A 57,671-nucleotide genomic window follows, 5' to 3' on the forward strand; every position below is an offset into this window, starting at 1 on the left:
GTCTTCCATGGTGTTGTAGAAGATCGGGGCGATCTTGGTGCCGAAGCAGAAACCACCGGCGCGCTTGTTCGGAACAAACGGGATGTCGTCGCCGAAGAACCACAGCACCGAGTTGGTGGCGGACTTACGCGAGGAGCCGGTACCGACCACGTCACCGACGTAGGCAACCGGGAAGCCCTTGGCCTTGACCGCTTCGATCTGGGCCAGCGGGCCGACCGAACCTGGCTGCGAAGGCTCGATGCCGTCGCGGGCCATCTTCAGCATGGCCAGGGCGTGCAGCGGGATGTCAGGGCGCGACCAGGCATCTGGGGCAGGGGACAGGTCGTCGGTGTTGGTTTCGCCAGGCACCTTGAACACGGTCAGGGTGTACTTGTCGGCGATTGCCGGACGGCTGGTGAACCACTCACCGGCAGCCCAGGACTCCAGCACGGCCTTGGCGTGGGCGTTGCCCGCCTTGGCTTTTTCGGCCACATCGTGGAAGGCATCGAACATCAGCAGGGTGTGCTTGAGCTGTTCGGCCGCGACGGCGCCCAGTTCGGCGTCGTCCAGCAGCGCGACCAGCGTTTCGATGTTGTAGCCGCCCTGCATGGTGCCGAGCAGCTCGGTGGCGTGCTTGCGGTCGATCAGCGGGGACTTGGTTTCACCCTTGGCGACGGCGGAGAGGAAAGCGGCCTTGACGTAGGCGGCTTCGTCGACTCCTGGCGGAACGCGGTTGGTGATCAGGTCTACGAGGAAGGCTTCTTCGCCGGCCGGCGGGTTTTTCAGCAGCTCGACCAGGCCTGCAGTTTGTTCGGCGTTCAGCGGCTGGGGCACGATACCCAGAGCGGCACGCTCTTCGATGTGTTTGCGGTAGGCTTCAAGCACAGTTATTACCCTCATCAGTGGTCCCTAAAGGGAGTCCGGGACGCTCATCCAGCATTCCATGCACCCATGCGCTCAAGACGGCTTTTTGAGCCGGCAAGCCAGGGTCGCAGAGAATCCTTACAGAAGCTGCTTTCAAAGTTTTACGCCTGTAGAACGGAAGGCTGATGAGGGGTTGGCCCTGGCCATGCGCGCTTGCATGGACAGGGCCAACGCCGTTCTACCGGATGAACTGTGCTCGTGACGCTTTGAAAACAGCTTCCAACGGACATTGTTGCCTTGAAAAGGCGGAGTGATTCTACGGCAAAAATAAGCCGAAAGTAAGGCGGCGAAGATGACTTTAACGGGTGACCCTGGTTAGACAAAGGGCTAACATGAACCGGTGTTCCACCGCCAAGCCGTTGTTTCTACATGTCCAACCAATCCATCAAGACCCCTTGCGTCGGCCTGTGCTCCACGGTCTACGGCGACCTGGTGTGCCGCGGCTGCAAGCGCTTTCACCACGAAGTGATCCACTGGAACGGCTACGACGACGAGCAGAAGCGCGCCGTGTGGCTGCGCCTGGAGCAACTGCTGGTGCAGGTGATGATGGCCAAGCTGGAAGTGTTCGACAAAGAGCTGCTGCGCCAGCAGCTGGAGCAGCGCTCGATCCGTTTCGTGGCGCAGCAGTCGGAGTATTGCTGGGCGTATCAGCTGATCGCCCGTGGGGCGCGGATGATTCGTGATCTGGAGGCGTACGGGATGGCGCTGCTGCCGGAGTTCCGCGACTGGGACCTGCCGCAGCTGCGTGATGCCATCGACCGGGAATTCTTCCTGTTGTCGGAGGCGCATTACCAGCGCTATATCGCGCCGAGCTTTCTGCGTGATGCCCTGGATCGCGGGTAGGACTGAAGCCCTGGGGTGATCGTGCTGGCCTCTTCGCGGGTAAATCGCAGCGGCGAACCGCCGCTCCCACAGGTACGCCACAGTTTTTGAAGTCTGTGCCGAACCTGTGGGAGCGGCGGTTCGCCGCTGCGATTTACCCGCGAAAAGGCCGGTGCAGATCAGTCGCCGGTGTACTCGCACCCGCTGGTGCAGGTCTCGTGGATGCGCACCTTCGACAGCTCCGGCAGCAGCGGCTTGACCTGCTCCCAGATCCACTTGGCGATCACTTCACTGGTGGGGTTTTCCAGGCCGGGAATATCGTTCAGGTAGTTGTGGTCCAGTTGCTCGTAGATCGGCTTGAAGATCGCCTTGATCTCCGAGAAATCGCGGATCCAGCCGGTGTGCGGATCGAGCGGGCCGGTCAGGTGCAGGGCGACCTTGAACGAGTGGCCATGCAGGCGACCACACTTGTGGCCGGCAGGGACGTTGGGCAGGCGGTGAGCCGATTCGAAGGTAAATTCCTTAAAGATTTCCACGCTGGCATAACTCTGTGTGAATCAACGATGCGCGCAGTCTACCAGCATGCCCGCTACAAGGCTTGCAACCGATCCTGCAACCGCTCGGTGGCGATCAGTTCCAGCAGCTCGTCGCCCAGGCGTCGGCTTTCGGCCATGGCCTGGTACCAGTAGCGCCTGCGGCCCGGCGCATCACCCATGAAACGCTTGAAGTCGTTGCGGTCCGGCAGCTTGCCGTAGGGCAGGGCGGCCAGGTATTGCGGCGACGGGGTCATCAGCAGCACGTTCTGCAGGCGCGTGGCATCGCCCTTGCGCCAGGGCAGGGCCTTGTCGAACCAGCCGGGCACCACTTTGTCGGTGAAGTGCGGGTAGAGCACCAGGTCGTCGCCCTGGTAGGGCAGGTCCAGGTGATAGTCGAGCAGGCCGCCGTCGCGGTAGGTGCCGGCCCCGGCGCCGGGGATGTCGCGCACGCCTTCCATGACCATGGGGATCGAGCCCGAGGCGAGCAGGGCGTGGCGCAGGTTGGCCAGGTCCAGCGGCAGGCTGCGCGACGGGAAGTCGGTCAGTGGCTCCAGTGGCGGCGCGGCGCGTTGGTCGTGGAGGATGACCCGCTCGAAATGCCGGCCCAGGCGCGCGCGCCCCAGCAGGTTGCTGGCGATCACCGAGGACAGGCCCATGCCCAGGCGGCCGCGGTGGTCGTGGGCGAGCTGGCCATGGCTCTTCACCACCAGGATGTTCAGGCGGTAGTGCGGGTTGGCCAGGACCTGCCCGTCGCGGCCCTGCAGCAGGTCGTCGAGCATGCGCTGGCAGCTCTGGCTGATCGCTTTCGGCGTCACGCCCTTGGCGAAGTCCTGCTCGGTGTACAGCTCGCCCAGGCGGCGGATGCCGGCGACCGGGTCGTCGAGGCAGGCGCTGGCGAAGCGCCAGGCACCGATCGAGGCGCCGATCAGCGCACGCTGGCGCGGCGCGCTGGGCAGCCATTCACCGAACAGCGCCAGGTCCAGGCCCTGGATCCCCAGTGGCTTGGGGCCACCGGCGGCGCCCGGCAGCACACCGACATCTTCGGCCCGCAGGCCGCGCTCGCGGATCTGCCGCAGGGCACGCTGGCCGGCCTTGAAGGTCAGGGCGGGGTACTTGATGTGGATGGCGCTCATGGCGGGGTCTCGGGTGGGGCAGGCGGGCAGTATAGAGTGTATCGCTGGGCTGGACGTACACATCCCCCTGTAGGAGCGGCCTTGTGCCGCGAAAGGGCTGCAAAGCAGCCCCGGCGATCTTTGCATCAACGCTGAAATCCCGGGGCTGCTTTGCAGCCCTTTCGCGGCACAAGGCCGCTCCTACAAAGGGACAGCGTACGGGCTCATATGAGCTGCGCTATCATGCGGCCAGCTGTTTTCAGGTTGAGTTAAGGACCGGTGGTTAATCTTAACCCCGTAGACAAATTACATATCTCGCTGGAGAGAACCTCATGAAAACTTTGACTGCCCTTGTTACTGCCGCTGCCCTGACGTTTGGCGCCAGCGTTGCCCTGGCCGATGTGCCGGCTCACGAGATCAGTGGCCTGGAAAAGGTCGGTACCGTTCAGTCGCTGCAAAAAATCGCAGACATCGCCAAGGCCAAGCACCCGGGCGCCACCATCACCGATTCCGAGCTGGAAAACACCTATGGCCGCTACGTGCTCAAGGTCGAGCTGCGTGATGCGCAGAACGCCGAGTGGGACGTGGACGTCGATGCCAAGACTGGTGAAGTGCTGCGGGACGCCCGGGACAACTGATGGGCGATCTACCGCGAACGACGCGCTATCTTGCCTTCGCATTGATGACCGTCTGCTCGCTGGCCGCCGCGCGCGACCTGGATCAGGATGAAGCCCTGGCCCTTCGGCAAAAGGGCATCATCCTGCCGCTGGAGCAACTGCTCGAGTCCGCCCTGGGGCGTTACCCCGGGGCGCGGCTGCTGGAGGCGGAGCTGGAAGAGAAGCACGAGCGCTACGAGTACGAGGTCGAACTGCTGACCCCGGCCGGCGTGGTGCGCGAGATCAAGCTCGACGCCCGCACCGGCGAGTTGCTCAAAGACGAGGAAGACGACTGAATGCGCCTGTTGCTTGTCGAGGACAATGTCCCCCTGGCCGACGAACTGACCGCCGCCCTGCAACGCCAGGGCTACGCCGTGGACTGGCTGGCCGATGGCCGCGACGCGGTGTACCAGGGCCAGAGCGAACCCTACGACCTGATCATCCTCGACCTCGGCCTGCCCGGCTTGCCGGGGCTCGAGGTACTGGCGCAGTGGCGCGCGGCCAGCCTGGCCACCCCGGTGCTGATCCTTACCGCTCGCGGTTCCTGGGCCGAGCGGATCGAGGGGCTCAAGGCCGGCGCCGACGATTACCTGAGCAAACCCTTCCACCCCGAGGAGCTGCAACTGCGTATCCAGGCCTTGCTGCGCCGGGCCAAGGGGCTGGCCAACCAGCCGAAGCTGGAAGCGGCCGGCCTGCACCTGGACGAATCGCGCCAGTGCGTGAGCCGCGAGGGTATCGATGTCCAGCTCACCGCGGCCGAGTTCCGCCTGCTGCGCTACTTCATGCTGCACCCGGGGCAGGTGTTGTCCAAGAGCCACCTGGCCGAGCACCTGTATGACGGTGAAACCGAGCGCGACTCCAACGTGCTGGAAGTGCACGTCAACCACCTGCGGCGCAAGCTCGGCCGCAGCGTGATCGAGACCCGTCGCGGCCAGGGCTACGTGTACGCCGGGAGCGCCGCGTGAAGTCGATCCAGGCGCGCCTGAGCCTGGGCCTGGTGGCGGTACTGATGGTGGTGGGGCTGGCCCTGGCGCAGTTGACCCTGTGGCTGTTCGAGGCCGGTCTGCAGCGCTACCTGGAAGCGGGCCTGCGCAAGGAGAGCGAGAACCTGCTGGTGGCGCTGGTGCGCGGCCCGTCCGGCTTGCAACTGGACGAGCGACGGCTGTCGGCGGCCTACCAGCAGCCGTTCTCGGGCTACTACTTCCGCATCGATTTCGACCAGGGTACCTGGCGCTCGCGTTCGCTGTGGGACCTGGACATGCCCAAGCCCGGCAAGCCCGGGCTGGATGACGGCCACGAGCTGGGGCCCGAGGGCCAGCAACTGCTGGCCTATCGCGGTGATTACAGGCGCCTGGGGCAGGACATCTCGATCAGCGTGGCCCAGGACTATTCGCCGGTGCGCGAGGGCTTCCGGCACATGCAGCAGATCGGCCTGGGCCTGGGCCTGGTGGCGTTGCTGCTGGTGCTGGTGCTGCAGCGCATCACCGTGACCCGCTCGCTGCGCCCGCTGGAACGGGCGCGTCAGCAGATCGCCCAGCTGCAGCAGGGCCAGCGTTCGCAACTGGACGCCGAGGTCCCCAGTGAGCTGCAACCCTTGGTGGACCAGATCAACCATCTGCTGGCCCATACCGAGGACAGCCTGCGGCGCTCGCGCAATGCCCTGGGCAACCTCGGTCATGCCTTGAAGACACCCTTGGCGGTGCTGCTCAGCCTGGCCGCCAGCGAGCGCCTGCAGGCGCTGCCCGAGGTGCGTGCGCAGATGCGCGAGCAACTGGAGCAGATACAGCAGCGCCTGGCCCGCGAGCTCAATCGCGCACGCCTGGCCGGTGACGCGCTGCCGGGCGCGCAGTTCGACTGTGATGCCGAGTTGCCAGGGCTGCTGGCGACCCTGGGCATGATCCATGGCGAAGGCCTGCTGCTTGAGCGCGATGTACCGTCCGGCCTGTTGCTGCCCTGGGACCGCGAGGACCTGCTGGAGCTGCTCGGCAACCTGCTGGACAACGCCTGCAAATGGGCCGACAGCGAGGTGCGCCTGGGCATCGCGCCGACCGCCGAGGGTTACCGGCTGTGGGTGGACGACGATGGTCCGGGCATCCCTGAGGCGCAGCGCCTGCAGGTGCTCGAGCGCGGCTCGCGGCTGGACGAGCAGGTCGATGGCCATGGCCTGGGGCTGGGTATCGTGCGCGATATCGTCGAGGCCTGGGGCGGGCGCATCGCGCTGCTGGAAAGCCCACAGGGCGGGCTGCGGGTCAGTATCGAACTGCCGCGAAAAGGACGTTGATCGGCGTGCACAACCCCCTGTAGGAGCGGCCTTGTGCCGCGAAAGGGCTGCGCAGCAGCCCCGACGATTTTGCATGATGTAGAGATCGTGGGGCCGCTACGCGCCCCTTTCGCGGCACAAGGCCGCTCCTACAGGGGATTGCAAAACTCGGATCAACCCTGCAAAAAAATTGCAGTTCAGCCGCAGTTTTTTGAATTGGCCCGCCATTGCCCACACCCGGCACAATCCCTCCCCACGAAACCCTGCGGTTTCCATCTCTCCATGGACGGAGCCCCTTGCGCCACTGCATTGCGCAACACAGGGCCCAGGCCGGTCGCGCTGGGCTTTCTTTTTCCGCACAAGAACACGATCCGAATACCTCGATGTCTGCCTCGCGTCCCCAATCCCGCTTTCAGCGCCTGCTTCCGGCGCCCCTGAACATTCCCAAGAAAGAGTGGCTGCGCGCCGGCGTCGGCGCGCTGCTGGGCCTGTTTCTCGCCGGCTATCTGTGCAGCCTGGCCTACGGCCCATCCATCGCCCTGCACCTGCTCGGCCCGCTGGCGGCCTCGGCGGTACTGGTATTCGCCGTGCACTCCGGCCCCCTGGCCCAGCCCTGGCCGGTGCTGGGCAGCTACGCCCTGGCCGGCGTGGTGGGCCTGGCGATGCGTCACGGATTTGGCGACGGTCTGTGGGTCGCGGCGGCGGCGCTGGCTGTGGCGATCCTGGTGATGTGCCTGCTGCGCTGCCTGCACCCGCCCGGTGGCGGCGTGGCGGTGAGCGCGGTACTGGCCGATCCGGGCCTGGTGGCCATGGGCGACCACCTGCTCGAACCGGTGCTGCTCAATGCGCTGGTGCTGGTGGGCGTGGCGGTGCTGTACAACCGCCTGACCGGGGTGCGTTACCCCAAGGGCGCGGTGCCGCGCAAGGACCCGCACCATACTCACGATCCCCTGCCGGGCGAGCGGGTCGGTATCCGGGGCGAAGACCTGGACCAGGCCCTGGCAGAGATCGGCGAGTTCGTCGACGTCACCCGCGACGAGCTGGAGCGCATCATCCTGGCCACCGAGCAGCATGCCTTGCAGCGCAGCCTGGGCGGTATCACCGCGCGCTCGGTGATGTCCCGCGACGTGCAGACCGCGACGCCAGCCACCACCTTGGAACAGGCCTGGAAAATGCTCGCCAGCCACCATCTGAAGACCCTGCCGGTGCTGGAGCACGGCCGCCTGGTTGGAATCGTCAGCCTCAGCGATCTGATCGGCGCGGCAATGGCCCGTGGGCGGTTCAGCTGGCGCGGCCTGTTCCGTCGCCAGCCCGTGCGCCTGGAGCAGGTAATGAGCCGCCGGGTGGTCAGTGTCGACGGCGAGCAGCCCCTAGAACGCTTGCTGCCGTTGCTCGGTGAACAAGGCTTGCACTGTCTGCCGGTGCTCGACGGCGAGCGCCTGGTGGGAGTGATCACCCAGACCGACCTGATCGCCGGCCTCAAGCGACACCTGCTCAGCGCCGCCGCGCCGGGCTCAGATCACCGGGTCCCAGCGCTGTGACCAGTCGCTTTCGCCAGCGGCCACCAGCCGACGCAACACGCTGAAGGCCTGCTGCAAAGCCTCGCTGTCGCGTTCGCGGGCGTGTACCAGGAAGGTCGGGTAGGTAAATTCCGGCGCCTGGGGCACGCGCTCGAACACGCCGCTCTGCAGGTAGGCCTGCACCACCCGCGTGCGGAAATAGCCGCTGCCGCCGCGGTCGAGGATGAACTGCAGGGCCAGCGGCCCGAGGTTGAAGCTCAGGGCCGGGCGTGACAGGTCGGGCAGGGCGGCATCGTGCTGGCGGCGGAAAGCCTCGCCCCAGTCGATGTAGACATACGGTTCGGGCGCATCGACCCGACGCACGCGGATCAGCTTCTCTTCCATCAACTGCTCGACCTGCAGGCCCGGTCCATAGGTTGGCTGGTAGACCAGCGCGGCGTCTAGCAGGCCCATCTCCACCTTGCGCAGCAGCGATTCACCGTCGCTGACCTCGCAGCGGATGGCGTGGCTGGGCAGCTCCCGGTGCAGGGCGCTGACCCAGTCGAGCAGCATCGGGTTGCCCAGGCTCACTTCGGCGCCCACGTGCAGCACCTGCTGGCAGCCCTGGGGCAGCGGCAGGTCGCGGCGCGCCGCTTCCCAGGTTTGCACCAGCTGGTTGGCATAGCTGACGAACGCCTCGCCGTCGCTGGTGAGGCTGGCGCCATTGCGGCTGCGCACGAACAGCTGGCAGCCCAGTTGCTGCTCCAGGCGTTGGACCCGGGCGCTGATCGCGGTCTGCGACACGAACAGGCGCTCGGCGGCGGCAACCAGGCTGCCGCAGCGGACGATTTCCAGGAAGGTGCGGGCCTGATCGATGTCCATGGGGCGCTTCTGTGGCTGAAGGGGTGCCCTATTCTAGAGGCTTTGCACCGTTGTGGGGCGCTTAACCGGGTAATTGCGCCACCAGGCTGGCGAAGGACGGGCGTGCCATCACATCAGCCTGTTGGCAGCGCAGCGCCAGTGCCTGCAACGCGTGCTCCTGCTCGGCGCACTGCTGCAGCAGTTCCTCCAGCAGGATGCCGAAGGCGCGCACCTCCAGGCGTTCGAGCGCCTGGGCCTGGGCCCCGCCATCCTGCGGATGGAACGAGGCGGCGCCGAAATCACCCAGCAGGCACTGGCCATCGTCGTCGAACAGGATGTTGTGGGCATAGAGATCGCCATGGCTCAAGCCACGCTCATGCAGGTGGGCGCAGACCGAGGCGATGCCGCCGGTCAGGCGGCGCAGGGCGGGCAAGGTCAGGCGGCGGTTGTCCGGGTAGCGGTCGCGGGTGCAGCTTTCGAGGCTGGGCGGACCGGCCAGGTTCGACCAGTGCGCGTCGATCAGTTGCATCACCAGGGCCGGCAGTTGTTGCGGGTGGTCGTCGATGCGTCCGGCCAGGCGCACCAGCTGCGGGTGGTCACCGGCGGCAATGCAGGCGCTCATTTCTGCCAGTGGCGAGCCATCGCTGGTGATCGCGCCCTTGTACAGCTTGACCGCCACCGGGGCATCCTGGTCGCGCAGGCGGGCACGGTGAATCACTCCGGAGGCGCCACGACCGAGTTCTTCTTCAAGGTCGATGTCCTGCCAATGCAGCACCGGGCAGTGCCCGTCCGTGGCGGGGGCGACCAGGCCCGGCGGCAGCGGGTTGTCGGCATACGCCAGCCAGGCCAGGCGTGGCATGCGCAGCAACCAGTCGGGCAGGGCTTGCAGGCGGTTGCTGGCGACGCGCAGCAGCTCCAGTCGCTCGCAGCGCGCCAGGCTTTGCGGCAGGGCGCGCAGGCAATTGCCGGCGAGCATCAGTTTCTGCAGCTGAGCACAGTCGCCCAGGGCTTCGGGCAGTTGTTCCAGCGCGTTGTCGGTGAGCACCAGCGAACGCAGCGCGGGTGGCAGCGCCTGGGCGTCGACCCGGGTGATGCGGTTGCTCCTGAAACCTGCGGTCTCGAGTGCCTGGCAACGGCCGATGGCGTGGGGCAGGTGGGTAAACCGGTTATTGGAGCAGAACAGCACCTTGAGCCGGGTCAGGCGGTGCAGGTCCGCGGGCAGGTCACTCAGCCTGTTGCCGGTGAGGTCGAGTACCTCGAGGCTGTCGGCCAGGTCGAAGATCTCCCGGGGGAAATCGGTCAGCTCCTGGCAGAGGTTCAGGCGGGTGATGCCGCGCAGGCGGCCGGCGCGCAGGTCGTCGAGGGTATGCATGGGACTGTTCTGTGTTCGGGGGCGAGCATTGTAAGCGCTCGGGTGCGGCAAATCTGCATATGGGTTGCGACTTAAGTCCGATGGCGGCGCCGTCACCCCGGTCCATACTCAAGGTTCGCCCTTCAATAACAACAAGTACCGGGTTGCGAACCAATGACCTATCAGCACAGCTACGCCCATTCCATTTCCGATCCCGCCGACTTCTGGCAAGCCCAGGCCGAGCAGCTGGCCTGGCAGCGCAAGCCGACCCAGATCCTGCAGCAGAACACCGACGGCACCCACCGCTGGTTCGCCGACGGCCGCCTCAACAGCTGCCACCTGGCCCTCGACCACCAGATCGAGCAGGGCCGCGGCGAACAACTGGCGCTGATCTACGATTCGCCCGTGACCGGCGTACAGCAGGCCTTCACTTATAACCAGCTACGTGACGAAGTCGCGCGCCTGGCCGGCTTGTTGCGCTCATTGGGCGTGGGCAAGGGCGACGGGGTGATCATCTATATGCCGATGGTGCCCCAGGCGGCCATGGCCATGCTCGCCTGCGCCCGCATCGGCGCGGTGCATTCGGTGGTGTTCGGCGGCTTTGCCGCCAACGAACTGGCCCTGCGCATCGACGATGCCCGGCCGGCGCTGCTGCTCACGGCCTCGTGCGGGATGGAGTTCGACCGGGTGATCGAATACAAGCCCCTGGTCGACCGCGCCCTGCAGCTGGCCCGTCATCAGCCGCGGCATGTGCTGGTGCTGCAACGCCCGCAGGTGCGCGCCGAGTTGCAGGCCGGGCGCGACCTGGACTGGCAGCATGCGCTGGTCGGCGCCGAGCCGGTGGCACCGGTGGCGCTGGACGCGGGTGACCCGCTGTACATCATGTACACCTCCGGCACCACCGGCAAACCCAAGGGCATCGTGCGCGAGAACGGCGGCAACGCGGTCGCCCTGTGCTACGCCATGCGCCATGTCTACGGCATGCAGGCGGGCGATGTGTGGTGGGGCATTTCCGATGTGGGCTGGGTGGTCGGCCATTCGCTGATTGTCTACGGGCCGCTGATGAGCGGCTGCACCACGGTGTTCTACGAGGGCAAGCCGATCCGCACCCCGGATGCCTCGGCCTACTGGCGGGTGGTGGAGCAGTACAAGGTCAACGGCTTGTTCTGCGCGCCCACCGCCATGCGCGCGATCCGCAAGGAAGACCCGGACGGTGAGCTGATCCGCCGCCACGACCTGGGCTCGCTGCGCCAGCTGTTCCTGGCCGGGGAGAAGCTCGACTCCAGTACTCATGAATGGCTCGAGCGGGTCAGCGGCAAGGCGGTACATGACCACTGGTGGCAGACCGAGACCGGCTGGCCGGTGACCGCGCCCTGTGTTGGCCTTGAAGGCAGCGCGGCGCGGCCGGGGTCGAGCAACCGCGCGGTGCCGGGCTACCACGTGCAAGTGCTGGACGACGACGGCAAGCCGTTGGGCCCCAACCAGCAGGGCGCCATCGTCATCACCCTGCCGTTGCCGCCGGGCTGCAGCCAGACGCTGTGGGGCGATCACGAGCGCTACCTGCAGGCCTACCTGCACAGCTATCCGGGCTATTACCACACCGGCGACGGCGGCTATCTCGACGAGGACGGCTTCGTCTACATCATGGGGCGCACCGATGACGTGATCAACGTCTCCGGGCATCGGTTGTCGACCGGTGAAATGGAGGACCTGGTGGCGCGTCATCCGGCGGTGGCCGAATGCGCGGTGATCGGCGTGCACGACGAGATCAAGGGCCAGGTGCCGTTGGCGCTGGTGGTGCTCAAGGACGGCCAGGGCATTGGCGAGGCGCAGTTGCAGGGCGAGCTGGTGGCCAGCGTGCGGGAACAGATTGGTGCGCTGGCATGCTTCAACCGGGTGCGCCTGGTCAAGCGCCTGCCCAAGACCCGCTCGGGCAAGATCCTGCGGGCGGTGCTGCGCAAGATCGCCGATGGGCAGGACTATGTGCCGCCCTCGACACTGGATGATCCGGCGGTGCTGGCTGAAATTGAAGGCGTGCTGGCGGACCTGCCCAGGGCAGGTTGAAGTCATCGCGGGGCAAGTCCGCTCCTACAGGGGGAGTGCAATCCTCTGTAGGAGCGGCCTTGTGCCGCGAAAGGCTGCAAAGCAGCCCTGGCAACTCCAAGCCGGGCGCCCTTGAAAAGGCTGGTGCTTAGGCCCCCACCTGATGCAACTGCCCCAACCGGCTGCGGGTACGCATCAGGTCGGCAAGCGACCCGCCCAGGCTCTGTTCCAGCGGCCGCTTGCCGATCACCGTCACCTGGCGATCCTGGTCATACAGCACATCCACCAGGTTGACGAAGCGCTGCTGCGCCGCCAGCGAGCATTCGGCCAGGTCGTCCAGGCCCACGATGATCCAGTGGTCATAGCGTTCGGCCAGGGCCAGGTAGTCGATCACCGCGGTGGGCTGCTCGCACAGGTCGTGAAAACTGAATACGACCTGGCGTCCCTCGCTGGCCAAGGCGCGCAACGGGCGCTGGTTGACCTCCAGTTGCAGTGGCTGCGACGCGGGTAGCCGCAAGCGCACGCGCTGCTGCGCGTCGCCCGGCCAGACATAATGCCCCTGGGTAAACCGCTGATGCTCATGGTTGGCCGGCAGGCTGCGAAAATCCGTGTCACCGTTCACTTCCACCACCTGCATGCGGCTGGTGATCAGGCGGATCACCGGCAGGAAGCGCTGGTGGTACAGCGGGTTGGGCAGCAACCCCTCGGGGGCGTAGTTGGAGGTGACCAGCAGGAACACGCCACGGGCGAACAGGGCATCGAACAACCGGGTGAGCAGCATGGCGTCGCCGATGTCGTGGACGTGGAACTCGTCGAAACACAATACCCGGCAATCCCCCAGCAGTTCGTCGAGGGTCGCCTCCAGGGCATCGTCCAGCGCCCGATGGCGATGCATCCCCTGGTGCAGACGGGCGAAGAAGTCATGGAAGTGCAAGCGACGCTTGGCCGCCGTCGGCACGGCCTGGAAGAAGCCATCGAGCAGCCAGCTCTTGCCACGTCCGACCGCACCGTGCAGGTACAGGCTGCGTGCCTGGCCCGTCGCGAGCGCGGCCAACTGCGTGGCCATCGCTGCGATCACCTGTCGTTGCCCGTCACTCAGGGTGTAGCCGCGTTCGGTCGCGCGGTCCTGGAAGTAGTTCGCAAGGGCGCTGTGCGCAGGTGGCTCGTGACGCAAACGTTGGCCGAGCAGGCGCAAGGGCGCGGGAATCCAGGTGGACAAGTGACAGGCTCCTCGGGGCGGATCTGGGGCAGAGCGCAGCTTGCGCGACGCCGGGCATTTTGACCAATCGAGAATCTGTCGGGCAATGATCGTGAAATGCGATAGGTCAGGCCTTGTGCTCCAGCTGTCGCTCGATCATGTACTTGATCGCCAGGCGGCGCTCCTTGAGATGGCGCAGGTCGTCGTCCTGGAAGTTGCCGGCCGAGATCGACTCGGCAGCCAGCACCTGGTTGTCGATGTCCATGTACTCGTCGAGCAGACGGTCGAGCTGCGGGTCGTGCTGGCGTCGCTGCTGGACGATCTCGCGGGGGTAGTGCAGGTCCTGGTAGAGGTCGTGGGAAACAGGCATGGCGTCCTCCTTGTGATGCGCCGATGGGGTCTATCTGGTTGGAAGGGAGGAATGCGATTGTGTTGAGGCAAGGAGGGGGAATTGCGACGAATGGTTGTCGTGGAGACTATCGCGGGGCAAGCCCGCTCCCACGCCAGAACACTTTGCCTTTGGGAAATCATTGCGCAGAGCATCGTCTGCGTGGGAGCGGGCTTGCCCCGCGAGAGGGCCGGCAGAAACCCCACAAATTCGGGCTGGTACAACTAACCTGCTGTTTTTCTGCGTTTTTTTCAAAAAAAAGCTTTCCACCTCGAAAAAAGGTTGTTAAAGTGCCGGCCATTCCCAAGCAGCAACACACGGCGCTGCAAGGGGGTTGTCAGTGAGGCAGTGAGTCAGTCACTCGCCAGATCCGATACAGGGGCGTCGCCAAGCGGTAAGGCAGCAGGTTTTGATCCTGCCATGCGTTGGTTCGAATCCAGCCGCCCCTGCCATTTTTCAAGCTATACCTTCTCCTTAAATCGCCTTTCGGCGATTTTTTCGTTTCTGCCTACCGGTTTTCCAGCAGCTCGGCCAATGCTTGGGCGAGGGCGTGTTCTTGCACCGGTTTCTGCAGCACCTGGCACCCCGGCAACTCCAGCCCTTGCAACTGCGCGTAGCCAGTGAGGAACACCACGGGCAGCCGTGGGTAGCGCTCGCGGGCCGCCAGGGCCAACTGGGCACCATTGAACTCGGGCATGGCGAAGTCGGTGAGCAGCAGGTCGATGCGCTCGTCGAGCAGCGCCATGGCCTGCTTGCCGTCATGCGCCTGCTGCACCTCATAGCCTTGGCGGCGCAGCAGGTCGCCGATCATCTCGCGCACCAGGTGGTCGTCGTCCACCAGCAGGATGCGCCGGTCCGTGCCCTGGCCGGACGGCGGACGCAGTTCATCCTGACCTGTCGTCAAGGCATCGGCGCGGGCCTTCACCGCTGGCAGGTAGACACTGACCAGGGTCCCGCGGCCCGGCGTCGTGTCGATGCGCACGCCGCCGCCGGACTGCTTGGCGAAGCCGAACACCTGGGCCAGCCCCAGGCCCGAGCCCTTGCCGATGTCCTTGGTGGTGAAGAAGGGCTCGAACGCCTTGGCCAGCACGTCCTCGCTCATGCCGCAGCCGCTGTCGCGGATGCTCAGCACCACATAGTCACCGGGCTCCGGTTCTTCCGGGCGCTGCGCACGAGTGCTGACCCGGGTGTTACGTGTGGCCAACGTCAGTTGGCCTCCCTCGGGCATCGCGTCGCGAGCGTTGATCGCCAGGTTGAGGATGATCATCTCGGTCTGGGTCGGGTCGGTCAGGGCCTGCCACAGGCCGCTGTCCAGCTCCAGGCGTACCGAGATGCTGCCGCCCAGGGTGCGGCGCAGCAGTTCCTCCAGCCCCGAGAGCGTGCGGTTGAGGTTCAGCGGCACCGGCTCCAGCCGCTGCTTGCGGGAGAACGCCAATAGCTGAGCGGTCAGCTTGGCCCCGCGCTCGCCCGCCTCGCGGATGTGCTGCAGGCGTTTGTGGGCCTTGTCCAGCAAGCCCTTGTCCAGGTCGCTCTGCAGGAAGCTGGCGCCGGTGAGAATCACCGTCAGCAGGTTGTTGAAGTCGTGCGCCACCCCGGCGGTGAGCTGGCCGACCGCTTCCAGGCGCTGCATCTGCTGCAGCGCGGCCTCGATGCGTTCACGCTCGGCAATCTGCTCGCGCAGGCGCTCGTTGGCCTCGGCCAGGTCCAGCACCGCCTCGCGCTCGCTGGAGATGTCGCGGGCGACTACGTGCAGCAGGTTGTCGTCCGGCACCACCACCCATGACAGCCAGCGTTGCTGGCCTTCGGCATGCAGGATACGGCCGACGAAGCGGGCGCTGGTGCGCCCCTGGGACAGCGCGGCCAGTTCGGTGAGCAAGCTTTCCTGGTCGGCCTCCGGCAGCAGATGCAGCAGCGAGATCTGCGCCAGGCGCTCGCGAGGGAAGCCCAGCGCCGTCTCCCAGGCCGGGTTCAACGCCACGGGAGTCAGGTCCTTGTTGAGCACTGCCAGCAGATCCTGGGACAGCTCCCAGGCGCGGTCACGCTCGCGGGTGCGGCGCTCGACCCGCTCGCCGAGCATTTCGTTGAGCTGTTCCAGCGCCTGGGTGGCCTGGCGCTGCTGGTGGATGTCCTGCAACACGCCGGAAAAACGCACGCACAGGCCGTCGACGAACTGGGTCTGGCCGGTGGACAGCAGCCAGCGTGGCTCCAGCGCGCCGGTCTGGGCGATGCGGAATTCGGCGCGGTAGTGGCCGTCGCTGTCCGCGCGCATGGCCTGCTCCACCGCGTCGCGCACGCGCGGCAGGTCGTCGGGATGGATGCCGGCGTAGAACACCTCGAGGCTCATCCGGGTGTCGCCGGGCAGCCCGAACAGCATCTTGCAGCGATCGTCCCAGACCATCTGCCCGTCCTGCGGATGGTAGTCCCAGGTGCCCATGCCGGCGGCGTCGATGGCGATGCGCGCGCGGGCCTCGGCCTGGGCCAGGGCCTCTTCGGCGCGGCGCCGGCGCTGGCGTTCCTGCACTTCGGTGAGTGCCCGACGCACCGCCTTGGGCAGCAGCGGCAGGTTCTTCTTCAGTACGTAGTCGGTGGCGCCGAGGCGGATCATCTCCACCGCGTGCTCCTCGCCGTAGATGCCCGAGAGGAAGATGAACGGAACGTGCGGGGCCAGGCGCTGCGCGGTGGCCAGCACGTCGGCGCCGGAGGAGCCCGGTAGCACGCAGTCGCACAGGATCAAATCGTAGGAGGCTTCGCGCAGGGCATGCTCGGCACCGACATGGTCGAACACCAGCCGCGATTGCACCTGCAACCCGCTGCGCTCCAGGCGCACCAGGATCAGCTCGGCATCCATGGCGCTGTCTTCGACCATCAACAGCTTCAGCGGGGTGTGCTGCATCGTGCTCGCCTCAATTGCTGCCGCGTCGGTTCAGGCGCAACGAACCGGGTGGTGGTTCGTTGAGCACCGCCCAGAACATGCCGAGGTCGGAGATCGCGGTGACGAACTCCTTGAACTCCACCGGCTTGACCACGTAGGCGTTGACCCCCAGCTCATAGGCCCGGCGCAGGTCAGGGCCTTCCCGCGAGGAGGTCAGCATGACGATGGGGATGCTGCGCAACTCGGCGGTGTCGCGCACCACCTTGAGTACTTCCAGGCCATCGACCTTGGGCAGCTTGAGGTCGAGCAGCATCACCGCCGGGTTGCCATCATCGCGTTCGGCATAGGCGTTGCGTCGCAACAGGTAGTCCAGCGCGTCGGCGCCATCGCGCACGACGATGACCTCGTTGGCCAGTTGGCTGCGCTCCAGGGCGAGAAGGGTCAGTTCGAGGTCTCTGGGATTGTCTTCGACCAGCAGGATGGGTTTGAGCATGATGTCCGGCCTCAGGCAGACGTGGGGTGGAGGGGTAGGGTGAAGTGGAAACTGGCGCCCTGGTCGATGTGTCCCTCGGCCCAGACCCGGCCATCGTGGCGCTCGATGATCCGCCGTACGCTGGCCAGGCCGATGCCGGTGCCCTCGAATTCTTCCATGCGGTGCAGGCGCTGGAACACCCCGAACAGCTTGTCGGCGTAGGCCATGTCAAAGCCTACGCCATTGTCGCGCACATGGAACTCGATCTCGTGCCGGTGGCGCACGGCACCGATCTCGATGCGCGCCGGGTCGCGGCCACGGGTGTACTTGATGGCGTTGGCGATCAGGTTGTGCAAGACCATGTTGATGAAGGCCGGGTCGGCGATCACCTTGGGCAGCTCGGCGATTTCCCAGACGATGGCGCGGCCGGCGTAGTCCGGGGCCATCTCGGCGCGAATGGCATCGATCAGGGTGTTGAGGTCGACATCGGACAGGCGCAGCGCCGAGCGACCCATCTGCGAGAAGTTCAGCAGGTTGTCCACCAGGGTGCCGGCGAACTGCGCGGCATCCTCGATATGGCCGAGGAAGCGCTTGCCGCGTTCGGACAGCTGCGCGCCCTCGGTCTCGCCGAGCAGCTCGCTGTAGCCGGCGATGTGCCGCAACGGCGCGCGCAGGTCATGGGACACACTGTAGGAGAACGCTTCGAGTTCCTTGTTCGAGCGTCTCAGCTCGCCGGCCAGCTGCGCCATTTCCTCGGCCTTGCGCAGGACGATGCCGAGCACCGCGCCGCGCAGCTCCTGCACGCCTTCGATGATCAGCGGATCCCAGGGCGCGCTGAAGCCGCGCACTTCCTCCTGCCAGCGTTCGAAGCTGTGCCGCGGGTTGAGGTTGCCTTGGGGGGCCACGGTCTTCTCCGGGCGGCCGGCCCAGTTCACCGTATGGGCCTGCTCGGGGCGGAACCACAGCAGATAATGCGAATGGATCTGCGAGATCGCCACCGCCAGCACGCCGGCGGCATGCCGGGCCAGTTCCGGCAGCTCATCGATATCGCGCCGCACGTTGTCGGTATGGAACACCGCGTCGCCGCCGCGCCACGCCAGCCAGTGCGCCAGGGCGTTGACCTGCGCCGCCGGCGGCGTTGCGCCGATCAGGTCGCAGCGTTCGGCGCTGATGATCGCCGCACCGGTGGCCCCGGCGAACTGCAGCATCACCTCGGGCAGGGCCAGCAGGCCGTCACTGACGCTGTCGTGATCGGCCATCGCGGCGAGCATGCGCACGATGCGCTGGCGCAGGTCGAGGAGCTGGCGGGTGCTGTCGTGCGACTCGATGGCCTCGATCTGCAGCGACAGCACGTTGGCCAGCAGCTCGCAGGCGGTGCGGGTCTTGAAGTCCACCGGGCGCGGTTGCTCGTGGTGGCAGGAGACCAGCCCCCAGAGCCGGTCGTTGACCACGATGGACAGCGACATCGAGGCCAGGGTGCCCATGTTGCGCATGTACTGCAGGTGCACTGGCGAGACGCTGCGCAGCGCGGCGAAGCTCATGTCCAGGGCCTTGCCGGTGCGCGGGTTGGCGGCCGGCACCAGCGGCGAGGGCTGGTAGTTGGCGTCCTCGATCACCCGGATACGGTTGATCCGGTACAGCTCGCGGGCCTGGCGCGGTATGTCCGAGGCCGGGAAGCACAGCCCCAGGTAGCTGGGGTAGCCAGGGTCGGCGTCCTCGGCCAGGACCGTGCCGGTGCCCTCGCTGTCGAAGCGGTAGGCCTTGACCCGGCCGAAGCCGGTGATGCGCTTGATCTGCCGCACCGACTGCTGCAACAGCTCGTCGATCCGGGTGGCCTGGTGCAGGGTGCTGACGAAGGCGCGGACCAGGGGGTAGTAGTCGTCCTTGCCGGTGTTGCCCGGCGGGTTGCGCAGAGGCTCGAACTCGAGGATCAGCACCTGGTCGTGACGGTGGGCCAGCACCCGTAGCGCGGTGGGCCAGGGCGCGCCGTGGTGCAGGTGCGCATCGCCGATGTGGAACGGGAAGATTTCATCATCGGGCAGGTTCGCCAGCTGTAGGCGCAGATCGAAGCCTTCGCCGACCAGTTCGGCGAAGGCCTGGCCGGCCAGGGCGCGGGCCGGTACACCCAGCCAGCGCTCGGCATTCTCGCTGGCCTGGAGCACGCGCAGGTCGGTCTCGTCCAGCACCAGCAGGAAACCCTGGGGCTGAATGCTGCCCGGAACCTGGATCGGTTCCTGGGCACAGCGCTCGATTGCCTGGTCGAGTGAGGTCGGGTCGGTCGTCACGGGACTCTCCTGTTAGGGTCCGTCCACGCATGGGCCATGCGTATGCACAGGATATTGTTGGTGAACGGTATCAGAATGGCGGCCGCTTTGCCGGGGTCTGGTTATTTGAAAGGTGATGGGCGCCAGGGTTTCGTGGCTGGGGTGGGAAATTTTCCTGCGGATGTGGTTGCCGGGTGCCTGGCGACAGGTTTGCAGCGCTCTCGAGATCGAGCGCCGCGCGGGCGGCGCTCGGTCTCACAGGCGCCAAAACACTCCCGGCGAACACCATGGCAACCCACGGCCTTTCGACAACCCCTCCACCCAGCCCTTTTCATTAATGCCAAAGAGGGGTAGGCCCACCCCGGCCCGGATCCAATCGCGCTGCTACGCTCAAGCTCAACCCATACGCACAAGGATCGACCGGTGACGGAGCGCTTAGTGGCCATGCTGTTGGGCCTGTGGTTGAGTGGCAACGCCATGGCAGCGGATTTTCTCGTTGAAGTGCAGGTGCGCGTGCAGCGCGGCTGCATGCTGGTCAACCAGCAGCGCGACGCCGGCCCGCAGGCACTGGGGCGCATCGACCTGGGCAGCGTGGCGCGCCTGGACGGCCCGGGCGCGCCGGCCAGTGGCGTGCTGCTCGCCCAGCGCCCGCCGCGCCTGGAATGCAACCCGGACACCCCGTACCAGGTGCGTGTCGATGGCGGCCAGCACGGCGGCGTCGGCGAAGTGCGCTACCTCGCCAGCCCCGATGCCCAGGCCCGGCCGATTCCCTACCGCCTTTACCGTGACGCCGCCTGGCGCCAGCCGCTGGCGGTGGACGTGGCGCAATCGGCGCGGGTGCCGGACAGCGGCTCGGTGGAGCTGCCCCTCTACGCACGGATCGACACGCTGGCCTGGGCGCCCCGCGCCGGGCTGTACGCCGACTTGCTCAAAGTCACGGTCACCTGGTAAGGAGGCTGCATGCTCATGGACGCGTTGCACCGTGGTTCGATCCTGCTGCTGACCCTCGGCCCGCTGCTGCTGCCCAGTGGCGCGGCCCACGGCACCACAACCGGCTTCATCCAGGCACGGCTGGTGATCAGCGCCGCCTGCCAGATCAGCAGCGACCCGCAACCGGCCACCCTGGGCAACCCGGGCCTGATGGACTTCGGTGCCCGCGGGCCGACCTGGGACCAGCCGCTGACCAGCCGGGTCGACGAAGCCGGCGGCGAGGGCAGCCTGCAGATCAGCTGCTCGCCGCAGGTGCGCGCCTTCAGCGTGCGCATCAACGGCGGGCAGAACGGCAACGACGGCGTGCGCCGCCTGAGCAACGGCCGCGAGCTCATTCCCTATCAACTGGCCATCGACCCCGGCGGCAACAGCCGCTACGGCATCGGCCAGGCCCGTACCTTCACCATAAGCGGCACCCAGCAGGTGCCCGTGCCCATCTATGGCGTGGTGGTCGCGCAACCGCGCGCGCTGCCCGCCGGGCTGTATCGCGACACCCTCAGGGTGACCCTGGACTGGTAACACGCAAGGAGATTCCGATGCCCAAGCACCTCACCCGCTGCATCCTCGCCGCCCTTGGCCTGGCCCTGGTCGCCCAGGCCCAGGCCGCCACCGTGACCGGCACCATCAGCTCGACCCTGACGCTGACCGCCGCCTGCCAGGTCAACGGCAGCGGCGGCACCTCGGGGCTGAACTTCGGCAGCCTCAACTTCGGCACCCAGGACTCGCTGTTCACCACCGCCAATGGCCAGGTGCTCGGCGGCGGTGGCGGGGCCATGAGCATTCTCTGCTCGGCAGGCACGGTGCCGACGATCAAGGTGCGTGCCGGTACCCATGACTCGCAGTCCGCCGGCGGGACCCGGGCCCTGGCCGATGGCGCGGGCAATTTCGTGCCCTACGACTTCTACACCGACGCCGGGCACACTCAGCTGCTGGCGATCGACGGCACCATCACCCTGCCGACCAGCACCGGCGTGGCGCAGACTGTCAACCTGTACGGCCAGGCCCGCGGCAAGGCCGGCCTGCCGGCCGGGGTGTACACCGACACGGTGGCGGTCGAGCTGAGTTTCTGAGCCATGCCGGGCACGGCGCGGCTGCTGGCCGTCGGGCTGTGCCTGGCGCTGACCCAGGGTGCCCATGCGGTCACCACCAGCACCTTCCAGGTGACGGCGCAGATCGTCGCCGGCTGCCTGGTGGTCGGCGGTGTGACGGCCTATGGCGTGCTCGACTACGGCACCAGCTCGGCGCTGTCCACCGCCACCCTGAGCACCTCGCTCGGCGGCAGCACGGTGACCTTCCAGTGCACCCCCGGCGTGGCCCTGAGCATGAGCCTGGACGGCGGCCAGAACAGCGCCAGCGGCACGCGCAACCTCAAGCGTTCGGGGGGCACGCAGTTGCTGGCCTACCAGCTGTACCGCGACGCCGCGTTCAGCCAGAGCCTGGGCATCGGCAGCAGCGTGGCGGTGAGCTACAGCGACCCGACGGCGATCAAGCTGCCGGTCTATGGCCGTACCACCCTGACCGGCACCCTGCCGGCCGGGACCTATACCGATGTCGTGCAAGTGACGGTGACCTGGTGACAGGCCGCCGCGAATAACCGAGAAGGAGAGGGGCATGGGGGCAGGCGCGAAACGGGCGCGTGGGATCATCGGGCTGCTGCTGTTGGCCAGCTGCGCATCGGCCTTCGCGGCCACTTCGGTGCTGATCTGGCCGATCGACCCGGTGCTGGAGGCCGACCAGAAGGCCGGCGCGCTGTGGCTGGAAAACCGCGGCTCGGCGCCGACCAGCCTGCAGGTGCGGGTGTTCGCCTGGCGCCAGGGCGAGTACCAGGAGCAGTTCCAGGCCCAGCGCGAGATCATCGGCAGCCCGCCGGTGGCCACTATCGCGCCGGGGCAGAAGCAACTGATCCGCCTGACCCGCACCGGCAGCTCGCCCGCAGGCCAGGAGCAGGCCTACCGCATCATCATCGACGAGATCCCTTCGCCGCTGCCGGCCGATGCCGCCAGCGAAGGGCCGAAGGCGGCGATCCGCCTGCAGATGCGCTACTCAGTGCCGCTGTTCGTCTACGGCGAGGGGCTGTGGGGCAAGCCCGACCCGGAAGGCAGGCGCAGCGCCGAGGGCGTGGGCAAGCCGCAGTTGAGCTGGCGCGCGGTGAGCGTGCAGGGCAAGCCCTATGTCGAGCTGCGCAACACGGGGCCGGTGCATGCGCGGCTGACCGATGTGGTGCTGCAGCAGGCCGGCCAGGACCGGCCGCTGGTCGAGGGGTTGCTTGGCTACGTGCTGCCCGGCGCCAGCATGCGTTGGCCGGCACCGGCCACGCCGGGTGCGGCCAGCGTGCTCAAGGGACGGGTCAACGGCCAGGAGGTGGCCCAGGCCATCAAACAGGGGCAATGAGCCGCGCTTGAACGGATCACAGGGGCCAGGGAGGACCCGGTAATGGTTGGAAATCGTGTGTGAGCTGGGTGCGGGTGGCAACGCACCGGTTGTGGCTGGGCCTGGCGGTGCTGGGGCCCGGCCTGGGCGTGGCCGACGACCTGCCGCCGCCGCCCTCGGAACATGCCGCCATCGCCGACGCCACGCTGTACCTCGACCTGCTGGTGAACCAGGTGGCCAAGGCTGAGCTGGTGCCGGTGCAGCAGCGCGCCGGGCGCCTGTATCTGGCCAGCGAGGTGTTGCGCGAGGCGGGCGTCAGGCTGCCGGGCGAGCCCCAGGGCGAAGTGGCCCTGGACGAGATCCCCGGCCTGCACAGCGACTACGACAGCCAGAACCAGCGCCTGCTGCTGCAGGTGCCGCCGGCCTGGCTGCCCGACCAGCAGGTCGGCGAGCGCAACCTGTACCCGGCCAGCGACGCCCGCAGCAGCTTCGGCGCCTTGCTCAACTACGATGCCTACCTCAACGACACCGACGAGGGCGGCAGCTACCTGGCCGCCTGGAACGAGCTGCGCCTGTTCGACGACTGGGGCACCTTCTCCACCACCGGGCAGTGGCGCCAGTCGTTCAACGGCGCCCAGGCCCAGGGTCGCCAGGGCTTCCTGCGCTACGACACCACCTTCCGCTACACCGACGAGCAGCGCCTGCTCACCTATGAGGCGGGCGACCTGGTGACCGGCGCGCTGCCCTGGACCACCTCGGTGCGCGTGGGCGGCCTGCAACTGTCCCGCGACTTCGGCGCCCGTCCCGACCTGGTCACCTATCCGCTGCCGGCCTTTGCCGGCGAAGCCGCCGTGCCGACCTCGCTGGACCTGTTCATCAACGGCTACAAGAGCAGCAGCACCGAACTGCAGCCGGGCCCCTACACACTGACCAACGTGCCGTTCATCAACGGCGCCGGCGAGGCCGTGGTGGTGACCACCGACGCCCTCGGCCGGCAGGTGTCGACCACCTTGCCGTTCTACGTCACCAGCAGCCTGCTGGCCAAGGGGCTGTCGGACTTCTCGGTGGCCGCCGGCAGCCTGCGCCGCGACTATGCCGTGCGTGATTTCGCCTATGGCCCGGGCGTGGCCTCGGTGACCTTGCGCCACGGGGTGTCCGACTACTTCACCCTGGAAACCCATGCCGAAAGCGCCGAGTCGATGATGCTCGGCGGCCTGGGCGGCAACCTGCGCCTGGGTACCTTCGGCGTGCTCAACGCGGCGCTGACCCAGAGCCGTTTCGAAGGCGATACAGGGCAGCAGGTGGCGCTGGGCTACCAGTACAACAGCCGGCGCATCGGCTTCAACTACCAGCGCGTGCAGCGCCACGGCGACTACGCCGACCTGTCGCTGGTCGACAGCCCCTTCACCCGCCTGAGCCAGCGCAGCGAGCAGGCCACCCTGAGCCTCAACCTGGACCGCTACGGCAGCCTCGGCGCCGGCTACTTCGACGTGCGCGCCGGCGACGGCACGCGCACGCGGCTGATCAACCTGAGCTGGAGCAAGCCGCTGTGGCGCAACAGCAGCCTGTACCTGTCGGCTAACCGCGAGGTCGGTGACAGCCAGTGGGCGGTGCAGGCGCAGCTGGTGATCCCCTTCGACCTGCGTGGCACCCTGGCCTTCAGCGCCGAGCGCAGCAAGGACGGCCAGGACCTGCAGCGGGTCAACTACAGCCAGGCGGTGCCGGTGGGCGGCGGGGTGGGCTACAACCTGGGCTACGCCACCGGCGGCAATCGCGATGACTACCGCCAGGCCGACCTGACCTGGCGCCTGCAGTCGGTGCAGTTGCAGGTGGGCGCCTACGGCAGTAGCGGCGAGATGACCCGTTGGGCCGATGCCAGTGGCTCGCTGGTGCTGATGGACGCAGGTTTGTTCGCCGCCAACCGCATCGACGACGCCTTCGTTGTGGTCAGCACCAGCGGCTACGCCGACGTGCCGGTGCGCTACGAGAACCAGCAGATCGGCCGCACCGACCGCAACGGCCACCTGTTGGTGCCGTACAGCAGCGGCTACTACCGCGGCAAATACGAGATCGACCCGATGGACCTGCCCGCCGATGTGCTGGCGCCGCAGGTGGAGCAGCGCGTGGCGGTGCGTCGTGGCAGTGGCTACTTGCTGGAGTTCCCGCTCCAGCGTGTGCTGGCGGCGAGCCTGGTGCTGGTCGATGCTGACCAGCAGGAGCTCAAGCTGGGCAGCCGGGTGCACCACCAGGAGAGCGGCGGCGAGGCGGTGGTGGGGTGGGATGGGCTGGTCTATCTGGAGAACCTGTCAGCGCACAATCGCCTGCAGGTGGACAAGGCTGATGGCGGGCAGTGCCAGGTGGCGTTTGACCTGCCTGAAGGGCAGGGCCCGATTCCGCTGATCGGCCCGCTGGTGTGCCGATGAACTGGCTGGCCAGGGGGTGCCTGGCGGGGCTGCTGCTGTTGCCAGGGCCGGCCTGGGCGTTGTGCTCGGCGGTGGCCACCGCGCCGGCGGCGTTCGGATCGGTCAACTCGACGCTGGTGCGCACCACGGTGCAGAGCGCTTCGAGCACCAACGCTGGCCTGCAATGCACCGGTTCGCTGTTGTCGTTGCTGGTCAGCAGCGACCATTTCTACGCCACCATCACCTCTTCCAGCAGCGGCCTGGTGGGGCCGACCGGCGATGTGATCCCCTATACGATCTACGCCAACAACACCACCAGTTACCCGATCAGCCGGGGCGTGCAGTTCGACTTTGCCCGCAACGGCATCATCGACGCCCTCGGCCTGCTCAACGGCACCACGCCCAAGACCGTGCCGCTGTACCTGAAGACCGTGGTCGGCGCCAACGTCGCCGCCGGCCTGTACCAGGAAACCCTGAACATCGCCTGGAGCTGGAACTACTGCTCGGGTATCGGTATCGGCAACATTTGCCTGGGGCGTGACATCGGCAGCGGTAACCAGACCCTGCTGGTCAGCCTTACGGTGACCAACGACTGCCAGATCACCACGCCCAACATCAGCTTCGCCAGCGCGCCGGTGGTGGCCGGGTTCGGCACGGTGAACCAGAGCGTGAGCGTGTCGTGCACCAAGGGCAGCAACTACACGGTGGGGCTGGATGACGGGCAGAATGTCTTGAGCGGACGGCGGCGGATGAAGTCCAGCGCCAACAACTACCTGGCCTACGATATCTTCAAGAGCGCCGGCGTGGTGCGCTGGGGCTCGGTGGGTGCGGCGCGGCGCTCGAGCAGCGATGCCGAGGTGAACCCCGGAGCGGGGACCGGGACCGGGAGCCAGGTGTTCAACTACAACGCCAAGGTGTACACCGACCAGGCCACGCCACCGGCGGCGACCTATACCGACAGTGTGATTCTGGATGTGCAGTTCTGAGTGATGCAACTTGCCGTGCGCCCCCCCCCTGTGTAGGAGCGGCCTTGCGCCGCGAAAGGGCTGCGAAGCAGCCCCGGCAATACCTGCCGCGACGCTGAGATCCTGGGGCTGCTCCGCAGCCCTTTCGCGGCACAAGGCCGCTCCTACACAGGGAAGCGTGCTGCTCAGCGCAGATCGCCGACCATCTTCAGCAACGTCTCCAGCACCGCCCCGGCCAGCGCCTTCGAGCGTTCGCCCGACCAGCCGGTGCGTGGATTCGGCGCATCGTCATGGTCCTTGAACGGCATCTCCAGGGTCAGCGACAGGCAGTCATGGGCCTGGCCCACGGCATTGCACGCCAGGGTCATGTTGGCCTGGCCCGGTTCGTCGCGGGTGTAGCCGTATTTCGTCTGGAAGTCCTTTGTCAGGCTGCACAGGGTGCTGCGGAACTGCTCTTCCAGTTTGGCGATGCGTGGCGTGTAGCCGGGGTTGCCCTCGCAGGCCGCGGTGAACACATGGGGGATCTCCTCGTCGCCATGGGCATCGATGAACGCATCCACGCCATGCAGCTTCATCTGGCTCTGGGCGAAGAACACCTCGGGGCTCAGTTCGACGCTGGCGTCCTGCCAGGCGCGGTTGAGGTCCTTGCCCTTGAAGTTGGTGCGCAGGTGGCCGAGGAAGGCGCCGTCCGGGTTCATGTTGGGGATCAGGTACAGGTCGGCCTTGGCCAGCAGTTGCTGGATGACCGGGCCGTTGGCTTCGAGGGCGTCGATCACGCCTTCCATGAACCACTCGGCCATGTGCTCGCCCGGGTGCTGCTGGGCGATGATCCATAGCTTACGCTTGCCGGTCGCACCGTCGCCCGCACGCAGCAGGGGAATGTCGCGCCCTTGCACGCTGCGCCCGCTGGCCAGCAGCTCGACGCCGGGAATCTGCTTGGCGCGCTCGATCAGCTGGTTGTGGCGCGCACGAGGGTAGGGCTCGAAGTAGGCGAACCAGGCCTGCGCCTGTTCAGCCTTGAAGTCGAAGCTCAGGGCCTTACCGTCGAACTGGCTGGGCACGCGGAACCAGGTCTGCTGGTCGTAGGAGGCCACGGCGTGGTAGCCGGTCCAGGCGTTCTTGTAGGAGGACTCGGCAGCGTTGTCCAGGCTGAAGCGATGGACCTGGCCCGGGGTCAGGCCGCTGGCCTTGAAGTGGAACCACTGGAAGTGGTCGCTGTGGCTGTCCTTGCGGATGTTCAGGTGGACGTGCGCAGGGTTGCTGGCGTCCAGGACCAGGATGTTGCCGGAGTCGAAATCGCAGTCGATGTGCAGCGGGGAGAGCGTCACGGTCATTGCCAGCCTCCTGTTGGCGTTGTTGTGACTGTACTCTACACCGCTTGGCGGCGGGGGTGCGCAGGTTAATTGGACTGGGGGCGCTCTGCGCCCCCTTCGCGGCACAAGGCCGCTCCTACAGAAGTGCGCGGTTTCCTGTAGGAGCGGCCTTTTGCCGCGAAGGGCTGCAGCGCAGCCCCAGACTCTTCAGGCCAGTAGCCCCAGCGCTACAAGCGCAGCAACACCAAGCCCGACGGCAATCGAGCAGCCACCCAGCGATAACGCCGCACGCCCTTGCCGGTACCAGCCGTCATGGCCCAATTGTCGGGCAGGGGCAAGCAGGCTGCGCCAGCGCAGTTCGGTTTCGTGGAAGGCGCGCAGGTGGTCGGGGTCGGCATCCAGCCAGCGGCGGAAGTCGATGCGTTCGCTGGCGGTCACCTGCGGGCTCTGCAGGCGCACGTACCATTGGCCGGCGATGCTGGCCAGCGCGTCGCCGGGGGCGCGGGCGGTCTGCAGGGCCTGGTTCATGTGGCGCTCGATGCTGATCAGCGGCAGGTCCAGGCGTTCAGCGATGGCGGCGAAGCCCTGCTGGTCGAGGCGGTTGAGCAGGAAGACTTGCTGGACCCGGCGCGGCAGGCGCTTGAGCGCATGCAGCAGCGCGTCCTCGCCATGCTGTTCGGCGGTGCGCGGGTCGTGCTCGAGGGGCAGCAGCAGGCGGGTCATGGACAGCTCCTTGCTCATTAAGGAAAGGGGTGGGGGCATCTTCCTTGATGCAGAATCAGCTTAAGCTAAACGAGATTGATTCTCAAGTGCTGATTCCGCAAAGATTTGTAATGAGCGTTCACGTCCTGACACAGTTTTGCTATCATCGCCGCCATCAACGATCTTCATTAGCCTGAAGAGCCAAAAAAAATGACCCGGCAAAAAGCCGGGTCAAAAACCGTGATTAGCCTGATGAGGAGATAATCTGAGCGTCCGACCTGAGGACGTTGCAGGTTATCCAGCGGGTCTCGCGACCTGCTGAGTGCAATGATAATCGTTATCATTTGCCAGTCAAATGATTTTTCCGCGATTGGCAAAAAAATATCTAACTGACGCACACCTCGTCCCCGGCAATCGGGGCTTTTGCCGTTCGTCGGCTATCACGTTCTCCCTTCACAGCCATCCCTTTCAAGCTTTGCGATTTTTGGGATATGGCTGTTCCTATTCAAGATTGCCGGGGTCGCTTTGCGACCCTTTCGCGGCACAAGGCCGCTCCTACAGGAGACCGCGCGCCCCTTTAGGAGCGGCCTTGCCGAGGCGTCGGACCGGCCGGAAAAGGCTGCAAAGCAGCCCCGGCAAATCCAAGCCGGACGCCAATTATCAGCACCTTGAAAGGGCTGTCCTTCAGATCGATGCCTTTTCCGTGGCGTGGCACTGCTCGAGCAGGGCGCGGGCCATGTTGACCATGTGCATCAGCGCAAACACTACTTCCCGCGTCGTGCCCTGCAGATGGTTGCCGGTTTCCTGTGCTGTGGCCGACGCGCAGCGCAGCAGGGCCATGGCATGGTCGCAAGCCTGGGCGTTGCTGACGCCATCGCGCAGGGTCCATAGCGAACGCTCCAGGTCGCGGGGCGTGGGGGTGGGGTTGAGGTAGAAATCGAGGGCGCGGCGGGCTGCTTCTTCGTCGAGATCTGTTTCCGTTTCTTTCGAGATGCTCATCCTGATTACCTGCGAATACCAATAGGTGAAAGGTGAAGTCCGATTCTAATACCTAAAGTATTGAAATGTGTTTAGGCAAATACTACTTGATGTGTATTGAACGCAGGGAGGCAGTCCGTATCGTGCCTGCGATGAATATGGACAAATGGATAGCTCTGGTCCGGGAACGGATCGAGGAGCTCGATATCTCCCAGGAGCAGCTTGCCGAACGCGTTGGGGTTTCCCAGGGCAGCATCGGCCATTGGCTGAAGAAACGCCGTCAGCCTCGGGTCGACTCGATGAACCGCACGTTCATCGAGTTGGGCATGCCGCATTACCAGGTCAGCATGCAACTGCGTGTGCTGGGGCAGGTGGGTGAGGAGCGGGCGCGTTATGGCCTCGAGGACGACGATGACGACGGGCTGGCGAAATACTTCGTGTGTTTCCGCTATCCGGTACGTGACTGGAGCACCTTGGGTCAGCAGGAGCAGGAAGCGCCGGAGGTCTTCGAGCAGACTGACTACCTGGCCCAGGGCAAGGCGTTCTGGCTGACGGTCGAGAACGACACCATGAGTGCCGCCAGTGGCAGGAGCGTGCCCGAGGGGGTTCGAATCCTGGTCGATGATGGTGTGCCCGCCGAGCCGGGGCGTCTGGTGATTGCCCGGCTGCCAGGCAAGTCCGCGATCTTTCGGCAGTTGACCGAGGAGGGTGGGCAGCGGTATCTGAAGGCGCTCAACAATGTCTATCCGACTTTGGTGTGCGAGGAGGGCTGCGAGTTCCTTGGTGTTGTGGTGCGGATGCACGGGGTGCTCTAGATCACCGGGGCTGCTGTGCAGCCCTTTCGCGGCACAAGGCCGCTCCTACAGGAAACCGAGCTTCCCTGTAGGAGCGGCCTTGTGCCGCGAAAGGGGCGCAAAGCGCCCCTAGCTCAACCTTCAAAGCTCGTTAAGCCTCCAACTCGACCAACACTGTCCCTTCGCTGACCATATCCCCCTCCTGGCAGAACAGTGCCTTCACTGTCCCGGAGTGCGGCGCCCGAATGCTGTGCTCCATCTTCATCGCCTCCAGCACCACCAGCGCGGTACCGGCCTCGACCACCTGCCCCGGCTCCACCAGTACCCGCACGATACTCCCGTTCATTGGCGCACCCAGCCCGCCCTGATGGCTGTGGCTGGCTTCCGCCGCCGCAATCGGGTCATGGACGCTGACCGCATGCAACTCACCCTGCCACTGCAGGTACAGCGTGCCGCCCCGACGCACCGCCAGGTGACGACGGCGCAGGCCGTCCACGTCATGACACAGCTGCTCCCCCTCCAGGCGATAAGTCGAAGGCGCGCTGCGCTCCAGTGCCACCGCCTGTTCATGCCCGTCGCACTGCAAATGCAGGCTGCTGCGCGCCGGCAAGCCCAGGCGCAGGCCATCACGGGCCGCCCACGGTGAAGCGCGGTCGTCCTGGCGCTGCAGCGCTGGCTCGCCTTGCAGCCACGCCTCGGCGGCGGCTTCCCAGAATTGCGCCGGCAGCGCCTGGGGCGCAGGCAGCAACACGTCCTGATGACGCGGAATGAACCCGGTGTCCAGTTCCGCCTGGGCAAACGCCGGGTGCGCAAGGATGCGACGCAGGAAGGCGATATTGGTCTTCAGCCCGCCAATGGCGAACTCATCGAGCATCGCCAGCAACCGCAGGCGCGCCTGCTCGCGGTCCTGGCCCCAGGCGATCAGCTTGCCCAGCATCGGGTCATAGAACGGCGACACCACGTCGCCTTCGCTGACGCCGCTGTCCACCCGGCGGCCTTCGCCCGGTGCCGACTCGCGGTACAGCGCCAGGGTGCCGGTGGCCGGCAGGAACTCGTTGGCCGGATCCTCCGCATACAGCCGCACCTCGATGGCATGGCCGATCAGCGGTACTTGCTCCTGGGTGATCGGCAGCGGCTCGCCGCAGGCCACGCGGATCTGCCAGGCCACCAGGTCGAGCCCGGTGATGGCCTCGGTGACCGGATGCTCCACCTGCAGGCGGGTGTTCATCTCCATGAAGAAGAACTCGCCGCGGGCATCGAGCAGGAACTCGACAGTGCCGGCGCCCACGTAGCCGATGGCCTGGGCGGCGCGCACCGCGGCCTCGCCCATGGCCTTGCGCAGCTCGGGAGAGAGGCCCGGTGCCGGCGCTTCCTCGACCACTTTCTGGTGGCGGCGCTGGATCGAGCAGTCGCGCTCGTTGAGGTACAGGCAGTTGCCGTGCTGGTCGGCGAACACCTGGATCTCCACATGACGCGGCTTGAGCACGTACTTCTCGACCAACATGCGCGCATCGCCGAACGACGACTGCGCCTCGCGTTGCGCCGAGGCCAGGGCGTCGGCCAGCTGGCTCTCGTCCTCGACCACCTTCATGCCCTTGCCGCCGCCCCCGGCGCTGGCCTTGAGCAGCACCGGGTAGCCAATGCGCTCGGCGGCGGCGCGGAAGGTCTCCAGGTCCTGGGCCTCGCCGTGGTAGCCCGGCACCAGCGGCACGCCGGCGGACTCCATCAGCGCCTTGGCCGCCGACTTGCTGCCCATGGCGTCGATGGCGCTGGCCGGTGGGCCGAGGAAGATCAGACCGGCCTGTTCGATGGCGCGGGCAAAACCGGCGTTCTCCGACAGGAAGCCATAGCCCGGGTGGATCGCCTGGGCGCCGCTGGCCTTGGCGGCGTCGAGCAGCTTGTCGATCACCAGGTAGCTTTCGGCGGCCTTGGTGCCACCGAGGTCTACACGGATATCGGCTTCGCGGCTATGGCGCGCATCGCGGTCGGTGGCGCTGTGCACGGCCACGGTGGTCAGGCCCATGGCCTTGGCGGTGCGCATCACCCGGCAGGCGATCTCGCCGCGGTTGGCGACCAGCAGGGTGGTCAGCGTGGGTCGGCTCATGAGCGCGGCTCCTTGTTGTCTTGCCAGGCGGGGCGGCGTTTTTCCAGGAAGGCGCGCAGGCCCTCCTGGCCTTCGGCGCTGACGCGGATGCGGGCGATGGTGTTCTCGCAGTAGCGACGCAGGGCCGGACTCAGCTCGCCGGCGTCCACTTCGCGCAGCAGGTCCTTGGTGGCGCGCAGCGCCTGCGGGCTGTTCTGCAGCAGGTTATCGACCCAGGCTTCGACCTGGGCGTCCAGCTCGGCGGCCGGGTATACCTCGGCCAGCAGGCCCAGGTCGCGGGCGCGCACGCCGCTGAAACGCTCGGCGGTAAGGGCATAGCGGCGGGCGGCGCGCTCGCCGATGGCCTTGACCACGAACGGGCTGATCACCGCCGGGGCCAGGCCGATGCGCACTTCCGACAGGCACAGCTGCGCGTCCTCGGCGCCGATGGCCATGTCGCAGCAACTGATCAGCCCCAGCGCGCCACCGAAAGCGGCGCCTTGCACCACGGCCAGGGTCGGCGTCTTGAGCCGGTGCAGGGCATACATCAGCTCGCCCAGTTCGTGAGCGTCGTCCAGGTTGGTGTTGAAGTCCAGCTGCGCCGACTGCTGCATCCAGGCCAGGTCCGCGCCGGCGCTGAAGTGCCGGCCACGGCCGCGCAGCACCACGAAGCGCAGGCTGGCGTCTTCGGCCAGCTGGTCGAGGGCGACGATCAGTTCGCGGATCATCTGCGCATTGAAGGCGTTGTTCTTGTCTTCCCGGCTCAGCCACAGGGTGGCGAAGCCGCGAGGGTCCTTGACCAGTTCAAGGGTGGCGAATTCGCTCATGGGTCACATCCGGAAAATGCCGAAGCGGCTCTGTTCGATCGGGGCGTTCAGCGCGGCGGACAACGCCAGGCCGAGCACGTCGCGGGTCTGCGCCGGGTCGATGACGCCGTCGTCCCACAGCCGGGCGCTGGAGTAGTAGGGGTGACCCTGGCGCTCGTACTGGTCGAGGATCGGCTGCTTGAGCTTCTTCTCGTCTTCGCTGCTGAACACCTCACCGCTGCGCTCGCTTTGCTCGCGCTTGACCTGGGCCAGCACGCCAGCCGCCTGTTCGGCGCCCATCACGCCGATGCGGGCGTTGGGCCACATCCACAGGAAGCGCGGGTCGTAGGCGCGGCCGCACATGCCGTAGTTACCGGCGCCGAAGCTGCCGCCGATGATCACCGTGAACTTCGGCACCTGGGCGCAGGCCACCGCGGTCACCAGCTTGGCGCCGTGCTTGGCGATGCCGCCTTCCTCGTACTTCTTGCCGACCATGAAGCCGGTGATGTTCTGCAAGAACAGCAGCGGTATGCCGCGCTGGCAGGCCAGCTCGATGAAGTGCGCGCCTTTTTGTGCAGCTTCGGCGAAGAGGATGCCATTGTTGGCCAGGATCGCCACCGGGTAGCCGTGCAGGTGGGCGAAGCCGCACACCAGGGTGGTGCCGAACAGCGCCTTGAACTCATCGAACACCGAGCCATCGACCAGCCGCGCGATCACCTCGCGCACATCGAACGGCTGCTTGGCGTCGGCCGGGACCACGCCGTACAGCTCCTCGGCGTTGTACAGCGGTGCGATCGGCGCCTGGCATTGCAGCTTGCCCTGCTTGTGCCAGTTGAGGTTGGCGACGCTGCGCCGGGCGATGGCCAGGGCGTGCTCGTCGTTGTCGGCGTAGTGGTCGGCCACGCCGCTGGTGCGGCAGTGCACGTCGGCGCCGCCGAGGTCCTCGGCGCTGACCACTTCACCGGTCGCGGCTTTCACCAAGGGTGGGCCTGCGAGGAAGATGGTCGCCTGCTGGCGCACCATGATCGCTTCGTCGGCCATGGCCGGCACATAGGCGCCGCCGGCGGTGCACGAGCCCATCACCACGGCGATCTGCGGTATCCCCAGGGCGCTCATGTTGGCCTGGTTGAAGAAGATCCGACCGAAGTGCTCGCGGTCGGGGAACACTTCGTCCTGGCGCGGCAGGTTGGCGCCGCCGGAGTCCACCAGGTAGATGCACGGCAGGCGGTTCTGCAAGGCGATGGTCTGGGCGCGCAGGTGCTTTTTCACCGTCAGCGGGTAATAGGAGCCGCCTTTGACCGTGGCGTCGTTGGCCACGATCATGCACTCCACGCCTTCGACGCGGCCGATGCCGGCGATCACGCCGGCGGCCGGCACGTCTTCGCCGTACACCTCATGGGCGGCCAGCTGGCCGATCTCGAGAAACGCCGAGCCCGGGTCGAGCAGGCGGTCGATTCGCTCGCGGGGCAGCAGCTTGCCCCGCGAGGTATGCCGCTCCTGGGCCTTCGGTCCGCCGCCCTGACTGACCTGGGCGAGCAGGCCGCGCAGGGCCTGGACCTGTTCGAGCATGGCCGCGCTATTGCTGGCGAATTCCGCCGAGCGCGGGTTGATCTGGGTATGCAAGGTAGCCATGGACGCCGGTTCCTTGTGCTCAGCGGGTTTCGTTGAACAGTTCGCGGCCGATCAGCATCCGGCGGATCTCGCTGGTGCCGGCGCCGATCTCGTACAGCTTGGCGTCGCGCAGCAGGCGGCCGGCCGGGAACTCGTTGATGTAGCCGTTGCCGCCAAGGATCTGGATCGCTTCCAGGGCCATCTGCGTGGCGCGCTCGGCGGTGTAGAGGATCACCCCGGCGGCGTCCTTGCGGGTGGTTTCGCTGCGGTCGCAGGCCTGGGCCACGGCGTACAGGTAGGCGCGGCTGGCGTTGAGCTGGGTGTACATGTCGGCGATCTTGCCCTGGATCAGCTGGAACTCGCCGATGCTCTGGCCGAACTGCTTGCGGTCATGGATGTACGGGACTACCAGGTCCATGCAGCTCTGCATGATGCCGGTGGGGCCGCCGGCGAGCACCACGCGCTCGTAGTCCAGGCCGCTCATCAGCACGCGCACGCCGCCGTTGAGCTGGCCGAGGATGTTTTCTTCCGGTACTTCGACGTCATCGAAGAACAGCTCGCAGGTGTTGGAACCGCGCATGCCGAGCTTGTCGAACTTGTTGCTGCGAGTGAAGCCTTTCCAGTCGCGCTCGACGATGAACGCGGTGATGCCGTGGGGGCCCTTGTCCAGGTCGGTCTTGGCGTAGATCACGTAGGTGTTGGCGTCGGGGCCGTTGGTGATCCAGGTCTTGCTGCCGTTGAGCACGTAGCGGTCGCCGCGTTTTTCGGCGCGCAGCTTCATCGACACCACATCGGAGCCGGCGTTGGGCTCGCTCATGGCCAGGGCGCCGATGTGCTCGCCGCTGATCAGCTTGGGCAGGTACTTGAGCTTCTGCTCGTGGGTGCCGTTGCGGTTGATCTGGTTGACGCACAGGTTGGAGTGGGCGCCGTACGACAAGGCCACCGAGGCCGAGGCGCGGCTGATTTCTTCCATCGACACCACGTGGGCCAAGTAGCCCAGGCCGGCGCCGCCGTATTCTTCCGGCACGGTGATGCCCAGCAGGCCCATGTCGCCGAACTTGCGCCACATGTCGGCGGGGAACAGGTTGTCGTGGTCGATCTGCGCGGCGCGCGGGGCCAGTTCGGCGGCGACGAAGGTGCGCACCTGGTCGCGGAGCATGTCGATGGTTTCGCCCAGGGCGAAGTTCAGGCTGGGGTAATGCATGTGGGGGCACCTTCTTGTTCTTGAAATTGGGTTACACCGTAGCCCAAGGATCTTCCGCAAACCCTGTGGGAGCGGGTTCACCCGCGAATGCGTCAGCAGGGTCACCGTCATTGCCTGAATGATCGCATTCGCGGGTAAACCCGCTCCCACAGGGTCGGCGGCGCATTGCCGGGCTCGGCGCCGTTTTCACCTTTACGTTAACGTAAGCCTGCCTTGTATTGCTGTCAATCCAGTCATCACCTTTACGTAAACGTAAATCTACGCCAGAGTAATTGCCGCCTGCTTCAGTCATGCCCAGAACAACCACAAGAAGGGACAACCATGCCTCAACCAAGCTACACGCGCGGCCGTCAAGACAAACCATTGCTCACCCTGACCATCGGCCAGGCCTTCGATGCCACCGTCGCCCTTCATGGCGAGCGCGAGGCGCTGGTGGTGCGCCACCAGGGATTGCGCTACAGCTGGCGCGAGCTGGCCGCCGAGGTCGATGTGCATGCCCGGGCCTTGATGGCGCTGGGCGTGGAGGTGGGCGAGCGGGTCGGTATCTGGGCGCCCAACTGCGCCCAGTGGTGCATCCTGCAACTGGCCACGGCCAAGGTCGGCGCGATCCTGGTCAACATCAACCCGGCCTATCGGGTGGGCGAGCTGGAATACGTGCTGCGCCAGTCCGGCTGCCGCTGGCTGGCGTGCGCCGATGCCTTCAAGACCTCCGACTACCACGCGATGGTGCAGGAGCTGGTACCTGAGCTGGCGGTCCATGCCGTGGGCGAGCTGGCCAGCGAACGCCTGCCCGACCTGCGCGGGGTGATCAGCCTGGCCGCCGAGCCGCCTGCGGGCTTCCTGCCCTGGACCGCGCTGGCCGGGCGGGCAGGGCAGGTGGAACTCACCGCCTACGAGGCCCGGCAACAGGGCCTGCAGTTCGACCAGCCGGTGAACATCCAGTACACCTCCGGCACCACCGGCGCGCCCAAGGGCGCGACCCTGAGCCACTACAACCTGCTCAACAACGGCTACATGGTCGGCGAGAGTCTGGGCCTGACCGAGCAGGACCGCATGGTGATCCCGGTGCCGCTGTACCACTGTTTCGGCATGGTCATGGGCAATCTCGGTTGCATCACCCACGGCAGCACCCTGATCTACCCCAACGACGCCTTCGACGCCGAACTCACCCTGCGCGCCGTGGCCGAGGAGCGCGCCAGCATCCTCTATGGCGTGCCGACCATGTTCATCGCCATGCTCGATCACCCCAGCCGCCCCGTGCTGGACCTGTCCAGCCTGCGCAGCGGCATCATGGCCGGTGCCACCTGCCCGATCGAGGTGATGCGCAAGGTCATCGAGCAGATGCACATGGCCGAGGTACAGATCGCCTATGGCATGACCGAAACCAGCCCGGTCTCGCTGCAGACAGGTCCCGACGATGGCCTGGAGCTGCGCGTGACCACCGTGGGCCGCACCCAGCCGCAGCTGGAGACCAAGCTGGTGGACGCCGACGGGCGCATCGTTGCCCGGGGCGAGATCGGCGAGCTGTGCACCCGGGGCTACAGCGTGATGCTCGGTTACTGGGACAACCTGCAGGCCACCCATGACGCCATCGATCCGGCCGGATGGATGCACACCGGCGACCTGGCGGTGATGGACGATGACGGCTATGTGCGCATCGTCGGGCGCAACAAGGACATGATCATTCGCGGTGGCGAGAACATCTATCCGCGCGAGCTCGAGGAGTTCTTCCACACCCACCCGGCGGTGGCCGAGGCGCAGGTGGTGGGGATTCCGTGCAGCAGGTATGGCGAGGAGGTGGTGGCGTGGATTCGCCTGCATCCCGGACACAGCGCCAGTGCCGAGGAACTGCAACAGTGGTGCAAGGCGCGGCTGGCGCATTTCAAGACGCCACGGCATTTCCGCTTCGTCGATGAGTTTCCGATGACGGTGACGGGGAAGGTGCAGAAGTTCCGGATGCGCGAAATCAGCGTGGAGGAGCTGGGGGGCTAGGCATCGCCTTGTAGACCAGGTCGACCAGCTCGGCAAAGGTGGTGTAGGTCTGGACTTGATCGGGGATGAAGATGCCGAATGTCTCCTCCACGATGGCTTGCAGTTCCACCACGTCGAAACTGTCGGCGCCCAGTTCGTCCATGGCGATGTTCGGGCGGATTCGGTGCAGGCTCTGTTCGAGGAAGCCGGCGAGGATCCATTGCAGGTGGAAGGCGATGTAGAGGCGCGAGCGCATGCCGGAGGTGACCGTCAGAGGGCGGTGCTTCTCTTTACGTGGCTTCGTGAGCGGGCGCCACTGGCAGAAATGCCAGGTGTATCGGACGCAACTTTGTGCTGTCAGGACCGGCCTCATCGCGGGGCAAGCCCGCTCCCACAAGTGCCGTGTCGCCTGCGTGGGAGCGGGCTAGCCCCGCGATGGGGCCGACTCAGGCGGTCAACATTCCACAACCTTGTCTATCCTCTACCTTTCATCGGCGGCTCCTCGCTCGGCGGGTCGCCCACGGTCGGCGGCAGGGTCGGCTTGATCGGCAGCTCGTCCGGATCCTCTTCAGGCACCGGCGGCGGCAAGGTCGGGTCGTCGATGTTCGGGTCGGGTGTCTCCGGTGGAATGGGAATGTTCATGGGCCTGGCCTCGCGGGATGAATGAAGAGGTGTCGCAGGCTTTGACCCAGGCCTGCGCCCGACGCTCATTTTTTTTGAACCCCCGCGCCCGACCACGGCTCTGAACCCTTACCGCCACCAGCCCAGGGGAGCAGGTCGATGTCTGGTAAAGAGCCGTTCGAAAGCGTGCCCATGGCCAACGATCACCCGGACCAGGCCATCAGCCTGTCCCAGGCGCTGCTGGCGCCGCGCATCGTGATCGAGGACGCAAGCCCGGTGCTCGACGGCGGCACCTTCGCCGCCAAGGCGGTGCGCGGGCACAAGGTCGAGGTGACGGCCAAGGTCTACAGCGACGGCCACGACCGCCTGGCGGTAAGCCTGAACTGGCGCCAGGCCCACAGCCGGCGTTGGCACTGCGTGGCGATGCACTCGCCGGGCAACGACCTGTGGCTGGCGGACTTCACCCCCACCGATCTGGGCTTGCACCTGTTCAGCATCGAGGCCTGGATCGACCCTTTCGCCACCTACTGCCATGACCTGGAGAAGAAGTACGCCGCCGGTGTGGACGTGAAACTCGAACTGGAGGAGGGCCGGCTGCTGCTGGGCCAGGGCATCGAGCGCAGCGACGGGCTTTTGCGCGAGCAACTCGAGAGCTTGCAACAGCGCCTGCCGGATTTGCCGATGGATGAACAGGTGATGTTGCTGCTGCACCCCGACGCGGCCCAGCTGATGGCCGAGGCCGAGCACCGCAGCTACCTCACCCGCAGCCGCGAGTTCCCCCTGGATGTGGACCGCGAGGCGGCGCTGTTCGCCAGCTGGTACGAACTGTTCCCGCGCTCGATCACTGACGATGCCGAACGCCACGGCACCTTCGACGACGTGCACCAGCGCCTGCCGATGATCCGCGACATGGGCTTCGACGTGCTGTACTTCCCGCCGATCCACCCCATCGGCATGAAGCACCGCAAGGGCCGCAACAACGCCTTGCAGGCCGAGCCCGGCGACCCCGGCAGCCCTTACGCCATCGGCAGCCCCGAGGGCGGGCACGACGCCATACACCCACAGCTGGGCAGCCGCGAGGACTTCCGCCGGCTGGTCGCCGCCGCCGCCGAGCATGGGCTGGAGATCGCCCTGGACTTCGCCATCCAGTGCTCCCAGGACCACCCCTGGCTCACGGAGCACCCCGGCTGGTTCAGTTGGCGCCCCGACGGCAGCATCCGTTACGCCGAGAACCCGCCGAAGAAGTACCAGGACATCGTCAACGTCGACTTCTACGCCCCCGAATCGGTGCCGAGCCTGTGGCTGGCCTTGCGCGACGTGGTGGTCGGCTGGGTGGAGGAGGGCGTGAAGACCTTCCGCGTCGACAACCCGCACACCAAGCCGCTGCCGTTCTGGCAATGGCTGATCGCCAATGTGCGCAGCCGGCATCCCGAGGTGATCTTCCTCGCCGAGGCCTTCACCCGCCCGGCGATGATGGCGCGCCTGGGCAAGGTCGGTTATGCCCAGAGCTACACCTATTTCACCTGGCGCAACAGCAAGCAGGAACTGCGCGAGTACTTCGAGCAGCTCAACCAGCCGCCGTGGAGCCAGTGCTACCGGCCCAACTTCTTCGTCAACACGCCGGACATCAACCCGTACTTCCTGCAGACCTCGGGCCGCCCCGGCTTTCTCATCCGCGCCGCGCTGGCAACCATGGGCTCGGGCCTGTGGGGCATGTATTCGGGCTTCGAGCTGTGCGAGGGCACGCCGCTGCCGGGCAAGGAGGAGTACCTGGATTCGGAGAAATACGAGATTCGCCCGCGCGATTTCACCCAGCCCGGCAACATCGTCGCCGAAATCGCCCAGCTCAACCGCATCCGCCGGCAGAACCGCGCCCTGCAGACTCACCTGGGGGTGGTGTTCCTCAACTGCTGGAACGATCAGATCCTGTATTTCGCCAAGCGCACGCCCGAGCGTGACAACGTCATCCTGGTGGCCATCAGCCTCGATCCGTACAACGCCCAGGAGGGCAGTTTCGAGCTGCCGTTGTGGGAGTTGGGGCTGGACGACAACGCCGACACCCAGGGCGAGGACCTGATGAATGGCCACCGCTGGACCTGGCATGGCAAGACCCAGTGGATGCGCATCGAACCGTGGCACCAGCCGTTTGGTATCTGGCGCATCGAGAAGCTCCGCTAATCCCCTGTAGGAGCGGCCTTGTGCCGCGAAAGGGGCGCGAAGCGGCCCCAGGTTCTTAGCGACATGACAGATTGCTGGGGCTGCTACGCAGCCCTTTCGCGGCACAAGGCCGCTCCTACAGGGAGTGTGCCGAACCGGAAAATGAAAGGAGTCGCACATGGCCAAGCGTTCCCGCCCGGCAGCCTTCATCGACGATCCGCTGTGGTACAAGGACGCGGTGATCTACCAGTTGCACGTGAAATCGTTCTTCGATTCCAACAACGACGGCATCGGCGATTTCGCAGGGCTTATCGGCAAGCTCGACTACATCGCCGAACTTGGCGTCAACACCCTCTGGCTGCTGCCGTTCTACCCCTCGCCCCGGCGCGACGACGGCTACGACATCGCCGAGTACAAGGCCGTGCACCCGGACTACGGCAGCCTCGCCGATGCCAGGCGCTTCATCGCCGAGGCCCACAAGCGCGGCCTGCGGGTGATCACGGAGCTTGTCATCAACCACACCTCCGACCAGCACCCCTGGTTCCAGCGCGCCCGCCACGCCAGGCGCGGCAGCAAGGCCCGGGACTTCTACGTGTGGTCCGACGACGAGCAAAAGTACGACGGCACACGGATCATCTTCCTCGACACCGAGAAGTCCAACTGGACCTGGGACCCGGTCGCCGGCCAGTATTTCTGGCACCGCTTCTACTCGCACCAGCCGGACCTGAACTTCGACAACCCGCAAGTGCTCAAGGCCGTGATCGGCGTGATGCGCTACTGGCTCGACATCGGCGTCGACGGCCTGCGCCTGGATGCCATCCCGTACCTGATCGAGCGCGACGGCACCAACAACGAGAACCTCCCCGAAACCCACACCGTGCTCAAGGCCATCCGCGCCGAGATCGACGCCAACTACCCCGACCGCATGCTGCTGGCCGAGGCCAACCAGTGGCCGGAGGACACCCGCCCGTACTTCGGTGAAGGCGACGGCGACGAATGCCACATGGCCTTCCACTTCCCGTTGATGCCGCGCATGTACATGGCCCTGGCCATGGAGGACCGCTTCCCGATCACCGATATCCTGCGCCAGACCCCGGAGATCCCGGCCAACTGCCAATGGGCGATCTTCCTGCGCAACCACGATGAACTGACCCTGGAGATGGTCACCGACCGCGAGCGCGACTACCTGTGGAACTACTACGCCGAGGACCGCCGCGCGCGCATCAACCTCGGCATCCGCCGGCGCCTGGCGCCGTTGCTGCAGCGCGACCGGCGGCGCATCGAACTGCTGACCAGCCTGCTGCTGTCGATGCCCGGCACCCCGACCCTGTACTACGGCGACGAGCTGGGCATGGGCGACAACATCTACCTGGGCGACCGCGACGGCGTGCGCACGCCCATGCAATGGTCGCCGGACCGCAACGGCGGTTTCTCCCGGGCCGATCCGCAGCGCCTGGTGCTGCCGCCGATCATGGACCCGCTGTACGGCTACCAGACCATCAACGTCGAGGCCCAGGCCCACGACCCGCATTCATTGCTCAACTGGAACCGCCGCCTGCTGGCGGTGCGCAGCCAGCAGAAAGCCTTTGGCCGGGGCAGCATGAAGATGCTGACGCCGAGCAATCGACGGATTCTCGCCTATATCCGCGAATACACCGATGCCGACGGCAACAGCGAGATTGTGCTGTGCGTGGCCAATGTCTCGCGGGCGGCCCAGGCGGCGGAACTGGAGTTGTCGCAGTACGCCGGCAAGGTGCCAGTGGAAATGCTCGGCGGCAGCGCCTTCCCGCCCATCGGCCAGCTGCCGTTCCTGCTGACCCTGCCGCCCTATGGTTTCTACTGGTTCCTGCTGGCCAGCCACGACCGCATGCCGAGCTGGCATGTCCAGCCTGCCGAGGGTCTGCCCGAGCTGACCACCCTGGTGCTGCGCAAGCGCATGGAGGAGCTGCTCGAGTCGCCATCGCGCGAGACCTTGCAGGCATCCATCCTGCCGCAATACCTGCCCAAGCGCCGCTGGTTTGCCGGCAAGGAAGGGCCCATTGACCAGGTACGCCTGAGCTATGGCGTGCGCTTCGCCACCACGGCGCTGCCGGTGCTGCTCGCCGAGCTGGAGGTGTACAGCGAGGGCGTCGTCACTCACTACCAGTTGCCCTTCGGCCTGCTGCCGGAGGAGCAGATCAACGCGGCGCTGCCTCAGCAACTGGCGCTGTCGCGGGTGCGCCGTGGCCGCCAGGTGGGGCTGATCACCGATGCCTTCGTGCTCGAACCGTTCATTCGCGCCGTGCTCAAGGGCTGCCAGGAGGGCCTGCGCCTGCCCTGTGGCGATGGCCTGGGCGAGCTGCATTTCCATCGCACCGAGGCATTGGCCGCGCTGCAGCTCGATGAGCAGAGCGAGGTGCGCTACCTGGGCGCCGAGCAGTCCAACAGCTCGGTGGTGGTCGGCGGCAGCCTGGTGCTCAAGCTGATCCGCCGGGTGAACCCGGGGGTGCATCCGGAGCTTGAGATGAGCGCCTACCTGACCGCTGCGGGCTTTGCCAATATCTCGCCCCTGCTGGCCTGGATCAGCCGTGTCGATGACAGTGGCCAGCCCCATCTGCTGATGATCGCCCAGGGCTACCTGAGCAACCAGGGCGACGCCTGGGATTGGACGCAGAACACCCTGGAACGGGCGATTCGCGACCAGATGGAACCGGGTAGCGTCGAACAGGAGGCGCATACCGATGCCCTGGCCGAGCTGACCGGCTTCGCCGCCTTGCTCGGCCAACGCCTGGGCGAGATGCATCTGCTGCTGGCCGCGCCGAGCGACGACAAGGCGTTCCAGTCTCGTCCGAGCGATGCCCAGGACAGCGAGCGCTGGAGCCGGCAGATCAGCGCCGACCTGACCCGTGCCCTCGACCTGCTGGCCCAGCACCGCGATACCCTGGACCGCGACAGCCAGGCCCTGGTCGACGACCTGCAGCAACAGCGTGAAGGCCTGCAGCAGCACGTCGACAACCTCGCCCGGCAGGCCCGGGGCGGCCTGCTGATGCGCGTGCACGGCGACCTGCACCTGGGCCAGGTGCTGGTGGTGCAGGGCGACGCCTACCTGATCGATTTCGAGGGCGAGCCGGCGCGCCCGCTGGACGAGCGCCGGGCGAAACACAGCCCGTACAAGGATGTCAGCGGCGTGCTGCGCTCCTTCGACTATGCTGCTGCGATGATCCTGCGCAGCGCCTCGGCGGTCGACCTGTCCGACGCGGCGCGCCAGGCCCGGCAGCGGGTCGCCCGGCAGTACCTGCATCAGTCGCGTCACGCCTTCGTCGAAGCCTACGGGCTGGCTACCGCTGCCATGCCCCACGCCTGGCAGCAGGCCGAGGGCGAACGCGCGGCGCTGGAGCTGTTCTGCCTGGAGAAGGCCGCCTACGAAATCACCTATGAAGCCGAAAACCGGCCAAGTTGGCTGGCCGTGCCTTTGCATGGTCTGCATGGACTGATCAGTACCTGGGGGGAGGGGTGAGCCATTCCAGGTTGAACACGAATCTCTGTGGGAGCGGGCTTGCCCGCGAACACCGGCAAAGCCGGTGCCATGTACCAAGTCGCCTGCTTCGCGGGCAAGCCCGCTCCCACAGAGGCCCGGATGGGCAGCATTGAATAATTTGATAAGGGGCAGTGAGATGAATGCAACCACGCGTGACAACGGCGGCCTTCGGCAACGGGACCTCGACGCCCTGGTCCGCGCCGAGCACGCCGACCCATTTGCCGTGCTGGGTCCCCATGGCGACGGTGCGGGCGGCCTGTTCGTCCGCGCTTTCCTGCCTAATGCCCTGAATGCACGACTGCTGACGCGCCAGGATGGGCAAGTGCTTGCCGAAATGGTGCAGGGCAGCGTGCCGGGGCTGTTCACCGCGCACCTCGATGAGGCACAGGCCTACCTGCTGCAGATCGGCTGGGCCGGCGGCGAGCAGGTGACCGAGGACCCCTACAGCTTTGGCCCGCAACTGGGCGACATGGACATGCATCTGTTCGCCGAAGGCAACCACCGCGACCTGGCCGGGCGCTTCGGCGCCCAGCCGACGCAAGTGGAAGGCATCGCGGGGGTGTGTTTCTCGGTCTGGGCGCCCAACGCCAGGCGGGTGTCGGTGGTCGGCGACTTCAACAACTGGGACGGCCGCCGTCACCCCATGCGCCTGCGCCACGGTGCCGGGGTGTGGGAGCTGTTCGTGCCCAGGCTCGGCGTGGGCGAGACTTACAAGTTCGAAGTATTGGGCGCGGACGGCGTGCTGCCACTCAAGGCCGACCCCCTGGCCCGTGCCACCGAACTGCCGCCGAGCACCGCCTCGAAGGTGGCCGGTGCCCTGGCCCACGACTGGCGCGATGGCCAGTGGATGGAGCAGCGCGCCCAACGGCATGCCTACAGCGCGCCGCTGTCGATCTACGAACTGCACGTCGGCTCCTGGCGCTGCGAGCTGGACGATGCCGGCGAAGTCGCGCGCTTCTACAACTGGCGCGAGCTGGCCGAGCGCCTGGTGCCCTACGTGCAGGAGCTGGGCTTCACCCATATCGAACTGATGCCGATCATGGAACACCCCTTCGGCGGCTCCTGGGGCTACCAGCCGCTGTCGCTGTTCGCGCCGACCTCGCGCTATGGCAGCGCCGAGGACTTCGCCTTCTTCGTCGATGCCTGCCACCAGGGCGGCATCGGCGTGCTCCTCGACTGGGTGCCGGCGCATTTCCCCACCGACGAGCATGGCCTGGCGCGCTTCGACGGCACCGCGCTGTACGAGTACGACAACCCGCTGGAAGGCTTCCACCAGGACTGGAACACGCTGATCTACAACCTCGGTCGCAACGAGGTGCGCGGCTTCATGCTGGCCTCGGCGCTGCACTGGCTCAAGCACTTCCACATCGACGGCCTGCGCGTGGACGCGGTGGCCTCGATGCTTTACCGCGATTATTCGCGCAAGGCCGGCGAATGGGTGCCCAACCGCCACGGCGGGCGCGAGAACCTCGAGGCCATCGACTTCATCCGCCACCTCAACGGCGTCGCCGCCCATGAGGCGCCGGGCGCGTTGATCATCGCCGAGGAGTCCACCGCCTGGCCCGGCGTCAGCCAGCCGGTGCAGCAGGGCGGCCTGGGCTTCGCCTACAAGTGGAACATGGGCTGGATGCACGACACCCTGCACTACATCCAGAACGATCCGGTGCACCGAACCTACCACCACAACGAGATGAGTTTCGGGCTGATCTACGCCTATTCCGAGCATTTCATCCTGCCGATCTCCCACGACGAAGTGGTCCACGGCAAGCATTCGCTGATCGACAAGATGCCCGGCGATCGCTGGCAGAAGTTCGCCAACCTGCGGGCGTACCTGGCGTTCATGTGGACCCACCCGGGCAAGAAGCTGCTGTTCATGGGCTGCGAGTTCGGCCAGTGGCGCGAGTGGAACCATGACCAGCAACTGGACTGGTACCTGCTGCAGTACTCCGAGCACCAGGGCGTGCAGAAGCTGGTGGCCGACCTCAACCGCCTGTACCGCGAACTGCCGGCGTTGCACGAGCTGGACTGCCAGCCCCAGGGCTTCCAGTGGCTGATCGGCGACGACGCGCATAACAGCGTGTACGCCTGGTTGCGCTGGAGCAGCCAGGGCGAGCCACTGCTGGTGGTGGCCAACTTCACGCCGGTGCCGCGGGAGGGTTACCGCATTGGCGTGCCGTTTGGCGAGCACTGGCAAGAATTGCTCAATAGCGATGCCGAGCTGTATGCCGGGTCGAACGTGGGGAACCTGGGGGCGGTGGCCAGCGAGGCGATCGCCAGCCATGGCCAGCCATTGTCGCTGGCGCTGAACCTGCCGCCGTTGGGGGTGTTGGTGATGAAGCCGGCCTGATGGGTTTCTCTCTCCCTGTAGGAGCGGCCTTGTGCCGCGAAAGGGCTGCAAAGCAGCCCCGGCTATTGATGCATCAACGCTGAAATCGTGGGGCCGCTTTGCGGCCCTTTCGCGGCACAAGGCCGCTCCTACAGGAGTGCGGTGGTTGTCTACCAACGCATCCTGACCCCCAGGCTGCCAATCAACCCGTTCAGGTCATTGTCATCCACATCGGAGCTGTAGTCGGCACTGACGAACAGCGCCACGTTCGGCGTCACCCGCGCCACCAGGCCCAAGCCCAGTTCCACCGTGGCGGCGCTGCGCGAGCTGGAGATCTTGTCGACCTGGTCCAGCTTCACCGGGTCGGCGTTGCTGAAGTCGTACCAGACGTTGGTGCGCACATAGGGTTCGATGGGCATGCCGCGCACTTCGTAGCGCGCCGACAGCTTGGCACCGACCCGGCCGCTCCAGCTGGGCTGGCTGTCGAAGGCCTGCAGGGTTTCCTCCTGCACCTGGCTACCGGGGAAGAACTGCTGGTTGATCAACTGCGCCTGGGGCTCGATCACCCAGCCGGCGCCCAGGCCGATGGGGTAGCCGCCCTCCACCGAGAAGGTCATCGCGTGGCCGCTGTCATCGAGCCGCTGGCCGGCCTGGGAGCGGCCGTTGACGTCGATGCGCGTGCCCATGGCCACGGCGTCCACGTGCCAGCCCTGCTCGTGGGTCATGCTCCAGTACACGCCCAGGCTCTCGCCGCTGAGGTTGACCGCGTCGCGCTGCTTGTCGCCCAGCAGCGGGCGCATGCCGTTGAAGGTGCTCTGCAGGTTGTTGTGGCCGACGAAGATCCCCGCGCGGTGCACGTTGCCGCCGCTGGTTTCACGCACGAACAAGTCCGGTCCGATCATCATCTGCTGGCTGGGCGCCTCCACCTGCGCCGGCGGCTGGGCGCCCGGGCGCGGCGCGCCGGGGAAGAACTGCGCCCACTGGCTGGCGATATGGTCGCTGTCGGGCTGGCCATGACGTTCACCCATGCGCTCGGAGAAGGCGCTGAGCAGGCCCTGGTTGAGGCCGCTGACGCTGACCGGATCGAGCGACAATCGCGGCACCTCGGGCTGCGCCAGGACGGGGGCGAAGGGTTCGCCCTCCTGCGATTCGAAGGCGAAGGTTTCCACCGGGGTTGCCAAGAGCAGCGACGTGGAAACCGCACAGAAAAAAGCGTCGAAGCGCGAGGGATTCGAGGTGCTTTTCATGGCGGATCTCCTGTTGATGTATGAGTGAACAGCCCAAGACCTGGCCTGATGTCACGAGCTGTACGACAAGAACAGGGGGCGACAGGTACCAGCGCACCAGCCTTCTGCAGAGCGCACGAGGGCGCGCGCTAGAGGCCCGGCACGAGTTTTTACGTCTGGTGATTACTGTTCAGCTAAGGAGAGGACGGCGCTTGCGTCAAGAAAGCGTGAACGGATCGCAAAATGCCTGTTTGACTGTTCAACCTGTTGAATTTTCGAAAATTTGAAAGACGCATATCGATAATGGTGATTTGCCGCCCTGCGGCTATGCCGAATCGTTGCTACAACCGCACTTCTACCGCCAGCGGCAGATGGTCGGAGAGGTGGGTCCAGGGCTTGTTGCCAAGGATTCTCGGTGCGTGGCTATCGGCGTTGCGCAGGTAGATGCGGTCCAGGCGCAGCAGCGGCAGGCGCGCGGGGTAGGTGCGGGCCAGCAGGCCGTGGTGGCGCTCGAAGGCCTCGTGCAGGCCGTGCTGCAGCCCGAGGGTGTGGTTGCCGCGCAGCTGCCAGTCGTTGAAGTCGCCGGCGATGATCACCGGGGCGTCGGCGGGCAGGGCGTCGAGCAGTCGGCGCAGCAGGTGCAGCTGTTGCTGGCGGTGACGCTCGAGCAACGACAGGTGCACGCAGATGGCATGCACCTGGCGCTGCCCGGGCAGGTCCAGTACGCAGTGCAGCAGGCCGCGGCGCTCGGGGCCGGTGATCGACACGTCGAGGTTGCGGTGTTCGATGATCGGGTACTTGGACAGCAGCGCGTTGCCGTGGTGGCCGTCTGGGTAGACTGCGTTGCGGCCGTAGGCGAAGTCGCTCCACATGCTGTCGGCGAGGAACTCGTACTGCGAGGTCCGTGGCCAGCCGGGGTAGCGCGCGGCATGGCGGTCGTGGCTGCCGAGCACTTCCTGGAGGAACACGATGTCGGCCTCGGTGCTGCGCACCGCCTCGCGCAGCTCCGGCAGGATGAAGCGCCGGTTGAAGGCGGTGAAGCCCTTGTGGGTGTTGACCGTCAGCACCTTGACCCGATGCACGGCCGGGGCCTGGTTGACGTTGGCGAAACCTGGACTGCTCACGACGGCTCCTGTTGGTAAATCCCGTTGCGGGGGCGGGTTTCGTGGGAGCGGGCTTGCCCCGCGATGGGGGCCAACTGAACAGCTCGATGGCCTTCTCGGCCCTCATCGCGGGGCAAGCCCGCTCCCACGAAGCCCTATCCCACGCAGTGTAGGACCGAAAACGCCCATTGCCGGTTCAGTCCTCCTCCCGCTGCAGCACCAGCAACAGCAACGACCGCCCCTTGACCTCGAACACCGTGTCGAACGCCAGGTGCTGCGGCTTGCGCAGCTCGGGTCGGTCGGTGTCCACCAGGCAGCTCCAGTAGTCGCCCTCCGGCACCGCCGGCAGGGTGAACGGCACCACGTCGTGATAGGCGTTGACAATCAACAGCATGGTTGCCTCGGCGCCCGGCCGGGCGATGCCGCTGACCTGGGCGCGGCCGTCCATCAGCATGCCCAGGCAGCGCCCGTGCGGGTCCTCCCACTGCTCGACGGTCATCTCGCTGGCATCCGGGGCCAGCCAGGTGACGTCCTTGACCCCGATCGCCTCGTTGTAGTCGCCGACCAGAAAGCGCGAGCGGCGCAGGATCGGGTAGGCCAGGCGCAGGCGGGTCAGGCGCCTGACGAAGGCCATCAGCGCCTTGCCATCCTCATCCAGGTCCCAGTTCACCCAGCCGATCTCGCTGTCCTGGCAGTAGGCGTTGTTGTTGCCGTGCTGGGTGCGGCTGAACTCGTCGCCGGCGACGATCATCGGCGTGCCCTGGGCCAGCAGCAAGGTGGCGAAGTAGTTGCGCATCTGGCGCATGCGCAGGGCGTTGATCGCCGGGTCGTCGGTGGGGCCTTCGACGCCGCAGTTCCACGACAGGTTGTTGTTGGTGCCGTCCTGGTTGTTCTCGTCGTTGTCCTCGTTGTGCTTGTCGTTGTACGACACCAGGTCGCGCAGGGTGAAACCGTCATGGGCGGTGACGAAGTTGACCGAGGCATAGGGACGCCGGCCACGGTTGTTGAACAGGTCGCCCGAGGCGGTGATGCGCGAGGCGAAGTCGGCGAGCATGCCTTCGTCGCCCTTCCAGAAGCTGCGCACGGTGTCGCGGAAGCGATCGTTCCACTCGGCCCAGCCGGGGGCGAAGTTGCCCACCTGGTAGCCGCCCGGGCCGCAGTCCCAAGGTTCGGCGATCAGCTTGGTCTGGCTGAGCATCGGGTCCTGGCGGCAGGCGACGAGAAAACCGTGACGCTCGCTGTAGCCGTCGTGATAGCGGCCGAGAATGGTCGCCAGGTCGAAGCGAAAGCCGTCCACGTGCATCTCGCCGGCCCAGTAGCGCAGCGAATCGGTGACCAGTTGCAGCACCCGGGGGTGGCTCAGGTCGAGGGTGTTGCCGGTGCCCGAATCATTGATGTAGAAACGCCGGTCGTCGGGCATCAGGCGGTAGTACGAGGCGTTGTCGATGCCGCGCATCGACAGGGTCGGGCCGCGTTCGTTGCCCTCGGCGGTGTGGTTGTAGACCACGTCGAGGATCACCTCGAGCCCGGCGTCGTGCAGGTGCGCGACCATTTCCTTGAACTCGGCGATCTTGCCGCTGGCCAGGTAGCGCGGATGGGGCGCGAAGAAGGCGATGCTGTTGTAGCCCCAGTAGTTGTTCAGGCCCTTGTCCAGCAGGTGCTGGTCGTTGACGAAGGCGTGGATCGGCAGCAGCTCGATGCTCGACACGCCGAGTTCCTTGATATGCGCCAGCAGCTCGTCGTTGGCAAGCCCGGCGAAGGTGCCGCGCAGGTGCTCGGGCACCGCCGGGTGGCGCATGCTGATGCCGCGGGTGTGGGCCTCGTAGATGATCGTGCGCTCCCAGGGGATCGACACGCGCTGGTCGCGGCCCCAGGTGAAGGCCGGGTCGATGACCTTGCACTTGGGCACGAACGGCGCGCTGTCGCGCTCGTCGAACGACAGGTCGGCGTCGGGGTGGCCGATGGTATAGCCGAACAGCGCCTCAGACCACTTCAGCGTGCCGACCAGCTGCTTGGCATAGGGGTCGATCAGCAGTTTGTTGGGGTTGAAGCGGTGGCCGTTCTCGGGCTCGTAGGGGCCGTGCACACGGTAGCCGTAGACCAGGCCCGGGTGGGCGTCGGGCAGGTAGCCGTGGTAGATCTCGTCGGTGTACTCGGGCAGCTCGATGCGCTCGATTTCCTCCTCGCCGCTGGGATCGAACAAGCACAGCTCGACCTTGGTGGCGTTGGCCGAGAACAGCGCGAAGTTGACCCCCAGGCCGTCCCAGGTGGCGCCGAGCGGAAAGGGCAGGCCTTCGCGGATGCGCGACGGGGCGACGGAGCGGGTCTTCTTCGGGGTGCGGGGGCTCATGGCGGTCCTCATGGTCCGGGGCGTTGCCTGGGTGTCAATGCGGGCCTCTTCGCGGGTAAACCCGCTCCCACAGGTGCATGCAACTCCCCTGTGGGAGCGGGTTTACCCGCGAAGAGGCCAGTGGAGTAATCAGCCGGCAGCGGGCTTTTTCACCGCCCGCGGTTTCTTGGCTGCCACCGGTTTCTCCACCGGCGCCGCTACCTTCGGCTTGGCCGCCGCCTTCTTGCGAGGCGCGGCCTTTGGCGCCAATGCCTCGGCCTCGGCCAGCTTGCGTGCCATCTGCCAATGACGGTCCTCCTGGCCCGCCGGCTTACCCTCCGACTCCCAGATCTGATACGCAAACTCGCGAATACGCTTTTCTTCGACACTCATCTCGACGCTCCTGAATGCAGTTAGGCATGTTCAATCAACAGGTTGACTGGAAACTCCATCAGCACGGCGCTCAACATCAGCTCCCTTGAAGGGGTGACAGCACCGCCGCCGAAAAGTCCCGAGCAGTTGGCAGGCGACAAGGCAAACGGCAGGACAAGCCGGGTATCGTCCCAGTTCTGTGCCGGGATCAACGGGGTGGCGGCCGGGCCCAGCAGGGTGCTGGCCAGCCGCGGTACGACGATGATGGCGCGGGCGTCCTCGCCCAGGCGGGCGAAGGCCAGCACCTTGTCGGCATGGCGCCCGCGCACGGCAAGCGGCAGGTAGGCGCCACGCTGGAACAGTTCGGGGTGGGCCTGGCGGGCGTCCAGCACCCGGGCTACCAGGGCTTGCTTCACACGGCCGTCGCGCCAGTGGACGAGCAGCTCGGCCAGCGGCGTGGCGTCGTCCAGGCTGGCCCGTCTTGCAGGGTAGTCCACCGGGCGGCGGTTGTCCGGGTCGACCAGGGACAAGTCCCAGTACTCGTTGCCCTGGTACAGGTCCGGCACCCCAGGCGTGGTCATGCGCAGCAGGCATTGCGCCAGGCCGTTCAGGGCGCCGGGGCAGGCCAGGCGGCGCGCCGCTTCGTGCAGGGACTGGCGCAGTTGCTGGTTCTCGTCGTCCAGCAGCAGGCCGTCGACATAGGCTGCGCAGGCCTGCTCGTAGCGTTCGTTCGGCGCGGCCCAGCTGCTGCGCAGCTTGGCTTCGCGCAGGGCCTTGCGCTGCCATTGGCGGATGCGTTCGGCATAGGCGCGCAGGGCCGCCGGATCCTGCAGGTCGAGGGTCAGCGGCCAGCTGCCGAGCAGGGTCTGCAACAGCAGCAGTTCGTCGCCGGGGCTGGGGGCCTCGCCATCGTCCAGTGCCTCGCGCAGCGGCGCGGCCAGTTCGCGCCAGTGCTCGACACGGCTGGCCAGCCAGGGGCCGTGTTCGCTGAGCACGGCCAACCGCGCCCGGCAGTCCTCGCCGCGCTTGTGATCGTGGGTGGCGGTGGCCAGCAGGTTGTCGGGAAAATCGCGCAGGCGGCGCTGGGCTTCGTTGTGGAACCAGGTCGGCGCGGCGCTGAAACGCTCGGCGTCGAAGCCCACGTCGTTGCGCGACAGCAGGCGGGCCGAGCGATAGAACGCGGTGTCCTCGACGGCCTTGGCGGCGCTGGGCGCGGTCAGTTGCTGGAAGCGCACGCAGGCATGGCGCAGGTGCTTGCGCGGTCGGCCCGGCGGCAGGCGGCGCCACGGTTGACCACCGAGCCAGCGCTCGAGCTGCTCGAGCAGCGGCCAGTCGGCTTCGCCCAGCGACTGGCGCGCCCCGGCCAGCGCCTGCTGGAAGAACGCCTCGTCCTCGGCGGGGCGGCCACAGGCGTTGATATAGGTGCGATACACCGGGTAGTGCTCGACCAGCGCCTGCAGCGCCCGGCGAATGGCGCCGAGGGTGAGGTCGCGGGTCATCAGGTCGTCGCGGGCCACCTGCAGCAGGGCCTGGGCCACCGACTCGCAGTCGCCGGCCAGGCTGGCGTTGAGCACCAGGTGGCGGGCGCTGCGCACCTCCTCGGTGAATTCAGGGCGCTCGCTGACGGCGCTCCACAGCTCGCCCAGCGGCCCCTCGCCAGCGGGATCGTGCTGCAGCAGCGACACCTGGTTCATGAACTCGTAGCCGGTGGTGCCGTCGGTGAGCCAGTCACGGTGCAGGTGTTCGTCGGCGCCGAGGATCTTCTCCACATAGATCGGGAAGTGTGCCAGCGCGGCATCCAGTGGCCGTCGCGCCAGCAAGCGGTCGACCCGGCGGCGCAGGTTGCGGCAGTAGCGGCGCGGGTCGGCCAGGCCGTCGATATGGTCGATGCGCAGGCCGTCCACCAGGCCGCGTTCGATCAGCTCGAACAGCTTGGCATGGGTGGCCTCGAACACCACCGCGCGCTCCACGCGCAGGCCGCCGAGTTCGTTGATGTCGAAGAAGCGCCGCCAGTTGATGTCGTCGGCGGCGGTGCGCCAGCTGGCCAGGCGGTAGGTCTGGCGTTCCAGCAGCAGGTGCAGGCGCTTGAAACCGGCCTCGGTGCGGCTGTCGAAGGCGCCGAGGGCCGATTGCAGGTCCGCGCCGGCAGCGCTCAGGCGGGTCAGTTCGCGGTGCAGGGGCAGGGCCTCGGCCAGCGGGTCGTCGGTCTCGCCGAGGGCACTGAAGTGCGCGGCCAGTGCCTGCAGGCGCGGATCCTCGGCCTGACCAAGGATCCGCCCATAGTCCAGCGGGCAGATCGGGAAGCGATGTTCATGGTGGGTCACCTCGAAACGCCCCTGTGGCGCGTCGAAGGTCAGTGGGATTTCGCCGCTCTTCAGAGCCGCGCCGTAGTCGCTGCCAAGGAACGGCAGCAACAGCTGCCCGGCCAGCAACGGATCACTGGAATGCCACTGGATGTCGAAGAATTCCGCATATGGGCTGCGCCGCCCCCAGGCCAGCAGGCTCTGCCACCAGGGATTGTCGGCGCCGCCCACGGCCATGTGGTTGGACACGGTGTCGAGGATCAGCCCCATGCCGTGCTGGCGCAGGGCGGCCACCAGGCGTTCGAGCGCCGCCTCGCCGCCAAGCTCGGGGTTGACCCGGGTCGGGTCGACCACGTCGTAGCCATGCCGGGAGCCGGCACGGGCGGTGAGGATCGGCGAAGCGTACAGATGGCTGACGCCTAGCCGGGCGAAGTAGGGCACCAGCGGCACCGCGTCATCCAGGGTGAAGTCGCTGTGCAGCTGCAGGCGCAGGGTGGCGGTCAACGGTTTCATCGATCACGCTCCCAGGCCTGTTCGCGGGCCTGGGCCAGCAGCTCCAGGCGGCGGGCGGCGTCCTCGTCGTCGAGCAGGTCGCGTACCGGCGCCTGGAAGCGCCGGCGCCAGTTGGGGTGGCCTTCGGTGGTGCCGGGCAGGTTGGCCTGCTCGTCGCAGCCCAGCAGGTCCTCCAGCGGCACCAGCACCAGCGGCGCGCGGGTATGGCCAATGTAGCGGATCGCCGCGTCGATCAGCGCGTCGTCGCCGCGCAGTGGCCCGTAGTTCTGCTCCAGGGTGCGGCGCAGGCCGTCGCGCTCCACGGCCCGGGTGTGGCGCCAGTGCAGTTCGGTGGCGGCGTCGATCAGTTGCAGGCGATGGTTCCAGTCGATGTCGCGACCCACCAGCCAGCCGGCCAGGGGCGCCAGATCATGGGTGCCGGTGGTGGCCAGGGCGTTGTCCGGCCAGTCGAGGATCGGCTTGAACTGCCCGGGCGCGGCCTGCTCGAACGGCAGCACGCGCATGCCCAGCACGGCCTTGTCGGCCAGGCGTTCGCGCAGGCCCTCGGGCACGGTGCCCAGGTCCTCGCCGAGGATGATCGCCTGGTGCCGCGCCGATTCCAGCGCCAGCAGGCGCAGCAGGTCGTCCAGCGGATAGTCCAGGTAGGCGCCTTCGCTGGGTGTGGCTCCACGGGGGATCAGCCACAGCCGGCGCAGGCCCATCACATGGTCGATGCGCAGGCCGCCGGCATGGGCCAGGTTGGCCCGCAGCATCTCGATGAAGGCGCGGTAGCCGTTGCGCTTGAGGCCCTCGGGGGAGAAGGCGCAGATGCCCCAGTCCTGGCCGGAGCGGTTGAGGATGTCCGGCGGTGCGCCGACCTTGAGCTCGGCCAGCAGTTCGTCCTGGCGGCTCCAGGCCTGGCTGCCGGCGCCGTCGGCCCCCACCGCCAGGTCGGCGATCAGGCCCACCGCCATGCCGTTGCCGCGCGCCGCGTCCTGGGCCCGTTGCAGGCTGCGCTCGGTCAGCCACTGGCAGAAGGCATGGAACTCGACCCGCGCCGGGTAGGCGTTGGCGAAGGCCTCGACCTCGGGGTGGTAGGGATCGTGCCAGGCCTTGGGCCAGCGGCGCCAGTCGGCGCCCAGGCCGGTACTGACCGCCTCGGCCTGCAGCACTTCGAAGCGGCAATGGTGCTCCAGTTGCTCGCCGGCGCTGGCGCGGAAACTGTCGAAATCCTGGCGAAGCGGATGCTCGCCCTGGCTGAACTGCCGGTAGAGCGTCTCGAGCAGGCGCAGGCGGGCGTCGGCGGCCCGTGGCCAGTCCACCAGGGCCTGCTGTTCCAGCGTGTCGAGTGTCGCCTGCAGGTCGCAGGCCTCGATGGCCATGCGCACCTCGCGCTCGCCAAAGACGACACCGGGGCTGGCGTAGAGCACGTTGCGCAGCAGCCGGCTGGAGGGCGAGTAGGGGCTGAAGTGGCGCTGGTCGAATGCCGACAGGGTGTGGATCGGGCTGATCGCCAGGGCATCGGCGCCGCGCTCGGCGGCGTTGCGCGCCAGTTGCTCCAGGGCCAGGCAGTCGCCGTAGCCGCCATCGCCTGGGCGGCGCAGGCTGTACAGCTGCGCCGCGATGCCCCAGCAGCGCGGCGGTTGCTGCTCGACGCGGTCCTCCAGGGCATGGCAGCGCGGCGGTGCCACGGCCACGCTGAAGCTGCGCCCATCGATGTCCACGCGGTGGTAGCCCAGCGGCAGCTCGCCCGGCAGGCGCGCCTGGGCGTCCAGGGCCAGGTTGCGCTGGCTGCCGTCCTCCAGGGTGCAGTGCGCCTGGCGGTCGGCGCTGAAATAGCGTTGCAGGTCCAGGGGCTGGCCGACATCGACGGTCAGCAGCGGCGGCAGGTGTTCGCTGTCCTCGGCCTGCTCGACGGCGCGCAGGCTGGCGGCGATGGCGGCGGCATCGTCGGCCGGGTGGCCGAGGCCTGCGAGCACCCGGCGCAATACCTCGTCGCTGACCTGCTGCGGGCGGTTGTTGGCGTCGATCCAGTCGCGGGCCAGGCCGACCCGCGCGGCCAGGCGGTGGAGGGGCTGTTCGCTCATGGCGTCTCCTGGTCGGGGGGCAGCAGGCTGACCACGCAGCTGTGCGCGGCAAGGGTCGAGTCGGGGTGGGCGTTGTCGCTGCTGTCGTACAGGCGCCGTTGCAGGGCGGGCAGCGCGACCGGCTGGGGCTGGGCGGCGAGGTTGAGGTCGATGCGCAGCTCGCAGCCGTTGCCCAGGCGCCAACGGGCGGTCAGCGCCTGGTCGCCGAGCACCTCGGCGCCGAGGGCCCGGGTACCGGGCAGGTGCGCGATGACATGGCGGCGGCGCAGGTCGAGCAGTTGCTGGTACAGGCCGTGCCAGCCGGCCAGCACATCCTGGTGCCGGGGCCGGGACGAGGCAAAGGTCGCCTCGGCATTCGGGTCGGGGATCTGTTCGCGTTTGCGCGGGTCGGCAAAGGCGTCGAAATGGGCGAACTCGCCGCGCCGCCCCTCACGCACCGCGTCGGCCAGCTCATCGTGAAAGTCGGTGAAGAACAGGAACGGCTCGCGGCTGCCGTCGTCGTCACCCATGAACAGCAGCGGGATCATCGGCGCCAGTAGCAACAGCGCGGTGGCAGCGCGCAGGGCCGGCGGCGGGCAGAGGCGGGTGAGGCGTTCGCCCAGGGCGCGGTTGCCGACCTGGTCGTGGTTCTGCAAAAACAGCACGAAGGCGCTCGGTGGCAGGTGGCCGCTGGGTTCGCCCCGTGGCGTGCCGTGGCGGTCGGGCTGGCCCTGGAACACGAAGCCTTCGGCCAGGCAGCGGGCCAGCTGGTCGATCGGCCGCTCCTTGTAGTCGGCGTAGTAGCCTTCGGTCTCGCCGGTCAGCAGCACATGCAGGGCGTTGTGGCCGTCGTCGTTCCACTGCGCGTCGAAACCCTGTTGCAGCAGCGCGGCCTGGTTGTGCTCGTTTTCCAGCACCAGCCACACCTGCCGCCCGGGCTCGACGGCGGCGCGCACCCGCTGTGCCAGCTCGACGAGAAAGTCCGGTTGGTCGATGGCGTGCACCGCGTCCAGGCGCAGGCCGTCACAGCGGTAGTCGCACAGCCACATCAGCGCGTTCTGGATGAAGTACTCGCGCACCTCGGCGCGGCGAAAATCGATGGCCGCGCCCCAGGGCGTCTGCCGGTCCTCGCGGAAAAACGGGCTGGCGTAGCGGTGCAGGTAGTTGCCGTCTGGGCCGAAGTGGTTGTAGACCACGTCCACCAGCACCATCAGGCCGTGGCCGTGGGCCTGGTCGACCAGGCCACACAGCGCCTGCGGCGTGCCGTAGCTGTGCTGCGGGGCGAACGGCAGCACGCCGTCGTAGCCCCAGTTGCGCGCGCCGGGGAACTGCCCCAGGGGCATCAGCTCGATGGCGCTGATGCCCAGCTCGGCCAGGCGCGGCAGCACCTTGGCCACGCCGTCGTAGCCGCCGAGCAGGCCCACGTGCAGCTCCTGGATCACCGCCTCGTGCCAGGGCCGGCCCTGCCACGGGTGCCGCCACGGATAAGCGCCGACATCCACCAGCGCGCTGGGGCCGTGCACGCCCTCGGGCTGATAGCGCGACGCCGGGTCGGGCACCTGCAGCTCATCGTCGATGCAATAGTGGTAATGCTCGCCCGCCTGACAGGGCTCGACACCGGTGTACCAGCCATCGCCGTCGCGCAGCAGCGCCACGGGCGGCCGCTGCCCGATCGCCACGCTCACGCTGCGCGCATCCGGCGCCCAGAGGGCGAAGCGCGCCGACGTGGCGTC

45 protein-coding genes and 1 tRNA gene (2 of these 46 only partly in view) are annotated in these 57,671 nt (G+C 66.9%); 20 read left to right on the top strand and 26 right to left on the bottom strand.

Going from position 1 to position 57,671, the window contains the following annotated elements; translation table 11 throughout:
* Positions 1-864, bottom strand: partial view of a bifunctional aconitate hydratase 2/2-methylisocitrate dehydratase gene (gene acnB, locus LU671_RS13285; protein WP_203652677.1) — the 5' end (the start) only. The gene continues 1,746 nt to the left of window position 1, outside the view; 864 of the gene's 2,610 nt are visible here — the first part of the coding sequence; it begins with the start codon at positions 862-864; the stop codon falls past the left edge of the window.
* A 408-nt stretch (positions 865-1,272) separates the two neighbouring features.
* Here acnB and LU671_RS13290 point away from each other — a divergent pair, with 408 nt between their 5' ends.
* A complete protein-coding gene (locus tag LU671_RS13290; RefSeq protein ID WP_232855883.1) occupies positions 1,273-1,746 on the top strand; it encodes a DUF1289 domain-containing protein in 474 nt (157 codons plus the stop codon).
* Between the two features lie 158 nt (positions 1,747-1,904).
* Here the strand turns inward: LU671_RS13290 and queD are convergent, their stop codons facing one another.
* Both queD and LU671_RS13300 read right to left on the bottom strand, forming a co-directional pair.
* On the bottom strand, positions 1,905-2,261 hold the full coding sequence (gene queD / locus LU671_RS13295) for a 6-carboxytetrahydropterin synthase QueD (RefSeq protein ID WP_011533154.1): 357 nt from the start codon (positions 2,259-2,261) through the stop codon (positions 1,905-1,907).
* 53 nt (positions 2,262-2,314) lie between these two features.
* Positions 2,315-3,394: a patatin-like phospholipase family protein gene (locus LU671_RS13300; protein ID WP_232855884.1), complete on the bottom strand. Its 1,080-nt coding sequence runs from the start codon at positions 3,392-3,394 to the stop codon at positions 2,315-2,317.
* Positions 3,395-3,705: 311 nt separating this feature from the next.
* Here LU671_RS13300 and LU671_RS13305 point away from each other — a divergent pair, with 311 nt between their 5' ends.
* From LU671_RS13305 to LU671_RS13325, 5 genes are all read left to right on the top strand, one after another.
* Positions 3,706-4,011 carry a PepSY domain-containing protein gene (locus tag LU671_RS13305; RefSeq protein ID WP_232855885.1) on the top strand — a complete coding sequence of 102 codons (306 nt, stop codon included), beginning with the start codon at positions 3,706-3,708 and terminating at the stop codon, positions 4,009-4,011.
* A complete protein-coding gene (locus tag LU671_RS13310) occupies positions 4,011-4,325 on the top strand; it encodes a PepSY domain-containing protein (RefSeq protein WP_203647354.1) in 315 nt (104 codons plus the stop codon). The genes LU671_RS13305 and LU671_RS13310 overlap by 1 nt, the downstream gene beginning before the upstream one ends.
* Positions 4,326-4,994, top strand: a complete 669-nt coding sequence (locus LU671_RS13315; protein ID WP_232855886.1) for a response regulator transcription factor — start codon at positions 4,326-4,328, stop codon at positions 4,992-4,994.
* The gene (locus tag LU671_RS13320) at positions 4,991-6,310 is read left to right on the top strand and encodes a sensor histidine kinase (RefSeq protein ID WP_232855887.1); all 1,320 of its coding nucleotides are present in this window, start codon (positions 4,991-4,993) and stop codon (positions 6,308-6,310) included. Before LU671_RS13315 ends, LU671_RS13320 begins: the two co-directional genes overlap by 4 nt.
* 362 nt (positions 6,311-6,672) lie before the next feature.
* Positions 6,673-7,830, top strand: a complete 1,158-nt coding sequence (locus tag LU671_RS13325; protein ID WP_232855888.1) for an HPP family protein — start codon at positions 6,673-6,675, stop codon at positions 7,828-7,830.
* Here the strand turns inward: LU671_RS13325 and LU671_RS13330 are convergent.
* Entirely contained in the window at positions 7,804-8,670 is an 867-nt protein-coding gene (locus tag LU671_RS13330; RefSeq protein WP_232855889.1) for a LysR family transcriptional regulator, read from the bottom strand. The genes LU671_RS13325 and LU671_RS13330 overlap by 27 nt on opposite strands.
* A gap of 61 nt (positions 8,671-8,731) precedes the next feature.
* Positions 8,732-10,021 carry a leucine-rich repeat-containing protein kinase family protein gene (locus LU671_RS13335; RefSeq protein ID WP_232855890.1) on the bottom strand — a complete coding sequence of 430 codons (1,290 nt, stop codon included), beginning with the start codon at positions 10,019-10,021 and terminating at the stop codon, positions 8,732-8,734.
* 153 nt (positions 10,022-10,174) lie between these two features.
* Here LU671_RS13335 and LU671_RS13340 point away from each other — a divergent pair, with 153 nt between their 5' ends.
* Entirely contained in the window at positions 10,175-12,064 is a 1,890-nt protein-coding gene (locus LU671_RS13340; RefSeq protein WP_232855891.1) for a propionyl-CoA synthetase, read from the top strand.
* Positions 12,065-12,191: 127 nt separating this feature from the next.
* Here LU671_RS13340 and zapE read toward each other — a convergent pair whose 3' ends face one another.
* Together zapE and LU671_RS13350 are read right to left on the bottom strand one after the other, a co-directional pair.
* The gene (gene zapE, locus LU671_RS13345) at positions 12,192-13,262 is read right to left on the bottom strand and encodes a cell division protein ZapE (RefSeq protein WP_232855892.1); all 1,071 of its coding nucleotides are present in this window, start codon (positions 13,260-13,262) and stop codon (positions 12,192-12,194) included.
* Positions 13,263-13,368: 106 nt separating this feature from the next.
* Complete coding sequence (locus tag LU671_RS13350) at positions 13,369-13,611, bottom strand: hypothetical protein (RefSeq protein WP_050705088.1); 243 nt, start codon at positions 13,609-13,611, stop codon at positions 13,369-13,371.
* Between the two features lie 395 nt (positions 13,612-14,006).
* Here LU671_RS13350 and LU671_RS13355 point away from each other — a divergent pair.
* Positions 14,007-14,081: transfer RNA gene (locus LU671_RS13355), tRNA-Gln, on the top strand.
* 56 nt (positions 14,082-14,137) lie between these two features.
* Here the strand turns inward: LU671_RS13355 and LU671_RS13360 are convergent.
* The 3 genes from LU671_RS13360 to LU671_RS13370 are packed head-to-tail and all read right to left on the bottom strand — an operon-like array spanning position 14,138 to position 19,258.
* Positions 14,138-16,522 (bottom strand): hybrid sensor histidine kinase/response regulator, encoded by a 2,385-nt coding sequence (locus LU671_RS13360; RefSeq protein ID WP_232855893.1) that lies wholly within the window; start codon positions 16,520-16,522, stop codon positions 14,138-14,140.
* A gap of 10 nt (positions 16,523-16,532) precedes the next feature.
* The gene (locus LU671_RS13365; protein WP_050705090.1) at positions 16,533-16,994 is read right to left on the bottom strand and encodes a response regulator; all 462 of its coding nucleotides are present in this window, start codon (positions 16,992-16,994) and stop codon (positions 16,533-16,535) included.
* Positions 16,995-17,005: 11 nt separating this feature from the next.
* Positions 17,006-19,258, bottom strand: coding sequence for an ATP-binding protein (locus tag LU671_RS13370; protein ID WP_232855894.1), 2,253 nt, complete (start codon positions 19,256-19,258; stop codon positions 17,006-17,008).
* Positions 19,259-19,660: 402 nt separating this feature from the next.
* Here LU671_RS13370 and LU671_RS13375 point away from each other — a divergent pair, with 402 nt between their 5' ends.
* From LU671_RS13375 to LU671_RS13405, 7 genes are all read left to right on the top strand, one after another.
* Positions 19,661-20,188 (top strand): Csu type fimbrial protein, encoded by a 528-nt coding sequence (locus LU671_RS13375; protein ID WP_203647346.1) that lies wholly within the window; start codon positions 19,661-19,663, stop codon positions 20,186-20,188.
* Between the two features lie 24 nt (positions 20,189-20,212).
* Complete coding sequence (locus tag LU671_RS13380) at positions 20,213-20,746, top strand: Csu type fimbrial protein (RefSeq protein WP_050705101.1); 534 nt, start codon at positions 20,213-20,215, stop codon at positions 20,744-20,746.
* Positions 20,747-20,763: 17 nt separating this feature from the next.
* On the top strand, positions 20,764-21,297 hold the full coding sequence (locus tag LU671_RS13385) for a Csu type fimbrial protein (RefSeq protein WP_232855895.1): 534 nt from the start codon (positions 20,764-20,766) through the stop codon (positions 21,295-21,297).
* Between the two features lie 3 nt (positions 21,298-21,300).
* Positions 21,301-21,804, top strand: coding sequence for a Csu type fimbrial protein (locus LU671_RS13390; protein WP_186713543.1), 504 nt, complete (start codon positions 21,301-21,303; stop codon positions 21,802-21,804).
* A 34-nt stretch (positions 21,805-21,838) separates the two neighbouring features.
* Complete coding sequence (locus LU671_RS13395; protein WP_203647344.1) at positions 21,839-22,618, top strand: fimbrial biogenesis chaperone; 780 nt, start codon at positions 21,839-21,841, stop codon at positions 22,616-22,618.
* A 68-nt stretch (positions 22,619-22,686) separates the two neighbouring features.
* Positions 22,687-25,020, top strand: coding sequence for a fimbria/pilus outer membrane usher protein (locus LU671_RS13400; RefSeq protein WP_232855920.1), 2,334 nt, complete (start codon positions 22,687-22,689; stop codon positions 25,018-25,020).
* Positions 25,017-25,985, top strand: a complete 969-nt coding sequence (locus tag LU671_RS13405) for a Csu type fimbrial protein (RefSeq protein ID WP_232855896.1) — start codon at positions 25,017-25,019, stop codon at positions 25,983-25,985. The genes LU671_RS13400 and LU671_RS13405 overlap by 4 nt, the downstream gene beginning before the upstream one ends.
* Positions 25,986-26,149: 164 nt before the next feature.
* Here the strand turns inward: LU671_RS13405 and LU671_RS13410 are convergent, their stop codons facing one another.
* From LU671_RS13410 to LU671_RS13420, 3 genes are all read right to left on the bottom strand, one after another.
* A complete protein-coding gene (locus tag LU671_RS13410; RefSeq protein ID WP_232855897.1) occupies positions 26,150-27,298 on the bottom strand; it encodes a M14 family metallopeptidase in 1,149 nt (382 codons plus the stop codon).
* 186 nt (positions 27,299-27,484) lie between these two features.
* Entirely contained in the window at positions 27,485-28,000 is a 516-nt protein-coding gene (locus LU671_RS13415) for a DUF4880 domain-containing protein (RefSeq protein ID WP_232855898.1), read from the bottom strand.
* A 663-nt stretch (positions 28,001-28,663) separates the two neighbouring features.
* Positions 28,664-28,978: a DUF6124 family protein gene (locus tag LU671_RS13420; protein ID WP_203647340.1), complete on the bottom strand. Its 315-nt coding sequence runs from the start codon at positions 28,976-28,978 to the stop codon at positions 28,664-28,666.
* An 89-nt stretch (positions 28,979-29,067) separates the two neighbouring features.
* Between LU671_RS13420 and LU671_RS13425 the strand changes: the two genes are divergently transcribed.
* Complete coding sequence (locus LU671_RS13425; RefSeq protein ID WP_232855899.1) at positions 29,068-29,772, top strand: XRE family transcriptional regulator; 705 nt, start codon at positions 29,068-29,070, stop codon at positions 29,770-29,772.
* A 130-nt stretch (positions 29,773-29,902) separates the two neighbouring features.
* Here LU671_RS13425 and LU671_RS13430 read toward each other — a convergent pair whose 3' ends face one another.
* The 4 genes from LU671_RS13430 to LU671_RS13445 are packed head-to-tail and all read right to left on the bottom strand — an operon-like array spanning position 29,903 to position 35,455.
* Entirely contained in the window at positions 29,903-31,855 is a 1,953-nt protein-coding gene (locus LU671_RS13430) for an acetyl-CoA carboxylase biotin carboxylase subunit (protein ID WP_232855900.1), read from the bottom strand.
* Positions 31,852-32,661 carry a gamma-carboxygeranoyl-CoA hydratase gene (locus LU671_RS13435; RefSeq protein WP_232855901.1) on the bottom strand — a complete coding sequence of 270 codons (810 nt, stop codon included), beginning with the start codon at positions 32,659-32,661 and terminating at the stop codon, positions 31,852-31,854. The genes LU671_RS13430 and LU671_RS13435 overlap by 4 nt, the downstream gene beginning before the upstream one ends.
* A gap of 3 nt (positions 32,662-32,664) precedes the next feature.
* Complete coding sequence (locus tag LU671_RS13440; protein WP_110733340.1) at positions 32,665-34,272, bottom strand: carboxyl transferase domain-containing protein; 1,608 nt, start codon at positions 34,270-34,272, stop codon at positions 32,665-32,667.
* A gap of 19 nt (positions 34,273-34,291) precedes the next feature.
* Positions 34,292-35,455, bottom strand: coding sequence for an isovaleryl-CoA dehydrogenase (locus LU671_RS13445; protein ID WP_050706477.1), 1,164 nt, complete (start codon positions 35,453-35,455; stop codon positions 34,292-34,294).
* 321 nt (positions 35,456-35,776) lie between these two features.
* Here LU671_RS13445 and LU671_RS13450 point away from each other — a divergent pair, with 321 nt between their 5' ends.
* Positions 35,777-37,447: an AMP-binding protein gene (locus LU671_RS13450; RefSeq protein ID WP_232855902.1), complete on the top strand. Its 1,671-nt coding sequence runs from the start codon at positions 35,777-35,779 to the stop codon at positions 37,445-37,447.
* On the opposite strand, the gene LU671_RS13455 is transcribed toward LU671_RS13450, so the two are convergent.
* Together LU671_RS13455 and LU671_RS13460 are read right to left on the bottom strand one after the other, a co-directional pair.
* Positions 37,422-37,682: an acyl carrier protein gene (locus tag LU671_RS13455; protein WP_232855903.1), complete on the bottom strand. Its 261-nt coding sequence runs from the start codon at positions 37,680-37,682 to the stop codon at positions 37,422-37,424. The two genes, LU671_RS13450 and LU671_RS13455, sit on opposite strands and share 26 nt — an antisense overlap.
* A 218-nt stretch (positions 37,683-37,900) precedes the next feature.
* Positions 37,901-38,068 (bottom strand): hypothetical protein, encoded by a 168-nt coding sequence (locus tag LU671_RS13460; RefSeq protein ID WP_232855904.1) that lies wholly within the window; start codon positions 38,066-38,068, stop codon positions 37,901-37,903.
* Positions 38,069-38,206: 138 nt separating this feature from the next.
* Here LU671_RS13460 and LU671_RS13465 point away from each other — a divergent pair, with 138 nt between their 5' ends.
* The 3 genes from LU671_RS13465 (at position 38,207) to glgB (ending at position 46,068) form a co-directional block, all read left to right on the top strand.
* Positions 38,207-40,225 carry an alpha-1,4-glucan--maltose-1-phosphate maltosyltransferase gene (locus LU671_RS13465; protein ID WP_232855905.1) on the top strand — a complete coding sequence of 673 codons (2,019 nt, stop codon included), beginning with the start codon at positions 38,207-38,209 and terminating at the stop codon, positions 40,223-40,225.
* 157 nt (positions 40,226-40,382) lie between these two features.
* A complete protein-coding gene (gene treS / locus LU671_RS13470; RefSeq protein WP_232855906.1) occupies positions 40,383-43,700 on the top strand; it encodes a maltose alpha-D-glucosyltransferase in 3,318 nt (1,105 codons plus the stop codon).
* Between the two features lie 157 nt (positions 43,701-43,857).
* The gene (gene glgB, locus LU671_RS13475; protein WP_232855907.1) at positions 43,858-46,068 is read left to right on the top strand and encodes a 1,4-alpha-glucan branching protein GlgB; all 2,211 of its coding nucleotides are present in this window, start codon (positions 43,858-43,860) and stop codon (positions 46,066-46,068) included.
* A gap of 149 nt (positions 46,069-46,217) precedes the next feature.
* Here the strand turns inward: glgB and LU671_RS13480 are convergent, their stop codons facing one another.
* From LU671_RS13480 to treZ, 7 genes are all read right to left on the bottom strand, one after another.
* Entirely contained in the window at positions 46,218-47,294 is a 1,077-nt protein-coding gene (locus tag LU671_RS13480; protein WP_232855908.1) for an autotransporter domain-containing protein, read from the bottom strand.
* Positions 47,295-47,614: 320 nt separating this feature from the next.
* Positions 47,615-48,397, bottom strand: coding sequence for an endonuclease/exonuclease/phosphatase family protein (locus LU671_RS13485; RefSeq protein ID WP_203647332.1), 783 nt, complete (start codon positions 48,395-48,397; stop codon positions 47,615-47,617).
* 175 nt (positions 48,398-48,572) lie between these two features.
* Positions 48,573-50,726: a glycogen debranching protein GlgX gene (glgX, locus tag LU671_RS13490; RefSeq protein WP_232855909.1), complete on the bottom strand. Its 2,154-nt coding sequence runs from the start codon at positions 50,724-50,726 to the stop codon at positions 48,573-48,575.
* 129 nt (positions 50,727-50,855) lie between these two features.
* Positions 50,856-51,098: a DUF2934 domain-containing protein gene (locus LU671_RS13495; RefSeq protein WP_203647330.1), complete on the bottom strand. Its 243-nt coding sequence runs from the start codon at positions 51,096-51,098 to the stop codon at positions 50,856-50,858.
* A gap of 20 nt (positions 51,099-51,118) precedes the next feature.
* The gene (locus LU671_RS13500) at positions 51,119-53,893 is read right to left on the bottom strand and encodes a malto-oligosyltrehalose synthase (protein WP_232855910.1); all 2,775 of its coding nucleotides are present in this window, start codon (positions 53,891-53,893) and stop codon (positions 51,119-51,121) included.
* Positions 53,890-55,959, bottom strand: a complete 2,070-nt coding sequence (gene malQ / locus LU671_RS13505; protein WP_203647328.1) for a 4-alpha-glucanotransferase — start codon at positions 55,957-55,959, stop codon at positions 53,890-53,892. The genes LU671_RS13500 and malQ overlap by 4 nt, the downstream gene beginning before the upstream one ends.
* Positions 55,956-57,671, bottom strand: partial view of a malto-oligosyltrehalose trehalohydrolase gene (gene treZ / locus LU671_RS13510; RefSeq protein ID WP_232855911.1) — the 3' portion only. The gene runs 27 nt beyond the window's last position; the window shows 1,716 of its 1,743 coding nt (coding positions 28-1,743); its start codon lies beyond the right edge, outside the window; its stop codon occupies positions 55,956-55,958. The genes malQ and treZ overlap by 4 nt, the downstream gene beginning before the upstream one ends.

The organism is Pseudomonas sp. NMI760_13 (assembly GCF_021283245.1).
Classification (GTDB): Bacteria; Pseudomonadota; Gammaproteobacteria; order Pseudomonadales; family Pseudomonadaceae; genus Aquipseudomonas; species Aquipseudomonas peradeniyensis.

Excerpts from the sequence above, each read along its gene's own strand:
- LU671_RS13290 (WP_232855883.1), top strand. The coding sequence starts at position 1,273 with ATGTCCAACCAATCCATCAAGACCCCTTGCGTCGGCCTGTGCTCCACG.
- LU671_RS13300 (WP_232855884.1), bottom strand. The coding sequence starts at position 3,394 with ATGAGCGCCATCCACATCAAGTACCCCGCCCTGACCTTCAAGGCCGGC.
- LU671_RS13305 (WP_232855885.1), top strand. The coding sequence starts at position 3,706 with ATGAAAACTTTGACTGCCCTTGTTACTGCCGCTGCCCTGACGTTTGGC.
- LU671_RS13310 (WP_203647354.1), top strand. The coding sequence starts at position 4,011 with ATGGGCGATCTACCGCGAACGACGCGCTATCTTGCCTTCGCATTGATG.
- LU671_RS13315 (WP_232855886.1), top strand. The coding sequence starts at position 4,326 with ATGCGCCTGTTGCTTGTCGAGGACAATGTCCCCCTGGCCGACGAACTG.
- LU671_RS13325 (WP_232855888.1), top strand. The coding sequence starts at position 6,673 with ATGTCTGCCTCGCGTCCCCAATCCCGCTTTCAGCGCCTGCTTCCGGCG.
- LU671_RS13330 (WP_232855889.1), bottom strand. The coding sequence starts at position 8,670 with ATGGACATCGATCAGGCCCGCACCTTCCTGGAAATCGTCCGCTGCGGC.
- LU671_RS13335 (WP_232855890.1), bottom strand. The coding sequence starts at position 10,021 with ATGCATACCCTCGACGACCTGCGCGCCGGCCGCCTGCGCGGCATCACC.
- LU671_RS13340 (WP_232855891.1), top strand. The coding sequence starts at position 10,175 with ATGACCTATCAGCACAGCTACGCCCATTCCATTTCCGATCCCGCCGAC.
- LU671_RS13350 (WP_050705088.1), bottom strand. The coding sequence starts at position 13,611 with ATGCCTGTTTCCCACGACCTCTACCAGGACCTGCACTACCCCCGCGAG.
- LU671_RS13360 (WP_232855893.1), bottom strand. The coding sequence starts at position 16,522 with ATGCAGCACACCCCGCTGAAGCTGTTGATGGTCGAAGACAGCGCCATG.
- LU671_RS13365 (WP_050705090.1), bottom strand. The coding sequence starts at position 16,994 with ATGCTCAAACCCATCCTGCTGGTCGAAGACAATCCCAGAGACCTCGAA.
- LU671_RS13385 (WP_232855895.1), top strand. The coding sequence starts at position 20,764 with ATGCCCAAGCACCTCACCCGCTGCATCCTCGCCGCCCTTGGCCTGGCC.
- LU671_RS13390 (WP_186713543.1), top strand. The coding sequence starts at position 21,301 with ATGCCGGGCACGGCGCGGCTGCTGGCCGTCGGGCTGTGCCTGGCGCTG.
- LU671_RS13395 (WP_203647344.1), top strand. The coding sequence starts at position 21,839 with ATGGGGGCAGGCGCGAAACGGGCGCGTGGGATCATCGGGCTGCTGCTG.
- LU671_RS13405 (WP_232855896.1), top strand. The coding sequence starts at position 25,017 with ATGAACTGGCTGGCCAGGGGGTGCCTGGCGGGGCTGCTGCTGTTGCCA.
- LU671_RS13410 (WP_232855897.1), bottom strand. The coding sequence starts at position 27,298 with ATGACCGTGACGCTCTCCCCGCTGCACATCGACTGCGATTTCGACTCC.
- LU671_RS13415 (WP_232855898.1), bottom strand. The coding sequence starts at position 28,000 with ATGACCCGCCTGCTGCTGCCCCTCGAGCACGACCCGCGCACCGCCGAA.
- LU671_RS13420 (WP_203647340.1), bottom strand. The coding sequence starts at position 28,978 with ATGAGCATCTCGAAAGAAACGGAAACAGATCTCGACGAAGAAGCAGCC.
- LU671_RS13425 (WP_232855899.1), top strand. The coding sequence starts at position 29,068 with ATGTGTATTGAACGCAGGGAGGCAGTCCGTATCGTGCCTGCGATGAAT.
- LU671_RS13430 (WP_232855900.1), bottom strand. The coding sequence starts at position 31,855 with ATGAGCCGACCCACGCTGACCACCCTGCTGGTCGCCAACCGCGGCGAG.
- LU671_RS13435 (WP_232855901.1), bottom strand. The coding sequence starts at position 32,661 with ATGAGCGAATTCGCCACCCTTGAACTGGTCAAGGACCCTCGCGGCTTC.
- LU671_RS13440 (WP_110733340.1), bottom strand. The coding sequence starts at position 34,272 with ATGGCTACCTTGCATACCCAGATCAACCCGCGCTCGGCGGAATTCGCC.
- LU671_RS13445 (WP_050706477.1), bottom strand. The coding sequence starts at position 35,455 with ATGCATTACCCCAGCCTGAACTTCGCCCTGGGCGAAACCATCGACATG.
- LU671_RS13450 (WP_232855902.1), top strand. The coding sequence starts at position 35,777 with ATGCCTCAACCAAGCTACACGCGCGGCCGTCAAGACAAACCATTGCTC.
- LU671_RS13455 (WP_232855903.1), bottom strand. The coding sequence starts at position 37,682 with ATGCGCTCGCGCCTCTACATCGCCTTCCACCTGCAATGGATCCTCGCC.
- LU671_RS13460 (WP_232855904.1), bottom strand. The coding sequence starts at position 38,068 with ATGAACATTCCCATTCCACCGGAGACACCCGACCCGAACATCGACGAC.
- LU671_RS13465 (WP_232855905.1), top strand. The coding sequence starts at position 38,207 with ATGTCTGGTAAAGAGCCGTTCGAAAGCGTGCCCATGGCCAACGATCAC.
- treS (WP_232855906.1), top strand. The coding sequence starts at position 40,383 with ATGGCCAAGCGTTCCCGCCCGGCAGCCTTCATCGACGATCCGCTGTGG.
- glgB (WP_232855907.1), top strand. The coding sequence starts at position 43,858 with ATGAATGCAACCACGCGTGACAACGGCGGCCTTCGGCAACGGGACCTC.
- LU671_RS13480 (WP_232855908.1), bottom strand. The coding sequence starts at position 47,294 with ATGAAAAGCACCTCGAATCCCTCGCGCTTCGACGCTTTTTTCTGTGCG.
- glgX (WP_232855909.1), bottom strand. The coding sequence starts at position 50,726 with ATGAGCCCCCGCACCCCGAAGAAGACCCGCTCCGTCGCCCCGTCGCGC.
- LU671_RS13495 (WP_203647330.1), bottom strand. The coding sequence starts at position 51,098 with ATGAGTGTCGAAGAAAAGCGTATTCGCGAGTTTGCGTATCAGATCTGG.
- LU671_RS13500 (WP_232855910.1), bottom strand. The coding sequence starts at position 53,893 with ATGAAACCGTTGACCGCCACCCTGCGCCTGCAGCTGCACAGCGACTTC.
- malQ (WP_203647328.1), bottom strand. The coding sequence starts at position 55,959 with ATGAGCGAACAGCCCCTCCACCGCCTGGCCGCGCGGGTCGGCCTGGCC.